The sequence below is a fragment of the Enterobacter cloacae complex sp. 309I3 genome (assembly GCF_050031595.1).
Taxonomy (GTDB): Bacteria; Pseudomonadota; Gammaproteobacteria; order Enterobacterales; family Enterobacteriaceae; genus Enterobacter; species Enterobacter cloacae.
On the sequence record NZ_JBLGWI010000001.1, the window covers coordinates 2,001,778 to 2,059,008 of the forward strand.

A 57,231-nucleotide genomic window follows, 5' to 3' on the forward strand; every position below is an offset into this window, starting at 1 on the left:
TGCCGATCACGGTAAGGCGCTGGCGATGGGCGGCATCTTCGGTGGCGAACACTCTGGTGTGAACGATGAAACGCAAAACGTTCTGCTGGAATGTGCCTTCTTCAGCCCGCTCTCTATTACCGGTCGTGCGCGTCGTCATGGTCTGCACACCGATGCCTCTCACCGCTACGAGCGTGGCGTTGACCCGGCGCTGCAGTACAAAGCGATGGAACGTGCGACCCGTCTGCTGATCGACATCTGCGGCGGCGAAGCGGGCCCGGTTATTGATGTAACCAACGAAGGCACGCTGCCGAAGCGCGCGACCATTACCCTGCGTCGCAGCAAGCTGGATCGCCTGATTGGCCACCACGTTGCCGATGCACAGGTCACCGATATTCTGAAACGTCTTGGTTGCGACGTGACGGAAGGGCAGGACGAGTGGAAAGCCGTTACGCCGTCATGGCGTTTCGACATGGAGATTGAAGAAGATCTGGTGGAAGAAGTGGCCCGCGTCTACGGCTACAACAACATCCCTGACGAGCCGGTACAGGCCGGTCTGGTGATGGGCTCCCACCGTGAAGCCGATCTCTCCCTGAAGCGTGTGAAAACCATGCTGAACGACAAAGGTTATCAGGAAGTGATCACCTACAGCTTTGTCGATCCTAAGCTGCAGCAGCTGATCCATCCAGGCCAGGAGGCGCTGATCCTGCCAAGCCCGATCTCCAGCGAGATGTCGGCAATGCGCCTGTCTCTGTGGACCGGCCTGCTGGGCACGATTGTCTACAACCAGAATCGTCAGCAAAACCGTGTGCGAATTTTCGAAAGCGGTTTGCGCTTTGTGCCGGATAATCAGGCAAATTTAGGCATCCGTCAGGATCTCATGCTGGCTGGCGCCATCAGCGGTAATCGCTATGAAGAGCACTGGGACCTGGCAAAAGGCACGGTTGATTTCTACGATATGAAGGGCGATCTGGAAGCGATTCTCGATCTGACCGGTAAATTATCTGAAATTGAATTCCGTGCAGAAGCCATTCCGGCGCTCCACCCGGGCCAAAGTGCGGCTATCTATTTAGCGGGCAAACGCATTGGTTTTATTGGCGTTGTTCATCCTGAGCTGGAACGTAAACTGGACCTGAACGGCCGTACCATCGTGTTTGAGCTGGAATGGAGTCCGGTTGCAGACCGCGTGATTCCACAGGCGCAGGACGTCTCTCGCTTCCCGGCAAACCGCCGTGATATCGCGGTTGTGGTCGCTGAAAACGTGCCTGCAGCAGATATTTTGGCCGAGTGTAAGAAAGTTGGCGTAAATCAGGTAGTTGGCGTAAACTTATTTGACGTGTACCGCGGCAAGGGCGTAGCAGAAGGTTTCAAGAGCCTCGCTATCAGCCTTATCCTTCAGGATACCAGCCGTACACTCGAAGAAGAGGAGATTGCCGCTACCGTCGCCAAATGTGTAGAGGCATTAAAAGAGCGATTCCAGGCATCATTGAGGGATTGAACCTATGGCGCTTACAAAAGCTGAAATGTCAGAATATCTGTTTGATAAGCTTGGGCTTAGCAAACGGGATGCCAAAGAGCTGGTAGAGCTGTTTTTCGAAGAGATCCGTCGTGCTCTGGAAAATGGTGAGCAGGTAAAACTCTCCGGCTTTGGCAATTTTGATTTGCGAGACAAAAACCAACGTCCGGGCCGTAACCCGAAGACGGGGGAAGATATTCCCATTACAGCCCGCCGCGTGGTGACCTTCAGACCCGGACAGAAGTTAAAAAGCCGTGTCGAAAACGCAACGCCCAAAACAGAGTAATATGAACTAACTAAAAAGGCCGCTCTCGCGGCCTTTTTTCTTTGCTCTCGCTGGCAAACCCGCCGTAAAATCAATTACATCTCACGCTAATAAAACCGTACACATGCTTGATTTTGCCCATCGCCAACAGCGTTCCGATCGACGCCGCCTGCTTTTGCTGGTACTGCTGCTTTTTGTTGCCGCCGGTTTCAGCCTGTGTGCTGGCGACCAGTGGCTAAGCCCGGCACGCTGGTTTGGTCCTGAAGGGCAGCTTTTCGTCTGGCAAATTCGTCTGCCGCGCACGCTGGCGGTGATCCTGGTCGGTGCCGCGCTGGCGCTCTCAGGCACCATTATGCAGGCGTTGTTTGAAAACCCTCTGGCAGAGCCGGGGCTGCTCGGTGTCTCAAATGGCGCCGGTGTAGGGCTGATTGCCGCGGTGATGCTCGGCGGTGGGGCGCTTTCCCCCTGGGGCGTTAGCCTCAGCGCCATTCTCGGGGCATTGCTGATCACCCTCATTCTTCTGCGCTTCGCACGACGTCATTTATCAACCAGTCGGCTGCTGCTTGCCGGGGTTGCGTTGGGGATCATCTGCAGCGCGTTGATGACCTGGGCGGTTTACCTCTCCACCTCGTTCGATCTGCGTCAGCTGATGTACTGGATGATGGGCGGGTTTGGCGGCGTAGACTGGCGGCAGGGCTGGCTGATGGTGCTGCTGGTCCCGGTCATACTGTGGGCGGGCGTGCAGTCGCAGCCGCTGAATATTCTCGCTCTTGGTGAAACCTCAGCCCGCCAGCTCGGGATGCCGATTGGCGTCTGGCGCAACGCGCTGGTGATTGCAATTGGCTGGCTGGTGGGAGTGAGCGTGGCGCTGGCGGGGGCGATTGGCTTTATCGGGCTGGTTATCCCGCACATGCTGCGTCTGTGTGGCATCACCGACCATCGAATCTTACTTCCCGCCTCGGCAGTGGCCGGTGCGGCAACGCTGCTGGTGGCGGATATCATCGCCAGGCTCGCCCTGAACGCCGCTGAGTTGCCCATCGGTGTGGTCACCGCCACGCTGGGCGCGCCGGTGTTTATCTGGCTACTATTAAAAGCTGGACGTTAAATCGATAACCTGAGGAAATGCTATGCAGTCTGATATTCTGAATACCGAAGTGACCACCATCGACGGGGACAAAACCACCCTGGAACGCTACAAAGGCAACGTGTTGCTCATTGTGAACGTAGCCTCCAAATGTGGTCTGACGCCGCAGTATGAGCAGCTGGAGAACATTCAGAAAGCCTGGGAGAAAGACGGCTTTACCGTACTGGGCTTCCCGTGCAATCAGTTCCTGGGTCAGGAGCCGGGCAGCGAAGAGGAGATCAAAACGTTTTGCAGCACCACCTATGGCGTGACGTTCCCGATGTTCAGCAAAATTGATGTGAATGGCGAAAATCGTCACCCGCTGTATGCCAAACTGGTGGCCGCCGCGCCGACCGCCGTGGCACCGGAAGGCAGTGGCTTTTACGAGCGTATGGCCAGCAAAGGGCGAGCACCGCTCTATCCGGACGACATCCTGTGGAATTTCGAAAAATTCCTGATTGGTCGTGACGGCCAGGTCGTTCAGCGTTTTTCTCCGGATATGACGCCTGAAGATCCTATCGTCATGGAGTCAATCAAGCTGGCGCTGGCGAAATAATGACGCAGCTGATGCAGCTCACGGACGTTGCCGAGACGGGGCGTCTGGAGCCGGTGACGGCGGCCATCCGTGCAGGTGAAATCCTGCATCTGGTGGGGCCGAACGGGGCAGGGAAGAGTACGCTGCTGGCGCGCATGGCGGGGCTGACCGTCGGGCCAGGCTCGATCACCTTGCTCGATAGCCCCCTTGGTGACTGGTCGGCGGTCGCGCTGGCGCACCGGCGGAGCTACCTTGTTCAGCAGCAGGTCCCGCCGTTTGCGATGCCGGTCTGGCACTATCTGATGCTGCATCTGCACGATAAACAGCAGACCGCGCTGCTCACCGAAGTGGCGGCGGCGTTGGGGTTAGAGGACAAACTTTCCCGGCATGCCAGCCAGCTTTCCGGTGGCGAGTGGCAGCGCGTCCGTCTGGCGGCGGTGATCCTTCAGATCCATCCGGCGGGCAACCCTCACGGGCGACTGTTGTTGCTGGACGAGCCGATGAGCGGTCTGGACGTGGCGCAACAGGCGGCGCTGGACACGCTCCTCAGCGCGCTGTGTCAACAAGGCATTGCCGTGGTGATGAGCAGCCATGACCTTAACCATACGCTGCGCCATGCGCACAGCGTCTGGCTTCTGGCGCGCGGGAAGATGATTGCCAGCGGCACGCGCGATAGCGTCCTTACGCCGCCAAATCTCGCTCGTGCTTACCATATGCCGTTCCGCAGGCTGGATATCGAAGGGCATAAGATGCTGATTTCTACCGCACACGAGTAACCGTTTCTTGCCTGTTAGCGCCATTGCACGCTAAATTACGAAAAGAATAAAAAAAGCAGAGGATTCGTCTGGACATGCGATTCTGGTTTCTCATGGTGGCAGCGTTATTTCTTGCGGGATGCAGTAGCCATCGCGCACCGCCGCCTAACCCACGACTTTCAGATTCAATCACCGTGATTGCCAGCCTGAACGATCAGCTGAGCAACTGGCGCGGGACACCGTATCGCTACGGTGGCATGAGTCGCGGTGGGGTGGATTGCTCCGGCTTCGTGCTGATGACGTTCCGGGATAAGTTTGATTTGCAGCTTCCACGCGAAACGCGTAAACAGGCTGAAATCGGTACCGAAATTGATAAAGATGAGTTGTTACCCGGCGACCTGGTTTTTTTCAAAACCGGCTCGGGTGAAAGTGGTCTGCATGTTGGCATTTATGATACGGATAACCAGTTTATTCATGCCTCGACCAGTCGTGGGGTGATGCGTTCTTCGCTCGATAATGTTTACTGGCGTAAAAATTTCTGGCAGGCACGACGTATTTAGTCCGCCACCGACCACGCATTTCTGACGGCATGGCACAATTAAACCATGCCGTTTTTTTGCAATTAAGATGATTAAAGTTAAATTTACAACAAATTACTTATGTCCTTATGTGTCTGTTTTATCTAAAACTGGCTATTACGCAGCAACCAGGATAAGATTATTTTAGATTCAGGGATAAATCTGAAAATTAATACGGATCTAATGAAATTAAACTTATTAAAATCAAGACAGTGGAATTGTGTCAGCAATTGCTCCAGGATGTCCTCTCTCATCTTTAATGCGGGGCGAGTGCAATGATTATTACGTTAGATAATGCCTACCAGTCTGAGCTGTTGCTCCAGCCTGCCCGCAATAATGCCGGTGAGCTTAAAGGATTAGAGGTGACGGTTAACTTTACTGGCGTCGGCAGCGATGTACGGATCCCCACTGAACTCGTTATCCCGCGTCTGACACCGGCAGAAGAGTTAGCGCTGTTTCAAGAAAAACTGCAATTGCTTGATACCTGCAAACTGTTTTTTATTCAGCATCAGTTAATTGCATGGATCAATATTACACCTGTAATAGTTGAGTTTTTATTAAGTAATGGGAACGCTGTTTCAATACTTGAGCGTTATCCGTTTCTTGAGTTTACTGTTAATGAGAATTATCCAGGTTTAAATAACGGAAAAGACGATCCTGAACTGGCGAGAATGGCGATTCATTTTCCGCTGGTACTGGCAAACTTTGGTGCCGGTGAAGCCTCGCTTAAAGCCGTTTATGATGGTTTGTTTAAACGTGTCATTCTGGACAAAGGGTTTATCCAGCAGCACGCGGCGGCGCTTTCTTTTGAGCCCTTTATGCGCGCTATTCTGTGGCAAATAACGTCACATTGTCAGTCTGTGCTCGTCGCCGGTATTGACGATCATGCCCTGTTGCAGCGCGTTTTATCCTTCAACTTTGGTGCCATGCAGGGGGCGCTGTGGCCTGCCGTAACTGCAGAGCGCGTCACCACGCTGGTTCAGTGATAACCCTTTCTTTCGCCCGTGTTTAAGTCCGGGTAAACCCTCTACACTAAAAGCAGGAGGACTTATGACCCTGTCTTTTACTGCGCACTGGCATGACGAGTTGCCGGGTTTTTATACCGCACTCAAACCAACACCATTACATCATTCCCGTCTTGTCTGGCATAACGATTCGCTGGCGAACGACCTGGCTATCCCACCGGAAATGTTCCAGCCTTCAGACGGCGCGGGCGTCTGGGGAGGGGAAACGCTGCTCGATGGCATGCAGCCCCTCGCTCAGGTCTATAGCGGACACCAGTTTGGCGTCTGGGCGGGACAGCTGGGGGACGGCCGTGGGATCCTGCTCGGCGAACAACAGCTCCCCGGCGGAGAGACGGTCGACTGGCACCTGAAAGGGGCGGGTCTCACACCCTATTCACGCATGGGCGATGGGCGCGCGGTACTGCGCTCAACCATTCGTGAAAGTCTGGCGTCGGAAGCGATGCATGCGCTGGGTATTCCCACCACGCGCGCGCTGACGATAGTGACCAGTGACACCCCGGTGGTCCGCGAAACGGTAGAGAAAGGCGCCATGCTGATGCGCATTGCGCAAAGCCATCTGCGTTTCGGCCATTTTGAACATTTTTATTATCGCCGCGAGCCGGAAAAAGTACGCCAGCTTGCCGATTACGCCATCCGACGGCACTGGCCGCAGTTACAGGACGAGGCCGACAAATACCACCTCTGGTTCCGGGATGTGGTTGCCCGCACGGCAATCATGATTGCCCGCTGGCAGTCCGTAGGCTTTGCCCATGGTGTGATGAACACCGACAACATGTCGATTCTGGGGCTGACCTTTGATTACGGTCCGTTTGGTTTTCTCGATGACTACCAGCCGGGGTATATCTGCAACCACTCGGACTATCAGGGACGCTACAGCTTTGACAATCAGCCGGCGGTGGGGCTGTGGAATCTGCAGCGTCTGGCGCAATCCCTGTCGCCGTTTATCGACGTTGATGCCCTGAATGATGCGCTCGACGGCTATCAGGAGACATTGCTGCGCGAATACGGCACGCTGATGCGCAACAAGCTGGGGCTGATGACGCAGGAGAAGGGCGATAACGCTATTCTGAATGGCTTGTTTGCGCTCATGGCGCGTGAGGGCAGCGACTATACCCGTACCTTCCGTATGCTCGGCCAGACAGAGCAGCATAGCGCTGCCTCACCGCTGCGCGATGAGTTTATCGACCGACAGGCGTTTGACGACTGGTTTGCCACTTACCGCGCGCGCCTGCAACAAGAGCAGGTGGATGACGCGACCCGGCAGGCGCAGATGAACGCGGCGAACCCGGCGATGGTCTTGCGCAACTGGCTGGCGCAGCGGGCGATTGAGCAGGCGGAGCAAGGTGAATATGCGGAATTACACCGGCTGCACGTAGCGTTGCGCACGCCGTTTGCCGACCGGGACGACGATTATGTCAGCCGCCCGCCTGACTGGGGCAAGCGGCTGGAGGTCAGCTGCTCAAGCTAATGTTTTGGCCGGGAAGCACAGGCTTGCCCGGCCGATACGTCACTGGGCGACCCACCCGCCGTCCATATTCCACGCCGCGCCCCGCACGTGCACGGCGCTGTCGCTACATAAAAACAGCGCCAGTTCACCCAGCTGTTCTGGCGTAACAAACTCTCCTGATGGCTGTTTCTCCGCAAGCAACTGCTCGCGCGCCCGATCCGCAGGCACACCTTCTGCGATACGTTTGTCGATCTGCTGCTGAACCAGCGGCGTAAGCACCCATCCCGGGCAGATGGCGTTAGCAGTAATACCGGTGCGGGCAGTCTCCAGCGCCAGGGATTTTGTAAAACCGACCACCCCGTGCTTGGCGGCGACATAGGCTGACTTCTCTTTTGACGCCACCAGCCCATGCACGGAGGCGATATTAATGATGCGTCCCCAGTTTTTCTCGCGCATTGCAGGCAGCGCCAGTCGGCTGGTGTGAAACACCGACGACAGGTTAATGGCAATAATGTCGTTCCATTTCTCCACCGGGAACGCCTCAACCGGGGCGACATGCTGTATCCCGGCATTATTGATAAGAATATCCACTCCGCCGAACTGCGTGTCGGCGTAGCGCATCATCGCGTCGATTTGCAGAGCGTCACGCAGATCTGCATCGTGATAACCCGGTTTTTTCCCCAGCCGGGCGATCTCTTCTCTTGCTGCGTCACTGTCGCCAAAACCGTTGAGGATCAGCTGCGCTCCGGCCTTTGCCAGTACGCGGGCGATGCCCAGACCAATACCGCTGGTCGAGCCGGTCACCAGCGCCGTTTTACCGTTCAGATTCATTTTATTCTCCTTACACAATGCCGGTGAGATAGAACACGGCAATGACAAAAAGCACCGCCAGACTTTTGATGATCGTGATGGCGAAAATACCGCCATAGGCCTGACGATGGCTAAGACCGGTGATGGCCAGCAGCGTAATCACCGCGCCGTTATGGGGGAGTGTATCCATGCCACCGCTGGCCATAGAAGCCACCCGGTGCAGGACCTCCAGCGGAATATTCGCGGCATGGGCGGCGGCGACAAAGCTATCTGCCATGGCCGCCAGCGCAATGCTCATCCCACCTGAAGCCGAACCGGTGATCCCGGCGAGAACGGTTACGCTGATCGCTTCATTCAGTAACGGGTTCGGAATAGCCGCCAGCGCGTGGGATAAGACCAGAAAGCCGGGCAGGGCGGCGATAACTGCACCGAAACCATATTCCGAGGCGGTATTCATCGCCGCCAGGATCGCGCCGCTCACTGCCGTCCGGCTGCCTTCCGCCAGACGTCCCCGGATGTTGCGAAAACCAAAGATCAGCACCAGCACGATACCGGAAATCAGCGCAGCTTCCACGGCCCAGATGGCGGTGATCTTGCTGACCTCGGTCACAATCGGCTTTGCCAGTCCGGGCAGGGTCAGCTCGTGGCTGGTGCCATACCAGCCGGGGATCCAGCGGGTAAACAGCAGGTTGAGGATCCCCACCACCAGCAGGGGGGAAATCGCAATCAGCGGATGGGGAAGGTTAATGTTGTCCGGCGTTTCCGGTTCGTTTTTCAGATCCGTGCCGTAACCTTCATTGTTATTGAGCGCTTTCCGCCGCTGGCGCTCCAGCCAGAGCAGGCCAAAGCAGATAATAAACAGCGAGCCAATCAGCCCCAGCCAGGGGGCAGCCCAGGCATTAGTGCCGAAGAAGCTGGTGGGGATAATATTCTGGATCTGCGGCGTGCCGGGCAGGGCGTCCATGGTGAACGAGAACGCCCCCAGCGCCACGGTCGCCGGGATCAGCCGTTTGGGGATCCCGCTCTGGCGAAACAGTTCGGCGGCGAAAGGATAAACGGCAAACGCCACCACAAAGAGCGACACGCCGCCGTAGGTTAACAGTGCGCAGACCAGCACAATCACCGGAATGGCGTGGCGGCGGCCAAGGATTTGAATGGCTGCGGCAACAATGGAGCGTGAGAAGCCGGAGAGTTCAATCAGCTTGCCAAACACGGCGCCCAGCAGGAACACCGGGAAGTAGAGCTTGACGAAGCCCACCATCTTTTCCATAAACAGGCCGGTAAACGTCGGGCCGACAGCGCCCGGGTCGGTTAACAGCACGGCACCCAGCGCCGCAATGGGCGCAAAAAGAATAACGCTATATCCGCGATAGGCCGCCAGCATCAGCAGCGCCAGCGCCGCCAGGGCAATTAACACACTCATTGCGACTCCTTACTGTTGTTATATTCGGGTACTCATGAGAGGTTTAACGCTCGACGGTCAGCGCAATGCCTTGCCCGCCGCCTATGCACAGAGTGACCAGCCCTTTTTTGGCGTCACGGCGCTGCATTTCATGCAGCAGCGTCACAAGGATCCGACAGCCGGATGCACCAATCGGATGGCCCAGCGCGATAGCGCCACCGTTAACATTCACCTTGCGCGCATCCCAGCCAAGCAGGTTACCAACCGCCAGCGCCTGCGCGGCAAAAGCTTCGTTGGCTTCGATGAGATCCACCTCATCCAGCGTCCAGCCTGCCCGCGCCAGCGCGGTCTGGCAGGCGCTGACGGGGCCGATGCCCATTACGGACGGGTCGACCCCGGTAACGGCGTAGCTCACGATCCGGCCTAGCACCGGTAGTCCGCTCGCCCGCGCTTTTTCTTCGCTCATCATCAACACCGCGGCGGCGCCATCGTTCAGGGTGGAGGCATTCCCCGCCGTGACCGTGCCGTCCTCCTGGCGAAACGCGGGGCGCAGTTGCGCAAGCTGTTCTGCGGTGGTTCCTGGCCGGGGTTGTTCGTCATGACGAATCACCAATGGCGGCTTCTTGCCCTGTTTCACCGTTACCGGGGTAATCTCGGCCTCAAAGCGAGCAGATTCGATGGCAGACGCCGCCTTTTGCTGTGACCCGGCGGCGAAGGCATCCTGCTGTTCGCGTGAAATGCCGTACTGCCGGGCGACGTTTTCCGCAGTGATCCCCATGTGGTAATCGTTAAACGCATCCCACAGGCCGTCGACGATCATGCTGTCCTGCAGGCCCGTGTGGCCAAAACGCAGCCCGGAACGGGCGCCATCCAGCAGGTAAGGGGCATTGCTCATGCTCTCCTGACCGCCCGCGATCACCACCTCTGCGTCTCCACAGCGGATAGCCTGTGCCGCAAGCTGTACCGCCTTCAGCCCCGCGCCGCAGACCAGATTGACCGTGGTGGCAGGGGTACTGACGGGCAGCCCGGCGGCGATAGCCGTCTGACGTGCCGGGTTTTGTCCGCAGCCTGCCGTCAGCACCTGCCCAAAAATCAGTTCGTCTGTGTCACCTGCCGAAAGCGAGCTCTCCTCAAGCAGGCGGCGCACCGCGACAGCACCAAGTTCAACGGCGGAAAGGGGAGAGAGCGAACCGCGAAAACTGCCAATCGGCGTTCGCGTTGCCCCGACTATCATGACGTTTTTCATGTTGAGTCCTCAGCTAAAGCGCATTTCGCGAACGTCGTCCGCCACGATGATTTTTCCGGCAGTTTTGCTGACGATCTCGTCAATGCCGACGCCGGGGGCGTATTCACGCAGAATGAACGCACCGTCTTTAATTTCCAGCAGGGCCAGGTCGGTTAACACCCGGCGGATGCAGCCCACGCCGGTGAGCGGTAGCGTGCAGCGCGACAGCAGTTTGGACTCACCGCTCTTCGACGCGTGGGTCATCACGACAATGATGTTCTGCGCCCCGGCGACAAGATCCATGGCGCCGCCCATGCCTTTCACCATCTTTCCGGGGATCATCCACGAGGCGATGTTGCCTTCCACGTCCACCTCAAACGCCCCGAGCACCGTGAGGTCGACGTGACCCCCCCGGATCATGGCGAAGGACTGGGCCGAGTCGAAAATGGCGGCACCGGTTCGTGCGGTAACGGTCTGCTTACCAGCGTTAATCATGTCGGCATCAAGGCTCTGCGCATCGGGAAATTCCCCCATCCCCAGCAGTCCGTTTTCTGACTGGAGCATCACGTCCATGCCGGCCGGGATGTAGTTCGCCACCAGCGTCGGGATACCGATCCCCAGGTTGACGTAGTAACCGTCGCGCAGCTCGCGGGCGACGCGCATGGCCATCTGTTCGCGGGTTAACATGGTCAGACTCCCTCTGCGCGCAGCGTGCGCTGTTCAATGCGTTTCTCAAACTGGCCGACAATCAGCCTGTCGACGTAAATTCCCGGGGTGTGAATGGCGGACGGCGGCAGCTCACCCGGCGGGACAATCTCTTCCACCTCCACCACGGTTATCCGTCCTGCGGTGGCCATCAGCGGGTTGAAATTTTGCGCGGTGTGGCGGTAGATGACGTTGCCGTACCAGTCCGCTTTCCAGCCTTTGATCAGCGCAAAATCGCCTGTAATGGCCTCTTCAAGGATGTAGTGCTTACCGGCAAACTGACGTACCTCTTTCCCGGCGGCCACGGGCGTGCCATAGCCGGTGGCCGTGTAAAATGCCGGAATACCGGCCCCGCCCGCGCGCACCTTTTCGGCCAGCGTGCCCTGGGGCGTCAGCTCAACCTCCAGCTCGCCGCTCAGCACCTGCTGTTCGAACAGCGCGTTCTCGCCGACGTAAGACGCCACCACCTTCCGCACCTGGCGCGTCTCCAGCAGCAGCCCGAGCCCGAAACCATCCACGCCGCAGTTGTTCGATACCACCGTCAGGCCCTGCACCTGACGGCGTTTGACTTCCGCAATCAGATTTTCAGGAATACCGCACAGGCCAAAGCCGCCCGCCAGCAATGTCATCCCGTCCGCCAGCCCCTCCAGCGCCTGCGCATAGCTGCCGACGCGTTTATCCAGTCCTGCCATAGCCATCCCTCCTGTTGTCCGTGGCGGTATCATTGGGGGCGACGACTCTTTTGTTAATTTTGAATTTGTGACTCACTCATTTGGTTTTTTTATTAATTTCCTGTTAACTAAATTTTTTCAATTAGTTAACAGGATGAAAAATGAGAATGAGTGTCAAACAGTTACGCGCGTTTTTAGCGGTAGCTCACACTCTCAATTTTGCGCACGCCAGCGAACGGTTAAATCTTTCTCAGCCTGCCCTCAGCCTGACGATTAAAGGGCTGGAGGATGCGCTGGGGGGCCCGCTGCTGCAGCGAAGCACGCGTAAGGTCACCCTGACGCAGGAGGGCGAAACCTTTTTACCGATGGCGCGGCAGCTGCTGGCTGACTGGGATAACGTGGAAGAGGCAATGCACCAGTGCTTTACGTTGCAGCGCGGCAAAATCTCGGTCGCGGCCATGCCGTCGTTTGCGGCTAACGTCCTGCCGGAGGTGCTGAAAGCGTTTCGCGATCGCCATGCCGGGATCAACGTCACCGTGCATGATGTCATCAACGAACAGGTGATTGAGATGGTGCGGGAAGGGCGGGTCGAGATGGGGATCGCCTTTGAACCAGCGCCGACGCATAACCTGCTGTTTACGCCGCTGGGCCTCGACCGGTTTGTCGCCATTGTGCCGAAAGCGTCCCCCCTTGCGGTGAAAAAACGCCTTTCCTGGAATGAACTGCTGACGCTGGATTTCATTACCCTGCAGCGCCCCTCGGCGGTGCGCCTGATGATGGAAGAGGAGCTGGCCCGTAGCGGCCGCAAGCTGGAGGTGGCGCTGGAGAGCCATCAGCTGGTGACGGTAGGAAGGATGGTCGCCAGCGGGCTGGGCGGCAGTGCCGTACCGGCGCTGTGCGAGGCGCAGATGACATCGCTGGGTGCGGTCTGTATTCCGCTGGACAGCCCGCCGATAGAAAAATGTATCGGGGTGATCCATCCAGGGCACACGCAGCTCTCAAAAGCGGCGCATGCCCTGCTGGAAACCCTGAAAGATTTTTATCAGCCCGATCAGGGGGCGAGAAACACCTGAGGTGCAGCATGAGCCGGGTGTCGGCCAACCTGCACCTGCGCGCCGTACCAGCGCGTCAGCGTATCGGCCTGCAGAACCGCCTCCGGGGCCCCCTGAGCGACCATTTTGCCGTTATGTAACAACAGGATCCGATCCGCCCACAGCGCCGCCAGATTGAGATCGTGCAGCACAACACAGACATGCAAATGCCCCCGACGGGTCAGGGAAGAGAGCAGGCGCAGCAGATGCTGCTGGTGGTAAAGATCCAGCGCGGACGTGGGTTCATCCAGAAACAGCCAGCCGCGCGGCGCACCGTCGCACCAGAGCTGTGCCAGCGCGCGGGCGAGTTGAACGCGTTGCTGCTCCCCGCCGGAGAGTGCCGCAAACTGCCTGCCCGCCAGTGGTAAACAGCCGGAGATGGCCATCACCTCCTCAATCACCAACGCCTCAGGGCGTCGCGTCCACGGCGCTCGCCCCATCCCGATCACCGCTTCTACCGGCCAGTCGAATCCGAGCTGGGTATTCTGGCGCATGACCGCCCGGTAGCGGGAGAGTCTGTCCGGCGGCCAGGCCGCAAGCGGCGTTCCCGCCAGACTGCACCGTCCGCTCGCGGGTTTGAGATAGCCGGTAAGCAGGCGTAACAGGGTCGATTTCCCGGCACCGTTGGGGCCAATCAACGCCACCAGTTCGCCCTGAGAGAGGGTCAGCGACACGTCGTCGATCAGCGTCCGTTGCCCGGCGTGAAAGACAATATTTTCCGCACAGTAGCGTTCAGCCATGCGCACCTCCGCGACGAAAGATAAGCCACAGGAACCACGGCGCACCGAGAAGACTGGTCAATAAACCGACCGGCATTTCCGCCGGGGCGACCAGGGTACGCGCCAGCGTATCGGCAGCCAGCAACAGTAACGCACCGGCCAGCACCGAGCCGGGGATCACCGCCCGGTGATCGGCCCCCAGCCACATGCGCACCAGGTGTGGCACCACAAGACCAACAAAGCCGATGACACCGCTGACGGCCACCGCGGCGGCCACCAGCAGGGCGCTGCACAGCAGCAGGAGCCGCTGTACAACGGCCACCTCCACCCCGAGGTAGTGCGCCTCTTCTTCGCCAAGCTGTAGCAAATTAAGCGCGCCAGCCAGGCGCCAGATAACCAGCACGGTGGGAACCATCAGCGAGCAGACGGCCAGCAGCGTTGACCACTGCGCCTGGCCGAGGCTGCCCATGCCCCAGAGTGAGAGCTGGCGAAGCTGGGCATCATTACTGAGCCATGACAGCACGCCGACGGCCGCCCCGCACAGGGCATTGATGGCAATCCCCACCAGCAGCAGCCGCGACAGGGAACTGTCACGTTGCCGGTTAAGCAGGAAAATGACGAAAGTCGCGGCCAGCGCACCGAGAAATGCCGCCAGCATCGGGGCGTACAGCATCACCAGCGCAGGCAGCGAGAGCGGAAGAACCACCCACAGCGCGACGGCGAGTGCTGCGCCGCTGCTGATCCCCAGCAGGCCCGGATCGGCCAGCGGGTTACGAAACAGTCCCTGCATCACGCAGCCAGCCAGCGCCAGCGAACCGCCGATCGCCAGCGCCAGCAGCACGCGGGGCAGGCGGATTGTCAGCCAGATCTGACGCAGCGCGTCGTCGCTGCCGCTCCACAGCAGGCTGACCGGCAGGCGCAACGCGCCCACACCGCTGGCCGCCAGCGTCATGACGGCCAGCAGCGCGGCCAGCAACCACAATGCCAGTACGGCGCGTCGGGACATCAGGGCAATTGCTCCGCTTTACGGCGTAACTGCTGGATCGCCTGTGGCGTTCGCACGCTAAAGCCCAGCAGCGCCATATCGTCGATGGCCAGCATCTGCCGGTGACGTCCCGCTGGAGTTTGCGCCAGACCGGGCAGTTGCCACACCGCATCCGCCCCACCCAGAGCGTTCACGCCATCCTGCGAGATCACCACCAGGTCGGGCTGACTGGCGATAACGCCTTCCTGAGACAGCGGCTGATAGCGAGTGAAGCCCTGCATCGCGTTCTGCAGCCCTGCCGCACGAATGGCAGCATCCGCCGCGGTTTGTTGCCCGGCGGCCATCGCGGTCATCCCGCCGTGGTTGAGAATAAACAGCACCCGTTTATTGAGCGGTGACGCGGGAAGCGCCGCCAGCGCCTGACGCAGCGAGTTGCGCAGGGTTTTCCCTTCTGCCTCGCGGTGTGTCGCCTCAGCGATAACCCGAACCTTTTCATCGATAACGTTGAGGTCATTGCCTGCCGGAACGGTGATCACCCTGACATGACTCTGCTCTACCTGTTTTAACGCCAGAGACGGCTGTGCCTGTGCACTGGCCAGCACCAGCGTGGGGCGCATGGACAAAATGCCTTCGGCATTCAGCTGGCGCAGATAGCCCACGTCCGGCAGCGTGTTTGCCGCCTGTGGCCACTGGCTGGTGCTGTCGCGTGCCACCAGCGAAGATGCCGCGCCGAGCGCATAGACAATCTCGGTAACGTCGCCGCCGAGCGCGACGATTTTCTCCTGCGGCGCAGCAAATGCCAGCAACGGCAGGGCGCTGATCAGGGCAAGCCATTTTTTCATGCGGCCAGCCCTTTTGCCGTTAAGGCGTCGATCTGGCTGCGCCACTGACTCTGCTCGGGTTCGCCTTCGCTCCGCTGGCCGTACAGCTGGGCAATCTGCGTGCCGTCGGCGGCAAACAGCTCCAGGCTGGTGACATGTCCGTCAGCCGTCGGTTTGCGCGTGACCCAGGATTCGGCGATGGCCCCTTCCAGCAGATGCAGGGTGAAAGCCGGGTTGAAGATGTTCAGCCAGCCCTTCATCGGCATCAGTTTTTCCACCACGCCGGTGAAGATCTGCACGCAGCCGCGGTTACCGACGAAAATCATAATTTCGTTCCCGTCCTGGCGTGCCGTTTCCAGCAGCTGGGCCAGCGCGGTGTTGTCGACCCTGCAGGCCAGATCGTCGCCCACCAGGCGAAACGCCTGTTGACGGCTGAGGTTGTGGCGCTTGAGCAGGCTGAAGAACTGATGCACGTCGGTCATGGCACGCCACTCTGTGTCCACGAGCGAGGCGTCCGGGTTTTCAGCGTGAGCCGGGACATCGGCCGTTTTCAACGCCAGCGGCGGATTCCCGGCAAAGATAAAGCGGGTGAGCAGATCGCCCCAGGCGGTGAGGTCGGTGTTATCCGTGGCGTAAACCTTCAGCAGGGCGTCGCCCTGGTGGTCGAAGAACTGAATGCTCTGCCGCTCGCCGTGGGCGGTGGCCTCGCTGATATGAAATACGCTCGCCCACTGGTTAAGGAACAGGCGCAGATCCAGCGCGCGCGGGTTGAGGATCAGCCCGGCGTGGCCGCTCAGGTGTTGATGGGTAAAGGCGCCGACCTGCTCGTGAACGGCGTAGTCGTTGCGGCAGATGCATTTGGTTTCGCCCACCGCTTCCAGCGCGGCCAGGATCTCGCGGACGTCACCGCGCAGGCGCCAGGCGTCATGGCCCACACGGGCGAAGGTCAGCTCGGCTTCGCTGATGTTCATTAAACCTGCAATGTCGCGCGCGTACTTACCCGGATTTTCTTCTTTTAGCTCAAGCCAGCGTGTGTAGTGATTCATTGTCTTTTCCTCTCAAAGCATTGCCCCGGGCAGCCGGGGCGGGGATTACCATTGATAACTGACGAAAATCTTCCCGTTTCGACCATCCTGCGGAATGCCCTGTGGCGACCAGTATTGTTTGTCGAAGGCGTTGCCCAGCACCAGCGTCGTGGTGACGCCTTTAAGCTGCGCCTGGCCGGTGTAGCTCACGTAGAAATCGTTAACCGCGTAGCCGGGTTGCTCGCTGTAGCTGCTGCTGATGTGCGTTGAGCGATCGACAAAGGTGCCGATCCAGCCGACGGAGAAGCCGCTTTGTGCCAGCGGAATATCCAGCTTGCTGGTGACGGTATCCGGGTTGATGCTGGAAATATACTCGCCCGTGTCGGTATCTTTTCCGCGCGTGCGGTTATAGGCGAGGTCGAGGTTGAACAGGTCGGCGGAGTATTTCGCCATCACGTCCCAGCCCCAGATTTTGGCGTTCGGGACGTTATATGACATGGTGGTCGCCGCCGCAAAATCGACGGTGGTGGAGATGTAGTCTTTGGCGTTGGTATCGAAATAGCTGGCTTTAAACTCCAGCGCATCGTTGGCCAGCATCAGATCATCAAAGCGCAGACCAAAACCATACTCCTGCGTTTCGTTGGTTTCCGGGCGCAGATTGGGGTTGGGCACCCAGTAGTTGGTATAGAAGCGGCCAATGGAGAAGTGTTTGGCGTCGTTATACATTTCGCCCATGGTTGGCGCGCGGAACGCCTGCGCGTAAGAGCCGAACAGCATCAGCCAGTCGGTCGGGCTGACGGTTAACCCGGCACGGGAGGACCACTTATCGGCATCCACATCCTTGTAGCCGTCGCTGCTGCCGCGGTAGTTGTCGTAGCGCGTGCCGCCAAGAAGGGTCACGGGGAGGTCGCGCAGGGTGATTTCATCCTGCAGCCAGCCGGAGCTGAAATCGATTTGTGCCTGCGGGAAGCCCGTTGTTGCCCCGCCCGGGCGTTGCTCCTGACGATAATACTCACCGCCGTAGGTCAGCAGGTGCGACGCAAAGGAATCGCTGAACAGGCGGGTGCGGTTCTCCACTTTGCCGCCTTTGGTGGTCTGTTTGCGAAACTCACCGCTGCCGTCGATGTTCTGGGCGTTGATACGCGCTTCGGACCAGTAAATTTTCGCGTCGGCGTTCAGCCAGTCGTTACCCTGTGGGGCAAGGTGATAGCCGAGCTGCGCGTCACGCTGGATGGTGGAGCGGTCGGTCAGCGGGTTACTGCTGCTGTCTGCTGCACTGGTTTGCGGGTTTTTCGGCTCCTGTGCAGCGTTATTGTAATAGCGCAGGGAGCCGGTCAGGCTCTGAGCCGCGTCGATTTTCCAGCTACCCTTCGCCAGCATGTTCTGAATGGATTCGTCGTTCGGGGCGGTGGTGCCGTCACTCTGGCGCAGATCGCCACGATCCCGGCTCGACCAGGAGAGCAGCCCGTCCAGGGTATCGGTGCGGCCATAGGCGCTGGCCCCCATGCCGATGCTGTGATCGCCCGTCGCACCGGTAGCGAACACCCGATAGCCGCTGTTTTTACCCGACTCAAGCAGATCTTTGGCATCGACGGTGTCATAGGCAATCACACCGCCCAGCGCGCCGCTGCCGTACAGCAGGGCCGACGGACCGCGCACCACTTCGATACGTTTAATCAGCGCCGGATCGAGGAACGTGCTGTTCAGGTGGCCGGTGTCGGTTCCCTGGCGCACGCCGTCAACCAGTACCAGCACGCCGCGACGGTCATAACCGCGCAGGTTAACGTCCTGGCCGTTGGTACGTCCGGTGCCATCGAGCGTCAGGCCGGGGACGTTACGCAGCAGGTCGGCTGCCGAGCTGGCAGTTTGTTTATCCGGTGTGCTGGCGTCAATCACGCTTACCATCATGGGGGCTTCGAAGGCGCTACGGGCGTTACCCGTGGCGGTCACGGTCATTTCATCTGTGGTAGCAAACGCGACGCCCGGCAGGGTGCTGACAATCGCCAGCGCCAGAAGTGACGGACGTAAAGGCGCGGAAGGCAGGTGTGGCATAGCAACTCTCCATTAAGAATTGAAAGCGCTGGCTGCCTGGGGTTCACCTGGGTGGCTGGCGGAGTTTTTGTGTTGTTTATTTTGTGAGGATCAATTTTCCGGCATGGGTCTGGCGCAGCAGGTAGCGTTGACCGTCATGCTCGATAATGACCCGTCCCTCATCGCCCAGCAGGGTTTTGCTGTCAATGCGACGCTCGGCGGGGGCAGATGCTGTGTCTGTTTTTGGCGGCGTTGCCGCAGTGTTATCCGTACGTGACATAATGTTTATAAATAACAATCAATGTAACAATGATAATCATTATCAATAAACTGCAAATTCGCGGCAAGCGTTTTTGTGAAAAAAGGGTGAGAGGATCAAATTTGGGGGTGAAGTGCGGTCAGATGCCCTCACCCCGACCCTCTCCCACAGGGCTGAGGGTTCCCCAGAAAAATGAAAAGCACGATGAAGTGTGATCTACTGGTTGCGCTAACAAATCAGAAGAGACCTCATCGTGCCTTTACAGACAGTCTGCCAGAAATTTTTCTCCGCGTCTTTACCGGACGTTCACAGCTTCCGGATTAATGTCCTTGTTTCCATGGCCGTTGCCCTCACGCACGGTGCGGATCTGACCCTGACCAGCCTTGGTCGCACTCTTCCCGGCAGGGCGCACGTCAAAAATAAAATTAAACGTGTTGACCGTGCCCTGGGTAATACCGCCCTTCACCGGGATATTCCCCGTATTCAGCACCTGCTCACACATACCATCACCTCCCTGATGCCCTTCTGTGTGATTGCTGTCGACTGGACAGGCTGGCATGACAGGAACTGGTATCTTCTGCGGGCAAGCCTGGTCTGTAATGGTCGCTCACTGCCGCTTATGAGTGAGGTTGTCCCCGCAGAGCTGGCGCAGAACAGTGATGTACAGTGCCGCTTCCTTGACCGCCTGCATGATGCCATCCCGAAAGATAAAGCCGTCACCATCATTACGGATGCAGGCTTCCGGACAGACTGGTTCCGGCATGTCAGCCAGCTGGGCTGGAGCTTCACCGGCAGGGTCAGGGGCTGCATCAGCTTCCGGCTGGACGGAGATAAAAAGTGGATGAAAATCAGTGAGCTTGAGGCTACCGGACAACCGGTCTGCGTGGGTTACGGTGTCCTGTCCCGTAAACCACGAACGCCCTGTTACGGCCGGTTCTATCTGCATAAGCGCCCTGACGCAGGGCGTCAGGGAAAAGGGGGGATGCCGAAAACACAGCGGGAACACCGCAGTAGCGCGCGGGAGCCCTGGCTGCTGTTCAGTAATGCAGAGGGACTGGAGCCGCACCAGATAATGGCCCTGTACAGCCGCAGAATGCAGATAGAACAAAACTTCCGGGACGACAAAAGTCCACGCTTCGGGTTCGGTCTGAGGCTGAGCCGGAGTCAGGGAAAAGGGCGACTGGAAGTGCTGAATATGGTCGCGGCAATGGCAAGCCTGGTGATGTGGCTGGCAGGTTACAGGGCAGAAAGGCAGTGTTTACACTGGCACTATCAGGCAAGCAGCATCAGGCACAGACGGGTTCTGTCATACCTGAGTCTGGCAGAAGAAGTCATCCGGCATGAGCCCGGGAAAGTGAGACGGCTGAATATAGTTAACGAGATGAAAAAGCTGGGAAAAGAGTACAGTAATATGGTCATGGTGGCATGACCATATTACTGGGGATCCCTCAGCCCACAGGGAGAGGGAGAAGGGCACGGATCGTAGGCCGGGTAAGCGCAGCGCCACCCGACAATAACATCAGAAGCGCGAATCTACCGCCGACGCCAGCTTCTCCAGCAGCAGTTCGCTGTCTTCCCAGCTCAGGCACGGGTCGGTGATCGACTGGCCGTAAACCAGCGGCTGACCCGACACGATTTTCTGCGTGCCTTCGCGGATAAAGCTTTCGGCCATAATGCCCGCAATGGCGCTTGAACCGCTGCGGATCTGCTGGCAGATCTCATCGCAGACATCCAGCTGGCGACGGTGCTGTTTCTGACAGTTACCGTGGCTGAAGTCCACCACCAGATGTTCCGGCAGATCGAACTCGGCCAGCGTTTCACAGGCCGCGGCGATATCCCCGGCGTGATAGTTCGGTTTCTTGCCGCCGCGCATAATGATATGCCCGTACGGGTTACCGCTGGTCTGGTAGATGGTCATCTGGCCGCTCTTATCCGGCGAGAGGAACATGTGGCTGGCACGCGCAGCGCGGATCGCATCGACCGCAATCCGGGTGTTGCCATCGGTTCCGTTTTTAAACCCGACCGGGCAGGAGAGGGCAGAGGCCATTTCACGGTGGATCTGGCTCTCGGTGGTCCGCGCGCCAATCGCGCCCCAGCTGATCAGATCGGCGATAAACTGGCCGGTCACCATATCGAGAAACTCGGTGGCCGTGGGAACGCCCAGCTCATTCACCTGCAAAAGCAGCTTACGTGCCAGCTCAATCCCATGGTTAACGCGATAGCTGCCGTTGAGATCGGGGTCTGAAATTAATCCTTTCCAGCCCACCACAGTACGGGGTTTTTCAAAGTAGGTCCGCATCACGATCTCAAGGCGATGCTGGTGTTGTTCCCGCAGCCCCTGTAGCCGTTTTGCATAATCCATTGCCGCGTTCAGGTCATGGATCGAGCAGGGGCCAATTACCACCAGAAGACGTTTGTCTTCACCATTAAGAATTTTTTCAATGCGTCGGCGCGAGGCCGTAACATGCTCCGCAACGCCTGCGGAAAGTGGATGCCGCTGTGCCAGTTCAGCCGGTGTAACCAGGCTGTCAATGCGCGCTGTGCGGAGTTCGTCGGTTTTATTCATGGAATGTCTCAGAAATTTTTGGCTTCATCGGCAGACTACCGGGAAGTGATGGGCATCACCTTAAACCAATCCCTGCTGATTTCAAGTTCGGGGCGGCTCCGCCCCGAGGATGTGGTGGATGATACCTGAATCTGAGCTAATGTACTAGCATATTAGTACATGCGACGATTAAGACCCATGATGTCGAGAATTTTGGTGGCGATCTCTTCGACCGAATAGTTGGTGCTGTTCAGCCAAGGGATCTGGTTTTTGCGGTACAGCGCTTCCACTTCGGAGACCTCCATTCGACACTGGCGCATGGAGGCGTAGCGGCTGTTCTCGCGGCGCTCTTCGCGGATGGCGGCAAGGCGCTCCGGATTAATGGTCAGCCCGAACAGCTTGTGCTGCAGCGGCTTCAGGGCGGCAGGCAGCACCAGATTGTCCATATCATCGGCAATGAACGGGTAGTTGGCGGCACGAATACCAAACTGCATCGCCAGGTAGAGGCTGGTAGGGGTTTTGCCGCAGCGCGAGACGCCCAGCAAAATGACCTGCGCCTGGTCGAGGTTTCGCAGCGAGATGCCGTCGTCATGCGCCAGGGTGTAGTCAATGGCGGCGATACGCGCATCGTATTTGGTCAGGTTGCCAGGGTTCAGCCCGTGGGTTCGGTGGGCGATGGGGGTCGGGTCGAGCTTCAGTTCGCTCTGCAGCGGAGCCACCAGCGCCTGCACGATATCCTGACAAAAGCCTTCGCTTTGCAGAATGATGTTGCGAATTTCCGGGATCACGATGGAGTAGAACACCAGCGGGCGCACGCCCGTCTGCTGGTAAATGGCATCAATCTGGTCCTTGACCGCCCGCGCGCGGCTCTCATTTTCCACAAACGGCAGCGTGATGCTGTTAATCGAAACGGGGAACTGTGACATCACCGCATGCCCCAGCACCTCGGCGGTAATCGCCGTACCATCAGAAATATAAAAAACGTGGCGATCGACAGCATTATCCATTTTATCCACCCTGAATATCGGACCTAATTGTCTGAAAGCATAAATTAAAAAAGTTAATTGCACAGCAAAGAAGTTATCTGAATTTAAAATGAAATGGTGTTTTTGATTTTCCTGAAAAGTGGATTTCATTTTTCAAATAGCGACGTCATTTTTGTGGTTTTTGGCTGAATATATAGGAATCATCGGCTTATCCGGTGGAGGGAAAGTATCCGAAAAGTTGAAAATTTAAATTGCTTACACGATTCACCGTTTTTTTAGCGTAAATAAATATGCCAGTATAAATACGTAGTCAGGTGTTTCTTACTCCGATCAAATATCACAAAAGGATTGTTTCGATGTCCAACAATGGCTCGTCACCGCTGGTGCTTTGGTATAACCAACTCGGCATGAATGATGTAGACAGAGTTGGGGGCAAAAATGCCTCCCTGGGTGAAATGATTACAAATCTGTCCGGTATGGGTGTCTCCGTACCAAACGGGTTTGCCACGACCGCCGATGCGTTTAACCTGTTTTTAGACCAGAGCGGTGTAAACCAGCGCATTTACGACCTGCTGGATAAAACGGATATTGATGACGTTACCGCGCTTGCTAAAGCCGGGGCGCAGATCCGCCAGTGGATTATCGACACACCTTTCCAGCCGGAACTGGAAAAAGCCATTCACGATGCGTACAACCAGCTCTCCGCTGATGATGCGCAGGCCTCTTTCGCCGTGCGCTCCTCTGCAACCGCAGAAGACATGCCGGATGCCTCGTTCGCCGGACAACAGGAAACTTTCCTGAACGTTCAGGGATATGATGCGGTACTGGTGGCGGTGAAACACGTGTTCGCCTCCCTGTTTAACGATCGCGCTATCTCCTATCGCGTGCATCAGGGCTATGACCATCGCGGCGTCGCGCTCTCTGCGGGCGTACAGCGTATGGTGCGTTCCGACGTGGGCTCTTCCGGCGTGATGTTCTCCATTGATACCGAGTCCGGCTTCGACCAGGTGGTATTCATCACCTCCGCGTGGGGCCTGGGTGAGATGGTGGTGCAGGGGGCCGTGAACCCTGACGAATTCTACGTCCACAAACCGACGCTTGCCGCCAACCGTCCGGCGGTGGTTCGTCGCACCATGGGCTCGAAAAAAATCCGCATGATCTATGCCCCGACCCAGGAGCATGGCAAGCAGGTGAAGATTGAAGATGTACCGCAGGAGCTGCGCGACCGCTTCTCCCTGACCGACGCCGAAGTGCAGGAGCTGGCGAAGCAGGCCGTGCAGATTGAAAAACACTACGGCCGTCCGATGGACATCGAATGGGCCAAAGATGGTCACACCGGCAAGCTGTTTATCGTCCAGGCGCGCCCGGAAACGGTTCGCTCCCGCGGCCAGGTGATGGAGCGTTATACCCTCCACGCGCAGGGCAAAATCGTGGCGGAAGGCCGCGCGATTGGTCACCGCATTGGTGCCGGTCCGGTGAAAGTGATCCACGATATCAGCGAGATGAACCGCATTGAACCGGGCGACGTGCTGGTAACCGACATGACCGACCCGGACTGGGAACCGATCATGAAGAAAGCCGCGGCTATCGTCACCAACCGTGGCGGGCGTACCTGTCACGCGGCGATCATCGCCCGCGAGCTGGGGATCCCGGCGGTTGTCGGGTGCGGTGACGCAACCGAACGCATGAAGGACGGACAGAACGTGACCGTCTCCTGTGCCGAAGGGGATACCGGCTACGTGTATGCTGACATCCTTGACTTCAGCGTGAAAAGCTCCAGCGTCGATACCATGCCGGACCTGCCGCTGAAGATCATGATGAACGTCGGTAACCCGGACCGCGCGTTTGACTTCGCCTGCCTGCCGAACGAAGGCGTGGGCCTGGCGCGTCTGGAATTCATCATCAACCGTATGATTGGCGTTCACCCGCGCGCGCTGCTGGAATTTGACGACCAGGACGCAAAGCTGCAGAACGAAATTCGCGAGATGATGAAAGGCTACGACTCGCCGAAAGAGTTCTACGTTGGCCGTCTGACCGAAGGGATCGCGACGCTCGGGGCGGCGTTTTATCCGAAGCGCGTGATCGTGCGTCTGTCGGACTTTAAGTCTAACGAATACGCCAACCTGGTGGGCGGCGAGCGTTACGAGCCGGAAGAAGAGAACCCGATGCTGGGCTTCCGTGGGGCCGGACGTTATGTCTCCGACAGCTTCCGCGACTGCTTCGCGCTGGAGTGTGAAGCGGTAAAACGCGTGCGCAACGACATGGGACTGACTAACGTTGAGATCATGATCCCGTTCGTACGTACCGTGGACCAGGCGAAAGCGGTGGTGGACGAGCTGGCGCGTCAGGGGCTGAAGCGCGGCGAAAATGGGCTGAAGATCATCATGATGTGTGAGATCCCGTCCAACGCCCTGCTGGCAGAGCAGTTCCTGGAGCACTTCGACGGCTTCTCTATCGGTTCGAACGACATGACGCAGCTGACGCTGGGTCTGGACCGTGACTCCGGCGTGGTCTCTGAGCTGTTCGACGAACGCAACGAGGCGGTGAAAGCCCTGCTGTCGATGTCCATCCGTGCGGCGAAGAAACAGGGTAAATACGTCGGGATTTGTGGCCAGGGCCCTTCTGACCATGAAGACTTCGCGGCCTGGCTGATGGAAGAGGGGATCGACAGTCTTTCCCTCAACCCGGACACCGTGGTGCAAACCTGGCTGAGCCTGGCTGAACTGAACAAGTAACGTCTTCCGTATCTGAAAAGGCGAGGGAAATAATCCTCGCCTTTTTTATTTCCGCTTATATTTGCTCCCCATCACAAATAAAGTAAAAAACCAAATATCATAATTTGTCTGTTAATTTAGACAATTGTTAGCACACAAAGGGTTGCTAATACTTGAGCCTTACCGCGCAAATCAACACGATTTTGCGCAACTGGTTGAAATACGTTTTAACCTGATAAAAAGGCAAATAACAAATGACAATCTCCTCTGTACTGCGTACCAAAGATAAAATAGGTTATGGCTTAGGTGATATGGCCAGTGCGCTGGTCTGGCAAACAGCGACGTTATTTCTTGCTTATTTCTATACAGACGTTTTCGGTTTACCCGCGGCCATTATGGGCACCATGTTTTTAGTGGTACGCGTGGTCGATGCCTTTATTGATCCCTGTATCGGCGCGCTGGTGGATCGCACCCAAACGCGTCACGGTCGTTTCCGTCCATGGCTGCTGTGGTTTGCCATTCCGTTTGGCGTAAGCTGCCTCATTACGTTCTACGTTCCCGACGTCGGGCCCACGGCGAAAATCGTCTATGCCTGTGTGACCTACGGGATTTTAAGCCTCATCTATTCCGCCATTAACGTCCCTTACTGCGCCATGCCGGGCGCGCTGACGCTGGATCCGCGCGAGCGCCATTCGCTGCAGTCGTGGCGCTTTGGCCTGTCGTTTATCGGCGGGTTGATTGTGACGGTTATCGCTTTGCCGTTGGTTTCGCATCTTGGACAGGGCAACGTACAGAAAGGCTATTTCTATGCCATGAGCCTGATGGGATTACTGGGGATTATTTTATTCTTCTGCTGCTTCCTGATGACCCGCGAGCGCTATTCTCCGCGGAATGATACTTCTGGCTCCATGCTCACCGATTTAAAACTGCTGGCCGGGAACAGCCAGTGGCGAATTGTGTTCCTGTTTAATATTTTGCTGTTAACGGCGGTCGTGACGCGCGGCTCTGCCACGATGTATTACGTGAATTATGTGCTGTTGCGTCCGGAACTGGTGTTTGCCTTTATCGTCTCCGGGATGCTGGCCTCCTTAAGTGGCGCATTATTATCCGAACGGCTGCTGGGGAAATTTGACCGCGTTCGCGCTTATCAGTGGACCATTATTTCCTTCGTGATTTTTGGGGCGCTGATCTTCTTCCTGCCGCCTTCACAGGTCTGGCTGATTTTCGGCCTCAATATTGTCTTTAGCTTCATCCAGAACCTGACCACGCCGCTGCAGTGGACCATGTTCTCCGATGTGGTCGATTATGAAGAGCACCGCAGCGGTCGCCGGCTCGATGGTCTGGTCTTCTCCACCGCGCTGTTCGCCATCAAATTTGGTCTGGCGTTGGGTGGGGCAGTGGTGGGTTGGGTGCTCGGGATGGTGGATTACGCGCCAGGCCAGGCAACCCAGACGCCGCACGTACTCACGACCATTAACGCACTGTTTACCCTCATTCCGTGCGTGCTGTTCCTCTGCATGGTCGCGCTGCTTGCCATCTACAAACTCAACAGTCGGCTGGTGGATTCCATCGCCCGCGAACTGGCCAGCAAGCGCGACGTGCGGCCAGAAGCAGGGCAACTCAGCCCGGCTGCCCCTTCCGCCCTACAGGAGTAAAACATGACTGCAATCTATAAGGACGCGGGACGTCCCGTGCACGAGCGCGTCGCCGACTTGCTGGCACGCATGACCCCGGAAGAGAAGTTCGCCCAGATGCACGCGTACTGGTTGATCCTCGATGAAAACGGCAACCACCGTGAACGCAGCGACTTGAGTGACGAATTCGCGGGGGTGAGTGAACAGGCCTCGCTCAGCGAACGGCTTAAGCTGGGCGTCGGGCAGATTACCCGTCCGCTGGGTACCCATATCGTTGATGCGCAAACCGGCGTGCGCGCCGCCAACCGTCTGCAGCGGATGATGATGGAAGAGACGCGGCTCGGCATTCCGGCGCTGTTCCATGAGGAGTGTCTGGTGGGGTTGTTGTGCAAAGCGGCCACGCTGTTCCCGTCATCGCTCAACTACGGTTCAACCTGGGATCCGGCGCTGGTACAGCGGGCAGCCGAGCAGATAGGCAAAGAGGCGCGGTCCGTGGGCTGCCAGCAGGGGCTGGCCCCGGTGCTGGATGTCTCCCGCGATGTGCGCTGGGGGCGCACGGAAGAGACCTTTGGCGAAGATCCCTGGCTGGTGGGTGTGATGGCCACGGCCTACGTTAAAGGGCTGCAGGGCGATAAACGCGATCTGCTGGCCACGCTTAAGCACTATGTGGGCCACTCGTTCAGCGAGGGAGCGCGCAACCATGCCCCGGTTCATCTGGGCTTTAGCGAACTGAATGATACCTTCCTGCTGCCGTTTGAAATGGCGGTGAAGCTGGCCAATGCCGGGTCGGTGATGCCTGCCTACCACGATATCGACAATCAGCCGGGGCACAGTGACCACTTCCTGCTGACCACCGTCCTGCGCGAACAGTGGGGCTTTGACGGGATCGTTGTGGCGGACTATGGCGGCGTCAGCCTGCTGCATCAGCATCACGGGGTCTCGCATGATGCGACCGAATCCGCCGCGCTGGCCTTTAACGCCGGGCTTGATGTTGAGCTGCCGAAAGATGACTGCGCCCGCCATCTGGCCGAGGCCGTTGAGCGTGGTCTGATCTCCATGGCGAAAGTGGACGAGATTGTAGGACGCGTGCTGACCGAAAAATTCCGTCTCGGCCTGTTTGAAAACCCGTATGCCGATGAAAGTGGCATTGATTTGCAAAATGAGACCACCCGGCAGGTTGCACGTGAGGTGGCGACCCGTTCGCTGACGCTGCTGGAGAATAACGGCATTTTGCCTCTCGGCGGCAAACCCCGCGTGGCGGTGGTGGGACCCACGGCGGACGATCCGCTGGCGTTGCTCAGCGGCTACAGCTTCCCGGTGCATTTGATTATCAGTGATATGGTTGACGAAACGTCGCAGGTGACGACCCCGCGCGCGGCGCTGGAGCACTATCTGGGCGCGTCGAACGTGCGTTATGCCAAAGGGTGTCACATCATCGAAAAACGAATGGCGGGCGCGCCGGTCTTCCCGGGTGACAGCCGGGGCAAACCGATGCAGCAGTCGCCGGTGTCGCAAAGTACCGCGCTGATCCCCGAAGCCGTGAACGCCGCGCAGGAGAGCGACGTGGTGGTGGCCTGCGTCGGCGACCTCGCCGGTTTATTCCAGAGCGGTACGGTAGGGGAAGGATCCGATACCGATTCCCTGCACCTGCCTGGCGTTCAGCAACAACTGCTGGAAGCCCTGGTCGCCACGGGCAAACCGGTGATTGTCGTGATGACCGGTGGGCGGCCGTACAATCTTCAGGGGCTGGAAGATAAGGTCGCGGCGCTGATGATGGCCTGGGCGCCTGGGCAGGAAGGGGGATGGGCAATTGCCGATGTGTTAACCGGCCGCGCGGAGCCGCAGGGACGTCTGGTGGTGAGCGTGCCGAAAAGTGCGGGCGCCATGCCGTACTACTACAACCACAAGCTGAAAAGCGGCGGCACGCCATTCGCGTTCCACTTTGGCTCCCGCTATCCCTTTGGTTTCGGCCTTGGCTGGACGCAATTTAACTGGGGCGCAGCACGCCTCGCGCAAAACAGCGTACCGGTGGACGGCGAAGTTGTGTTGAATATTGACGTCACCAACCGCGGTGAACGCAGCGGCAGCGAGGTGGTGCAGGTGTACGTCCGGGATAAGGTTGCCACGCAGGTGCGGCCGCTTCAGGAGCTGAAAGCGTTCCAGCGTGTGGCGCTCGCGCCGGGCGAAACGGCCACGCTCACCTTTACGCTGCCCGTGGAGATGTTCAACTTTACCCGTCGGGACGGCAAACGCATTGTTGAGCCGGGCGAGTTTGAGCTGCAGGTGGGAGCATCGTCGGCGGATATTCGCGACGTGGTGACGGTCAATGTGACGGGAGAGACGCGGGTGCTGCCTGCTGAATGGCGCATGCTAAGCACCTGTCAGGTTCAGCACGCGTAGCCAGGATAAAAAAAAGCCCATCGTGGGAGATGGGCAAAGACTACACACAGCAATTCGTTGTTTCACTCAGGGGATTTCCATGCTTATAAATCAAGGTGTTGATTTATAACCGTGAGCTAATAGTAGGCATGCCAACCTTGAGCGTCGATCAGATTCGTCTCAATAGTTAAAGAGAAGTAAAGATTTCTTGAGGTGAATAGCGGACTTAGAGCAAAAAAGGCGGGTCGGACCAGTGCGCAACGAATAAATAGTTTAGCAACATTTAAGTATTGCCGGGGAGAATGTAGGCCGGGTAAGCGTCAACGCCACCCGGCAATCCCTTTTACTGCGTATTCTTCTCTTCCAGCTCTTCGAGTTCGCTCAAAATCACATCCGGGTCGGTACCCGGCGGCGGCACTTCGTGTACCCAGGCGGAGAAGAGACGCCAGGTGACGGCAAGCAGCACCGGTCCAATAAACAGACCGATCATCCCAAAGGCGATTAACCCGCCAATGACGCCGGAGAGGATCAGGATCAGCGGCAGGTCCGCGCCCATGCGGATGAGGATGGGACGAATCACGTTATCCATGGTGCCAACCACGCAGCTCCAGACCAGCAGAACGGTTCCCCACGTGGTATCCCCGGTCCAGTAAAGCCAGATGATGCTTGGGACCAGCACCAGCAACGGCCCCAGCTGCGCAAGACAGGTCATCAGCATCACCACCGTAAAGACGGTAGCGTACGGCACGCCAGAAATGGCCAGGCCAATACCGCCCAGCACCGCCTGCACCAGCGCCGTGACGACCACCCCAAGCGCAACCGCCCGCACGGCCTGCGCCGCCAGCAGAACTGCGGCATCGCCGCGTTTACCGGCCAGTCGGGTAGCGAAATGGCGTACGCCCAACGCTACCTGTTCACCGCGCCAGTAGAGCAGGGCGCTGAAGACCAGCATCAGCGCACAGTGCATCATAAAGCGACCAATATGTGCCGCCTGACCCACAAACCAGGTGGTGGTGGTGCCAATATACGGACGCACTTTCGCCATCAACGCGCTGCCGCCCATCTCCAGCAGGCTATGCCAGCCGCTGTAAAGTTTGGCGCCTACCACCGGAATGCTGTTCAGCCAGGCGAGATCCGGCAGCGTTAAATCACCGCTGGTGACGGCGCGAATAACCGGGCCACTGGAATCGACAAGGCTGTTCACCAGCAGCGCAATCGGAATAATAAACAGCAGGAACAGCAGCAGCGTCATGACCAGTACCGCCAGACCGCGGCGGCCAAACAGCAGTTTCTGCAAACGTAACAGCACCGGCCAGGTCGCCACGACCACCGTTGCGGCCCAGGCGAAGCCAAGTATGAAAGGTTGAACAATCCACAGACACGCAATAATCATGAGGGCCAGAAACAGCACCGACAGCAAAATTTGCGCAACATCCCTGGGCTGGCGAAGATTGACCATAAATGAAACTTTCCTTAATAAACACCAGCGAGGCTGGCGGGAACGGATAACCGCGTCACTCTAATCATTAATGATATCAGCGATTTTTGACAGGCGGATTTTGCCCGTAATTCAGCGAAGCACATAAGAAAAAAATGTGATAAAACTTTCCAGACACAACGCAAACGATTTCACACTACTCTAATTAGGGTCGACAGTCATGATCCCACAGATTTCTCAAGCACCTGGCGTCGTTCAGCTGGTGCTTAATTTTTTGCAGGCACTGGAGCAACAGGGTTTTACAGGTGATACCGCCACGAACTATGCCGACAGGCTGACGATGGCGACCGATAACAGTATTTACCAGCTTCTTCCCGATGCAGTCGTCTTTCCACGTTCAACGGCCGATGTGGCGCTGATTGCCCGGCTGGCGACGCAAGAGCGTTTTAGCGCTCTGGTGTTCACCCCGCGCGGCGGCGGCACCGGAACAAATGGCCAGGCCCTGAACCAGGGCATCATCATTGATATGTCGCGCTATATGAACCGCATCATCGAGATCAATCCTGAAGAGGGATGGGTTCGCGTTGAAGCGGGGGTGATTAAGGATCAGCTCAACCAGTATCTGAAGCCCTACGGCTACTTTTTTGCGCCCGAGCTTTCTACCAGCAACCGGGCAACCATCGGCGGTATGATCAACACCGATGCCTCCGGGCAGGGTTCGCTGGTCTACGGAAAAACCTCCGATCACGTTCTGGGCGTACGAGCAGTGCTGCTGGGCGGCGATATCCTGGATACCCAGCCTGTGCCGGTTGAGCTGGCGGAAACGCTGGGTAAAGAGAACACCGCAAGCGGGCGCATCTATCGCACCGTGCTGGAACGCTGTCGCGATAACCGCCAGCTGATCCTCGACAAATTCCCCAAACTGAACCGTTTCCTCACCGGTTACGACCTGCGTCACGTCTTTAACGACGAACTGACCCAGTTTGATTTGACCCGCGTGCTGACTGGCTCCGAAGGAACGCTGGCGTTTATTACCGAGGCGCGGCTGGATATCACCCGGCTGCCCAAAGTGCGCCGCCTGGTGAACGTCAAATATGACTCCTTTGATTCCGCGCTGCGTAATGCCCCGTTTATGGTGGAGGCACAGGCGCTGTCGGTGGAAACCGTTGACTCGAAGGTGCTTAATCTGGCGCGGGAAGATATCGTCTGGCACTCGGTGCGGGAGCTGATTACCGATGTGCCGGACAAAGAGATGCTTGGGCTTAACATCGTTGAATTTGCCGGAGACGATGCAGAACTTATCGATAGCCAGGTGACCACGCTCTGTCAGCGGCTTGATGAACTGATCGCCCACGGCGAAGGTGGGGTCATTGGCTGGCAGCTCTGTAACGACCTGGCCGGCATTGAGCGTATCTACGCGATGCGTAAAAAAGCGGTGGGGCTGCTCGGCAATGCCAAAGGCGCCGCGAAGCCGATTCCGTTTGCCGAAGATACCTGCGTCCCTCCTGAGCATCTGGCGGATTATATCGTTGAATTCCGTGCGCTGCTGGACAGCCACGGCCTGAGCTATGGCATGTTCGGCCACGTTGATGCCGGGGTGCTGCATGTGCGTCCGGCCCTGGACATGTGCGATCCGCAGCAGGAGATCCTGATGAAACAGATCTCCGATGAGGTGGTGGCCTTAACCGCGAAATATGGCGGCCTGCTGTGGGGGGAACACGGAAAAGGGTTCCGCGCCGAGTACAGCCCGGCGTTCTTCGGTGAACAGCTCTTCGGCGAGCTGCGCAAGGTCAAAGCGGCGTTCGATCCCAATAACCGTCTCAATCCGGGGAAAATTTGTCCGCCGGAGGGGGTGGACGCGCCCATGCTGCAGGTGGATGCCGTCAAGCGCGGCACGTACGACAGACAAATCCCCATTGCCGTGCGCGCGTCCTGGCGTGGGGCGCTGGAGTGTAACGGCAACGGCCTGTGCTTTAACTTCGACGTGAAAAGCCCGATGTGCCCGTCGATGAAAATCACCAGCAACCGCATTCATTCGCCAAAAGGGCGGGCGACGCTGGTACGCGAATGGCTGCGTTTGCTGGCCGATCGCGGTATCGACCCGCTCAAGCTGGAGCAGGAGTTGCCGGAAAAACGGGCCAGCCTGCGTTCCCTGATTGAGCGCACCCGCAACAGCTGGCATGCGAATAAGGGCGAGTATGATTTCTCCCATGAGGTGAAAGAGGCCATGTCCGGCTGCCTGGCCTGTAAAGCCTGTTCGACCCAGTGCCCGATTAAGATAGACGTACCGGAGTTCCGCTCGCGCTTCCTGCAGCTCTACCACACGCGCTATCTGCGCCCGATGCGCGACCATCTGGTGGCAACGGTGGAGAGCTATGCCCCGCTGATGGCCCGGGCGCCAAAGACGTTCAACTTCTTTATCAATCAGCCGCTGGTGCGCAAGCTTTCCGAAAAACATATCGGAATGGTGGATCTGCCGCTGCTCTCGGTGCCGTCGCTGCAGCGTCAGCTGGTGGGGCACCGCTCGGCAAACATGACCCTGGAGCAGCTTGAGGCGTTAAGTCCTGAGCAAAAAGCGAAGGTGGTGCTGGTGGTGCAGGATCCGTTTACCAGCTATTACGACGCGCAGGTGGTGGCCGATTTTGTCCGTCTGGCGGAAAAACTGGGGTATCAGCCGGTGGTTCTGCCGTTCTCACCTAACGGTAAGGCGCAACACATTAAAGGCTTCCTCAACCGCTTCGCGAAAACGGCGCAAAAAACGTCTGATTTCCTTAACCGGGTCGCCGGGCTGGGCATGCCGATGGTGGGTGTCGATCCGGCGCTGGTGCTCTGCTATCGCGATGAATATAAGCAGACGCTGGGCGATAAACGCGGGGCGTTCCACGTTATGCTGGTGCACGAGTGGCTGCCGGCGGCTCTCGAGCAGACCAGCGCCATGGAGGTCAGCGGTGAGCCGTGGTACCTGTTTGGCCACTGTACCGAAGTCACCGCGCTGCCGGGCGCACCTGCGCAATGGGCCTCTATTTTTGCCCGCTTTGGCGCGAAGCTTGAGAGCGTCAGCGTCGGTTGCTGCGGCATGGCAGGCACTTACGGGCATGAAGTGAAGAATCACGCCAACTCGCTCGGTATCTACGAGCTGTCATGGCATCAGGCGATGCAGCGCTTGCCGCGAAACCGCTGCCTGGCAACGGGCTACTCCTGTCGTAGCCAGGTGAAACGTGTTGAAGGTAACGGGGTACGCCATCCGTTACAGGCTTTACTGGAGATTATCGGATGATCTGGAAACGTGCCGTCACGCTACAGGCATTAAACGCCATGGGCGAGGGGAATATGGTCGGGTTGCTGGATATCCAGTTTATCCGCATCGGCGAAGACGATCTGGAGGCCACCATGCCTGTCGATCATCGTACGCACCAGCCGTTTGGTTTACTGCACGGCGGTGCGTCCGTGGTGCTGGCCGAAACCCTGGGCTCGGTGGCGGGGTATCTCTGCACCGAAGGGGAGCAGAAGGTCGTCGGGCTTGAGGTGAACGCCAACCACATTCGCTCGGTGCGCAGCGGGCGCGTGCGCGGTATTTGCCGCGCGCTGCACGCCGGTAGCCGTCATCATGTGTGGCAGATTGATATTCTCGATGAGCAGGATCGGCTGTGCTGCTCATCCAGGCTGACGACGGCGGTGGTGTAAATTTCCTGATGTTTTTGCATTTGGTCAAAATCTCGCCAGGGTGTTGTGATATACTGGTCAGGATTTGTACACAAGTGAGGACATCATGGATACTGAAATAACCCCAACGCAACTGGCAATTGAATATTTACGTCGCGATAACAGCAACCTGTCTCCGGCGCAGTACCTGAAAAAGCTGAAACAGCTTGAACTGGAGTTTACAGATTTGCTGGCGCTCTCTTCGAATGAACTGAAAGAAGAGATCTATTTTGCCTGGCGCTTGGGCGTTCACGTCCATTGAGAGAGTGAAAAGGCCGCGAGCGCGGCCTTTTTTGTGTCTGCAATTCAGTACCGGGCGGGAAGTTTATTGATTTTAATCAGCCTGCCATCTTCCATTTCAATAAAGCCCCCTGTTTTGAGATCGGCCAGGATACGCATCACGCCGCTGCGGGAAAGCTGGGTTTTATCGCGAATGTAGCGTTCTGCGGTTATCTCCCGGCGATAAGATTCATCTTCATTCATTAATAACATCAGCTGCTGGCGGATCATCTCATAGGCCGTCGGGGCACCCTTTGGCATGACGGTGTTATAGAGCCGGTTGTACATAAACATCAGGTGGTTTGATATCAACCCCCACAGCGCCTTCTCCTGGATAATGACGTGGAGCTGCTCTGCGGTCAGCGTTCCAATCTTGCAGGGGGTCACCGTTTTCAGGTAGTCGTCAAAAAAGATGTCATTAATATTAGCCACTCCAAATAACGCCGGGCTTTTCGCGGTCGACAGCATCAGATTGTCGCTGCGTCGGTAAATGGCAACGGTCCCTTCCAGAATCAAATAACTCATTCCCCGGCCATCAACCACCAGATCCAGCTGCTCCCCGCGATCGAGATGACGGACAGTAGAGTAAGGTTGTAAGTGCGTAATCAGCGCTTGCGCATAGGGAGAACCACGATGGGGTTTTTCTGTGGAGGACATAACCTGAACCTGAAAGAATCATCTTTCTGATTATAGCGTTACTCCTTATTACCGACATCACCTGAATCAGTATTTCCGCGGCAGATGGTGGACATCAAGCAGCACGCCGCGCTCCATCGTAATGTACTTCCCGGTGCGCAGTTCGGCCAGGATCCGCATTATCCCGCTACGCGAAAGCCAGGTGCGACTTTGTATATAGGCGGCCGCCGTGGTGTTAAGCCGTATTGCTTCGGGCTCCTGCATCAATTCAACCAGCTGAAAACGGATGATGTCATAGGCCGACATCTGCGTGATCCGCGAGCAGTGCTCATAGACCCGGGAGGCGGTATAGATCAGCAGATGCGAAAACGGCTCCCACAAATTGTGTTGCGCAATCACGCCGTTAAAACGCTCCAGCGAAACGCCGGCGAGTTCGGAGGTCTCCAGCGCCCTGACATACAGGTGCTCTGAGGAGAACTGGCTACTCACGCCAAGAATAAACGGCGCGGATTCAGAATTTAAGACGATGCCATCTCCCCGACGGTGCAACGCCACGCTGCCCTGGAGCAATAAAAAACACTGACGCACGTCGTTTGCATAATAGTGGAGCACTTCCCCCCGGGACAGTATGCGCCTCTCTGCCAACGGAAAAAGATGATCAATTAATTTCTCGATGTGCTTATAGGGTTTAGCCGTAAGCACGGTGGCTTTTTCATTATCGAGACTGGGAGCCATTCGGGTGTTCATTAGATACCTCACTCACGGACGCGATCATTATTTGATCGATATAGAGAATTATCTTAAAAAACAGCGAGTCGTGGAATATTTGAGACGGGTCCAAAAATAGACCGCAGTAAATTACGAACCTAATTATATGAATTCTAAGGGCGTAAATTAGGGGTCTAAAAGTAGACTGAAAATAGAAAAGCTTAAGAAATTTCAAAACTGAAATGTATTTATTTTGTTAAAGAGAAGTCTACAGCTAGACCTCAAAATAGATTGTGTGCCGAAAAAGAGTTGTATAAATTTCGGTCATCGGCTGATGAAGCCCGAATTATGTAATCTGGATTTCAGTAATAAATAAAGTGATACAGGATATGATGATGAAAAATAAAATGATGATAACCCTGCTGGCAGTGGGTTCCGCCCTGACAGCAACCCACGCTTTCGCCGCAGCAGGTACCGTTAATTTTAACGGAAATATTCTGGATTCCGCCTGTGACGTTGATGTGGCTTCGCAGAACCAGGTGGTGGTATTAGGTGATTATTATAAGACCGAGTTTCCGACCACCGGGGCCAGAACCGCAGCCACGCAATTTAATATCGTGTTGAAAAATTGCCCGGTGACGGTGACCAACGCGAAGGTTCGCTTTGATGGTACGCCAGATGCCACCAATTCCAGCCTGCTGGCGATTGATTCGTCCGCGGCGGGAGCGGCGACCGGAGTGGCAATCAACCTGATGAGTGCGGATAAGGCGGATCTGCCGCTTCACGGCAGCAACAGCTATAGCTATGTGCTGAGCAGCACCGCGGATAATACCCTGAGTTTCTACGCTCAGTATATTTCCACCGCAGCGACTGTCACCGCCGGTCCGGCGAATTCTGTCGCTAACTTCTCCGTGGTTTACAACTAATCGTTTGCAGCAATGTGCAGGGGGCCATCCCGGCCCCTTTGTGGTATGAGGTTTACAATGCGTTTTATCAACACAACCGGACTGGCCGTAGCGCTGTCAGCACTGACGCTGAGCACAGCGCAGGCCGGAGTGATTATTGGCGGCACCCGTATCATTTTCGATGGGACAAAAAAAGAGGCGTCAATAAGCATTAATAATCCTGACGCGACGCCTTATTTAATTCAGTCATGGATAGATCTGCCGGAAGGTAATTCAGGTAAAGCGCCTTTTATTATTACACCACCGTTATACCGACTGGATGGCGGGCAAAAAAACGTCGAGCGAATTGTGATGGCGGGTGCACTGCCTCAGCAGCAGGAAAGTTTATTTTGGCTGAATATTAAAGCGATCCCTTCAGCATCAAAACAGACGAACGCCCTGCAAATAGCAGTGAAAACGCGCATCAAACTGATCTACCGGCCAGAAAGTTTGCGGGCGTCTACGCCAGAAGAACAGGCTAATAAATTAACCTGGCAACGAGCCGGGAATGAAATTCAGGTCAACAACCCCACGCAATATGTCGTCAATTTTAATGAAATTACGCTGGGGGGGAAAAAGCTGGACGATGTGACCTACGTGTTACCCGGCGCCTCAGCCCGGTTTGTATTACCCAATGAGGCAAGGGGAAATTTACTCACGTTTAAAATTATCAACGACTATGGCAGTCCCGGCGTATTACATCAAGCCAGTTTGTGATCCTTTCACAAACGGCAACGCCTGCATTAACCCGGTAATTCGCAATGACGGTAAATAACACAATGATACCCGCACGCCTGGCGATGTTTATCGCCTTAGCGTTTGGCGGATCCTCAACCTCGCTCTACGCCAGTGTTGCCTTTAACACCGAATTAATTGAGCTGGATAATCCAGGCATGGATAAAGCCGATTTGTCGGCCTTTGAATCAGGCTCGCAGGCACCGGGGATCTACCATGTCGATATTATTGTCGACGACGCGTTTCTGGAGACGGGGGATATTCAGTTTACCGCGAGCAAAGCCGACAACGGCGATGCGTCATTGCAGCCTTGTCTGAGTCTTGCGCAATTAAAACGCTGGGGGGTGAAAACGGCATTATTTCCTGCGCTCAGTGCAGGACACGGTGAATGCGTCAATCTTCAGGCGATTCCCCAGGCCAATGCCGATTTCCAGTTTGGTGCCCAGCGTCTGGTGTTGAGTATTCCGCAGGCCGCCATCGATCTGCCGGCAAGAGGCTATGTGCCGCCGGAGATGTGGGATGAGGGGATAACGGCAGCCATGCTCAATTACAGCCTCAGCGGCGCGAACAGCCGGGCGAAAGCGGGTGAGGGGGCCAGCAGCAACAGCGAGTATGCGAACCTGCGTCCGGGGATAAATATTGGCCCGTGGCGTCTACGCAACTACACCACCTGGTCACGGGATGGCGCGGGGAAAGATCGATGGGACACGGTCTACAGCTATCTGCAACGTGCCGTTATTCCCCTGAAAGCGCAGCTTACCCTTGGGGACAGTTCCGCCCCGGCGGATGTCTTTGACAGCGTGCCTTTTCGCGGGGTTCAGCTGGCATCGGATGATGACATGTTACCGGATTCCCTGAAAGGCTATGCCCCAGTGGTCCGCGGGATCGCGCGCACCAATGCTCAGGTGGTGATTCGCCAGAATGGCTATCAGATCTACCAAAGCTACGTTGCGCCGGGCGCGTTTGAAATTACCGATATGTATCCCACCGGCGGCGCGGGCGATTTAGACGTGACCATCAAAGAGGCCGATGGCAGCGAGCAGCATTTCACGCTGCCGTATGCCTCGGTACCGGTATTGCAGCGCGAAGGGCGACTGAAATATGCCCTCACCGGTGGACAGTATCGCGCCTACAACAGCAGCGTGGAGAAACCCCCGTTCGGGCAGATCGCCGCGATTTATGGGCTTCAGAAGGGCATCACGATCTATGGCGGGGGGCAGGGTGCCAGCAAATATCAGTCGCTTGCGGTCGGAGCCGGTAAAAACATGGGGGACTTCGGCGCGCTTTCTGTCGATGTCACCCAGGCCTGGTCAACGCCGGCCAATACTGCAAAAACCCAGGGGCAGTCCTGGCGAGCGCGTTACAGCAAGAACGTCATTAATACCGGCACCAACTTTTCGATTGCGGGGTACCGTTATTCAACGCGCGGCTATTACGGACTCCAGGACGTGCTGGACTCCTGGGGGAACAGCGGCGCACTTCAGGACAGTCGGCGTAACCGCCTGGAGCTCACCATGAGCCAGACGCTGGGCGGTGACCGGGGCGCGCTGACGCTCAGCGCCGCGCGGGAAGATTACTGGAACGCTGACAGACCCATGGCGTCGTGGAGTGTCGGCTACAACAATGACTGGCACAACATCAGCTATGGCGTGAGCTGGACATACAGCAAAAATGGCAGCCCGGCGTCCGGCAGTGGAAGTACAAAGACCTACGCTAACGACCAGCTTCTGGCGCTGACCGTTAGCGTACCGCTGGATAAATTTCTGCCACAGACGTGGGCTAACTATGGCCTGAACGCCAGCAAGAACAGTGGCACGACGCACAGTATCGGTATGAACGGGGTGGCCCTCGACAATAGCGCCCTGAGCTGGAATATCCAGCAGGGTTATGGTTCGGACGGCGTGGGCTATACCGGTACGCTCAACGGCGACTATAAAGGCACGTACGGGGAAGTTACGACGGGCTATGGGTACGACAAACATAGCGAGCGCCTTAGCTATGGTTTGCAGGGGGGGATCCTCGCCAATGCTGATGGCGTGACGCTGTCTCAGCCGCTGGGGGAAACCAACGCGTTAATCAAAGCCCCGGGCGCGCACGGCGTGAATATTCGTAATCAGTCCGGCGTGCGAACGGATTTCCGGGGCTATACGGTGGTGAATAACCTCTCCGTATACCGCAAAAACGATCTCACTCTCGATCCGGAAAATATGCCTGACGATGTGGAGCTGGAGATCAACACCCGCACGGTCACGCCTACGCGCGGCGCGGTGGTAAAAGCCGATTATTTGTCCAAAGTCGGACGTCGGGTGCTGATGACGTTGACGACGCCTGAGCAGTTCGTGCCGTTTGGCGCGGTTGTTACCCTGGCGGATGATGACAAGAGCAGCTTTATCGTGGGCGATCGCGGCCAGGTCTATTTAACCGGCCTGCGTGACCAGGGCACGGTCCTGGCAACATGGGGACATCAACCTCACCAGCAGTGTCGGGCAGATTTTAGCCTGCCAAATGGAGCGCAATACGGCGGCATCACGGACATCAGCGTCTCGTGTCGCCGGGAGCATTAAGATGAAACGGATCAACATGTTATTACTGCTGTGCTGTCTTTGCGCATGGCATATCGCCCGGGCCGGGACCTGCACCACCATTACGCCTCAGCTCTCTACGCTGTCGGTGGGCACAATCAATGTTCAGCGCGATGCGCCTGTCGGCACGGTGATTTTTTCCGGCGCGGCGAGTAATACCGGCACCTACCTTAGCGGGTGTACCAATCCGCTTATGCTGGGTTTTAGCATGCGATACAACAATGCCGCGCTGAGCAGCTACGGCAATCATGTGTACAACACCAACGTTAGCGGGATTGGTATTCGGCTTTCATCAAATGCCTATTTTGAGAACCCGAGCAATACGTTCTCGTATAGTGCGCAGACCTCGTATGTGGTCTGGTACGGGGGCTGGGTCGAGCTGGTGGTGACCGGCCCGGTATCGTCCGGCGCCTTAACGCCAGGCCCCATAGGGGCGGTGACGCTGCAGGGCAGCGACGGTATCTACCGCGACGGGTTAACCGTGCAGCTGACCGGCGGCACAATCAACGCGCTGGCCTGCACCATCACCACGCCGCAGCTGACGTTCCCGATTGGTGATATTTCGGCCGCAGCATTTGGCTCAGTGGTGGGCACCACGCCAGTAGTTGCGCAGAATACGCAAAATCTCGGGTTGAACTGCAGCGCTGGCACCAATATTTCGGTTTCACTGAGCGGAATACAGAACCCGGACAGTGCGAATACCAGCGTAATGGCATTAACAGGGCAGGGAAATAGCGGCACCGCAAAAGGCGTTGGCGTGCAGCTTCTCTATAATGGCTCGCCGCTGACGTTAAACAGCCGTCTTTTATTAAAACAGTCTGCAGGCGGGCAGGAGACGCTCCCGTTAACGGCACGCTATTTCCAGACATTAACATCCGTTGAGTCCGGCTCGGCAAATGCCTCCGCCACCCTTAATTTGACCTACCAGTAACAGGTGAAATGATGAAATTACCCTTCAGGAGAGGGATGCTCCTCCTTGCATTCAGCTGGAACGTCATTGCAGCTGATAGCGTTAATCTGGGCGTGACGGGAAATATCATCGCCTCGCCCTGCGTATTTAATGGCGGGAGCGCAAACCTGGATATTAATCTTGGAAATATACAGGCGACTAATATGGCGACGCCGGGATCGACATCCGATCCGGTGCCGTTTAATTTGCAATTTGCCCAGTGCCCGGCGGGGACCCGCAGCGTCACGGTCTCGTTCACCGGCACCCCCGATCCGGCGGCCGGTGCGGACTACTACATGAACAGCGGCTCGGCGACAAACGTGGCGATAGCCATGCGTGAGGCCGCAACGGGAACGCTGAAGGGGACCGGGTCCAGCATAACGCAAAATATTGCGCCGGACAGAACGGCGACCATGGCCATGCAGGCTTCGGTAAAATCTGTAACCGGTGGCGCGACGCCGGGCAGTGTCAGCGCAGTTGTTGTGATGACCATGCAATACAATTAACAATCCCGCGCGTTAATAACGCTTATTGACTGACCCACATCGGTATTTGCTATGTTGAATATTCTGATTCAAGAGACAGACCAATTTTTTCACCATGGGCTGCAGTGTTTCTTTGTGGAATTCTTTTTGCGTAATTTTAAGCAGCAGATTCATTTCGAGGCGGAGCTTAGCCGTGATAACGTCAGTGCCGCCGATATTATCGTTCTCTCGTTTTGTATGGGGGAGGCGCTGGTCTGTTTTCCCGAATTACAGGCGCGCCAGAAAGGGATTGTGATCGGATTGGTAGACGATGAATATCATTTTTCTGCCTTACCCTCCTGCTTTAACGATATTATTTTTATTTCGCGTCGTGCTTCGCTTGATCGGATAAGCCAGGTGCTGTTCATCGCTTGGTACCGCGCAGAGCTGGCGGGGAACAGCTGGAAGCAAAAAAGCTGCGCAGAGTGTCAGCATAAAATATTATCACCCCAGCAAAAACGCATTATGGCCAATTTTTACCGGGGATTATCGGTAGTGCAGATCGCGCATGCGCTGAAGATCAGCGATAAAACCGTTTTTACGCAAAAGTATGTAATGATGCAAAAGTTTAATCTGCGAACCGATTTTGAACTGATTGCCCTTATTCGCCGAATGGTGCAAAGGAACAGTTACCCAAACCGGCTCGGTGACTATCTCGCATTCTCTTTGATACTGTAAATTACCTGAATTTGTGCGCCGTTATGCGCCTTTAGCATAGCGCGCGCGTCATGGTACTTTTTATGCTTTATATAATGACGCCTTCGCTATGCAAATTCACAAAACCATCAAGCCGATTTTTGTCTGTAAATTTAAGTGTGTTGGGCCAGAATGCTTAATGTCATGTTGTCGTGGCTGGACAATCGCTATCGACAAGAAAACCCATCAGAAATACGTTCTCTCCCCGCACACAGAGATTGCCGCCATTGCCAAAAAGAGCCTTATCCTGCAGAGAAAGGGTAAGAACAGCTACTCCAGAGTGAAGTTAAACGAAAAAGGGGACTGTCCTTTTATCGATGAAAACAAGCTCTGCATGGTCCACCGCGATCTGGGGGAAGAGGCGCTTTCGCATACCTGCAGCACTTACCCCCGGAGTTCAACTCGCTACCAGGATGAGACACGGCACACGATGACGCTCTCTTGCCCGGAGGTGGTGCGGCGGGTGCTGTTTGACCCGGATGCGATGCTGCTTCAGGAGCAGGATGAGCTCGTGGCGGGCTATAAAACCAATTTGATTGGGCAGCGCCAGTCTGTCTCGCAGACTCAACAGGTGATCCATCTTTTCGCCTGGAATTTAATCCAGTCGCCATCCCGTAAAATAGAAGAAAATTTGATGGCGCTGGCGCAGTTTATTCTTTGTCTCCAGCACGTTAACTTTGATCTGCATAATAAATTTGCTGAAGTGGAAAATTTCTACGAAGCGCTTCTCAATGAGCTGCAAAGCGGAAAATCGCTGATGGATTCCGGTCATCTGGCGAAGTCAAACGCAATGAAATATCTGGCGTTGTCCGTCATGGGAACGCATGTTGCAAAAGATTCAGCCCGGGACGGTTTTATTCTTGAAGGGCATCAGCAAATTGCCGCATACCTGGATGTTGCCGGTATAAGCGACGCGGCGGAACTGGAGACAAAATTCGACGCGATTAATCAGCAGTGGCACAAATTATGTGAGGATTCCTGTTTGTCAGAACCTTACGTGTTACGCAATTACCTGCTGTACAAACTCTACAGCAGCTATTTCCCCGGCAAAAACATGGCGACGATGATGCGTCAGTTTTATCGTATCGTGCTGGACTTTTTCTATATCAAATTCATCCTCAGCGTGAGATCGATGCAGGGCGAAATCGACCAACAGGTGGTAATGAAAACCATCGCCAGCCTCTCCGAAAAGACCATGCACAATAACACCATTGATGCCCGCATGGACGCTGCGATTGATAAAATCAATGGCGGCGATGATTTATCCTGCCTGCTGTTGATTGGATAAACGCCCGTAACGTAGGCCGGGTAAGCGCAGCGCCACCCGGCATTTTCTCAGACATTCACCGCACTGATCAGCCGAGACTTCATGGACTGGTACGCCGATGCCGCAAAGTCCTCAGCCCAGCGTTGATCCTCAATGGCGTCCAGCTGAACCGCACAATACTTCGTTTCCGGCGTTTTGGAGATCGGATCAAGATTATCCTGCGTCAGTTCGTTGCAGGCACCAATCCACCACTGATAGGTCATATATACAGCCCCGGGGTTGATGCGTTCGCTGAGGCTGGCGCGGGTAATCACTTTACCACGGCGCGAACGCACCCAGACCAGTTGCCCGTCAGTGATACCGCGTTGTTCCGCATCCGCCGGGTTCAATTGTACCCGACCCGGTTCGTCGGCCAGGCTTTGCAGCGCAGCGCAGTTCCCGGTCATGGAACGACAGGAGTAATGCCCCACTTCGCGCACTGTGCAGAGCACCAGAGGATAGTCTTCGTCTGGTGTTTCAGCGGGCGCTCGCCAGGGCGCGGCAAACAGTTGCCCTTTGCCGGTTGGCGTGTCGAAGTGATTATCTTTGTACAAATACGGTGTGCCGGGGTGATCGAGCGTTGGGCATGGCCACTGGACATGGCCCATTTCGCCCATTTTTTCGTATGTTACGCCGTAGAACAGCGGACACAGCGCGCGCATCTCATCCCAGATCTGCTGGTTTGAGGTGTAGTGCATCGGATAGCCCATTTCTGTCGCCAGCAGGCTGATGATCTCCCAGTCGCGTTTTACGTTGCCGCTGGCCTCAATGGCCTTGCCGAAACGCTGGAAGCCACGATCGGCACAGGTAAAGACGCCCCCGTGTTCGCCCCAGGAGGTGGCGGGTAACAGAACATCCGCCACTTCCGCCGTTTTGGTCATGAAGATGTCCTGAACCACCACAAAGTCGAGCGCCTCAAAGCCGCTGCGCACCAGACCGAGATCGGCCTCCGTCTGCAGCGGATCTTCCCCCATGATGTAATAGGCTTTGACTTTACCTTCCAGGGCGAGATGCGGCACCTCGGTAATACGCGTGCCGACGCGATCGTCCATTACCGTAACGTCAATTCCCCAGGCATCGGCGAACTTCTGCCTGATAGCCGGGTCCGTCACGTCCTGATAGCCGGGGAACATATTGGGCAAAACGCCCATGTCACACGCTCCCTGCACGTTATTTTGTCCGCGAACGGGACCGACGCCGACGGCAGGGCGACCAAGGTTACCGGTTAACAGCGCCAGACTCGAAAGCCCTTTTACCACATCTACGGCCTGACCAAACTGTGTGACGCCCATTCCCCACATCACGGTCGCGGAGGGGGCCGCTGCGAAAGTGCGCATCGCCTGGCGGACATCGTGGGCGGGTATGCCGGTCAGATGTTCGACCTTCTCTGGCGCGTACTCTTTCACCGTCTGCCGGTAGGCCTCAAGCCCCTCCGTAAAGCGTGCGACGTAGTTTTTGTCGTACAACTCCTCTTCCAGCAGCACATAGCCAAAGGCGTTAACCAGTGCCATATTGCTGCCGTTTTTCAGTTGCAGATGTTGGTCGGCAATGCGGGCTGTTTCAATCCGACGCGGATCGCAGACGATAATTTTCGCACCGTTCTCACGGGCTTTCAGCACGCGGCGGGCGACAATAGGATGGGAATCGGCGCAGTTGTATCCGAAAACCAGCAGGCATTTTGAGTGTTCAATGTCGTTAATGGAATTACTCATCGCGCCGTTGCCCAGCGTTTCCTGCAAACCCGCCACGGAAGGCCCGTGGCAGACGCGTGCGCAGCAGTCCACGTTGTTGGTATGGAGTACCGCACGGGCGAATTTCTGCATCACATAGTTGGTTTCATTGCCCGTCCCCCGGGAAGAGCCGGTGGTCATGATGGACCGCGGGCCGAACTGCGCTTTAATGTTTTTAAGCTTGTTGGCGGTATAACGAATGGCCTCGTCCCAGGTGACCGGGGTAAAGGGTTCGCCTTTGTGGTAGCGGATCATCGGTTGCGTCAGGCGAGGGGTGAGCAAGCGGGTATCGTTAAGGAAGTCCCAGCCGTAAAAGCCTTTCAGGCACAAGGTGCCCTGATTGGTTACGCCGTCTGCGGCTTCGGCACGGATAATACGGTTATTTTCAACAACGAGGTTTAATTTACAGCCTGCACCACAGTAAGGGCAGACGCTGGCGATTTTTTTCATCAATAACAGACCTGTTAAGAAATGAAGCAAGATGACCGGAGAGCCCGATCCCGTAAAGAGGAGTAAGCAGGAAGTGTGCCATCTTTACGATGCGTGTTTCACAGGGTGTTATGAGGGGGGAGGGGTGTCATCGTCAGGCTGGTCGACAGTTATGACGATGACACGTTAGCTAATTTTAAAGGTCGTCCATTGTGTAACCCACAACAATTTCCAGCGTTTTACGAATGACGTCGGCCTGAACCACGTCATCCGTCGCTTCCAGCGTCTGGATCAGCCAGAGAATGATCGCTTTGTTGGTAAGGTGACCTTCCGTGGCCAGGACACAACGTACTGCAGTAGAAAAAATCGCGGATTCTTCAGCAAAACGATCGCCAGCGTGGCGGAAATACTCCGACAAAGCGCTGTCCAGAAAAGCCGAATGGTATTCGGGTTGTGGCTGAATATTCTGTCTCATTTGTTCTCACCGTAGCTGTTAAATTGCAGTCAATGTATTTTCCTGGGATTGGACGGTTTTCCATCACCAAATAACGGCACTACATTGTCTCTGTTATCCTTGAGAGATCCCTCTCTGATTGGTCGTCCTTGCGCGGTTCTGCGACGTATAAAGGCGCTGTTTTTTGAGCCGATGTCGGCTATCACCCTCGCCAGTGTCTCCCGCCGCCGGGGATCCTTTTCATGTATTTGCATTTTACGCAGACGCTGTACCAGAGAATCGGTCGTCAGTGGCCCCCGTTCTTTCAGAAGGGAAAGCACGGCTTCACCGATAAGCTGGTCTGTGAGTCTTTCAGCGTCACTGCGATTCATAACGTTACCGTTCGAAGAGCAAACCAAGCAGCATGTGGTAATGCTGTTCCTCTTCCGGCCCTTCGGCCTTTTCGAGGCGACTTAAGAGTTTGGTGCAGAGCGACTTGCGGTTGAGGTTTCGCCCGTCGCTAAGAATTTCAACCACAACTTCACCCAGCGTTTCCTGTTGCGTTGGAAGCGCGGCTTTTTCGAAGTACTGCGCAATAGCGGCGGCAGAATCTGCGACGTAACCGTTCTGTTGCATGTTTCGCTCCTGTAAAATTTAGTAATCACTAACGTTACATTTAAGGTATACACAAATCCCAAATCTGTACATTAAAAATGTACAGATTTTTAAATATTTTATGATATATTTTATAAACCTTTTACATTTCAGAGGGTTATTGATGGAGTTTGTAACGGTATCGTAACAGAATATATTGTACAACTTGAAGCGTCGTGGTTAAGTTGTACAACATCGAAAACTCGGGTCATAAACGTCCTAAATCATTGAGGCGTAAATTATTTGCCTGACAATTAATATGCTATAACAGAACTCTATCCACGCGTTTTCGTGGCCAAACCCCTAACCCCTCCAGGAAAAGCATGCTGACAACCATCATATACCGCAGCCATATCTGCGATGACGTTCCGGTGAAAGCGCTGGAAACCATGGTCGCTGCTGCAGATAGTAAAAACCGACAATCCGACGTCACGGGGATCCTGTTGTTTAACGGCACGCACTTTTTTCAGTTGCTCGAAGGGCCAGTCGAAAACGTGACCGCCATTTATGAGCAGATCTGCCGCGATCCGCGTCACCACAATGTGGTGGAACTGATGCGCGATCACGGACCTTCCCGGCGTTTTGGCAATGTTGGGATGGAGCTCTTTGATTTGCGTCACTTCGACCGGGAAGATGTTCTTCAGCAGGTGCTTAATAAGGGCACGACCCGCTATCAGCTGACCTATAACGATCGTCCGCTGCAATTCTTCCGCACGTTCGTTGAGGCAACCGAGAAGGCCAACTATTTTGAATTGCCGCCCGCCGATGCCTGGGATTTTATCCCCGAGGAGACGCCGTTATCCGCACAACCGCCGGTGGTAGCAAAAGGGGCGGACTGCAGCTTTGCATTTCAGCCGATTGTGGATCCCTTTATGCAGGAGGTGGTCTCCTGGGAGGCACTGCTGCGCACGCCATCCGGCGACTCGCCACGGGCCTATTTTGCGGCGCTTCCGCGCGAAGAGGTCTACGCAGCAGATTTGCACAGCAAACAGGTTGCGCTCTCCATGGCCAGTGCGCTGGGGCTACAGAATCAGACGCTGTCGATTAACCTGTTGCCCATGACGCTGGTCAATGTCCCGCATGCCGTCGATTTCCTGCTCACCGCTATCGACGCGAACGGCTTTGTGCCGGAGCAAATTGTGGTGGAATTCACCGAAAGTGAAGCCATCTCGCGCTTCGATGAGTTTACCCATTCGGTCCGGCAGTTAAAAAGTGCCGGTATCAGCGTGACGATCGATCACTTCGGGGCCGGTTTTGCCGGGCTGCAGTTGCTGGCCCAGTTCCAGCCGGACAGAATTAAGATTAATCGCGATCTGGTGCTGGATGTGCATAAAAGCGGTCCGCGTCAGGCCATCATTCAGGCGATTATCAAGTGCTGTTCCTCGCTGGAAATTCAGTTCTGCGCCGTTGGCGTAGAGAAGGCTGAGGAGTGGATGTGGCTGGAATCTGCGGGAATTTCCCAGTTCCAGGGGCATCTGTTTGCCAGCCCCCGACATGGCGGCATTCCGGCAATTTCGTGGCCCGAGAAAAAGTCTGGATTGTGATAAAGCTGTACAACCTTTGGCAGAGTTAACTGTACGGAAGGCGGAATTTAGACAACAATAGAGTTAACGGCGTGGATGGTGTCCTCACCATTCACCTGTTTCAAACTGAGGTCTTAGTTATACAAATAGCTTGTACAATCTGATAAGGTTGCTGTGGTTGGGTATGGAAGTATTGAGCGTGAGGGAGTTAATGGCCTATTACAGTATCGGCGAAGTCGCCGAACGATGCGGTATCAACCCCGTTACGCTGCGTGCCTGGCAGCGCCGTTATGGTTTGTTGAAGCCGCAGCGCAGTGAAGGGGGTCATCGTCAGTTCGACGACGAGGATATCCTGCGTATTGAAGAGATCAAACGTCTGATGAAATCAGGCGTTTCGGTGGGGAAAGTAAAAGCCTTGCTGGAGAACAAGGAAGTGATGACCCAAGGTAACTGGGCCGCTTTCCAGGAAGAGATGATGACCGTTTTGCGCTATGCCAGCCCGGCAAAACTGCGCGCAAAAATTGGCGAGTTTCGCCGCGATCACGCGATGGATGCGCTGATCGACAACATTATTACCCCCGTAAGGCAGCGCATGAATCAGGATCAAAATACGGTGCGCCACATGGCGAGCCTGTTTGATGGTGTGCTGATCGAATTCGCCGTGGCAAGCCTGGCAGAATCGCGTAAAAAAGCCGGTAAAGATGCGTTGCTCATCGGTTGGGAGTGCGACGACCGCACTCATCTGTGGCTTGAAGCCGCGCGCTTAGCCAATAAGGGCTGGCATATCGACGTGCTGGCAGAGCCGATTGATTCACCGCGTCCCGAACTCTTCCCCGGGCAGAAACTCTTTGTCTGGACGGGAAAATCGCCCACGCCCCGTCAGCAGGAACAGCTCGATCACTGGCGTGAACAGGGTTTTTCCGTCGCCTTTCATCATTAATCATCAGAGGCCTTGAGGGCCTTTTTCTTTTTTGTCCCTTTCCCCACAAAAATACTCAGCTTGTGTGGCGCTCATTCCATGCATCTGAAAATTGAATATTGCCGTCAATAATTCTCCAGGTGATTTTTTCATATTGAATGCTGACGCTTTCAATGTGATTCATTTTATCGTTGCCAGCCAGTTTTATATTCGGAACGCTGCAATGGACGCCAGTTAGTTTCACATTCTCCATAAGAACGGTGTAATAGCAAACCTCCTGGCCTGCATCATTGATATGGTAAAACCTGATTTCTGCGCTTTTCAGCGTCTGCCCGGTTGCTGCAGCCTTGTAAAGATATGGCGTAGAACTATCAACCTCTTTTTCAATCATCATGGATGAGTGCTGGCGGGTGCCGGTGATTTTGCCGTTTGCGCTGTCAACGGGTAAATTTATACCGTGGCTCAGGCCGATAATTTCAATACTTCCTTCACGATCTTGTACGTCAACAGATCCTTTGATATCTGCACCGCCATCGTCTTTAAGCCACATATATGGAGGTATAGGCATTTTATTTTCTCCTTATTTTTTTGATTAACTTCATTGTTAAAATATAAAAAGGGCTAATAATAATTAGCATTGTAATCCAGTCAATAAATGAATAGGCGTCATACATTGATTCTGCATTCTCATTTCCGTTGATAAACATTGCTGTTTTTCTGGCTAAATCATAATCAACATATAATTCAGGTCCTGGTAGCATATAACCAACAATAAGCAATAAAATGAGAAAATAAATAATTTTACTTGCCCTACATACAAGGTTTTTTAACGTAGCCACCCGCTACCACCTCCACCCATCCCCGCGCCATTAGTGACCGCATGCATGGAACCTGAATAAGTGATGTACTCATTAGGGCGTTACGAATCATCGCAAAATCAGACATATTGGCGATAGTTATGCATCCTTTTGAAACCGTACCGGGATGCAGTCGAAAATTTCCACGTTTTACGCTTTCTATCCATGTGTAATCATCAATGCCCCAGTCTTCACGCCACAAAGCAAACCAGTCAGATTTACCAAAAGCATTTCGGCCAACAAATCTATTAGCTATATCGTGAATCTCTTCTTTTTTTTGCGAAAACCAATTGCCTTCCCTGCGATCTACAATCCAGTATTTTCCTGGGGGGATAGAACCAGTGTTTGCGACATGCCCGCAACTGGCATTGTTTCTGCTGGCCCCCAACCCCGAATGCGCCATGAACACGCCCACTCCAAACAGATTGAAAGGTGCGTAATCTGCGCCGTTTAGAATCATCTTTCCCTGTAACGCCATGTAACACCCAAAGTCCTTGAAATGTGTGTGGTTAATTCTACAGCGATTAATTATGCGATCCAGAGTTAGGGTATGTTTTCAGAAAAAGACCCTAATTATTAGATTGTTTACTGTCGAAAAGTGCTATCTCGCTGTGTTAGTGGATGGGCTGGCCATCTTTCTATGCACCAAATCGCATCTTCATGATGGTGTGTACGCCATTAAAGAAGCTATCTCAAAAATAGGCATTTCCGATGCATATTTTGCTTTTCCTTTTAATCAGACGATCGCCGCAGCGAAATGCATTATTAATCAATGCATTGAACAATTAAATCCATCCCGCCAGCATCCTCTCACAGAGTCTATGCTTAATAAAACCAGGCAAAAAGGGCGATTAAGCCTAATGCCCCTGCTGTCAGAGGGTTGAAGTGATAATCGTTATCACTAACATGGTGTTATGCCCTGATGGCTTATCAGATGAGGTGGACCTATGGAACTGCATTCAGAAACCTTTAACCCTGCCGATTTCGCCTGGCGCGGTTTAACGCTCACGCCAGCGGCGGCGGCACATATTCATGAGCTGGTGGCGAAAAAGCCAGAGATCCTCGGCGTGCGTTTAGGGGTCAAGCAGACCGGCTGCGCGGGGTTTGGTTATGTGCTCGACACCGTCACCGAACCCGAAAAAGATGATCTGGTGTTTGAAACGGATGGCGCAAAACTGTATGTCGCGCTTCAGGCGATGCCGTTTATCGACGGCACCGAAGTGGACTACGTGCGTGAAGGTTTAAACCAGTTATTCAAATTTCATAACCCGAAAGCCCAGAACGAATGTGGCTGCGGCGAAAGCTTTGGGGTATAGGCGGTACTATGTCTCGTAATACTGAAGCAACGAGTGAAGTAAATACCTGGAGCGGCGGACACCTCAACTATAAAGAGGGGTTCTTCACCCAGCTGCAAACTGATGAACTGGCGAAGGGCATCAACGAAGATGTCGTGCGCGCAATTTCAGCCAAACGTAACGAGCCGGAGTGGATGCTCGAATTCCGTCTGAGCGCTTACCGGGCCTGGCTGGAGATGGAAGAGCCGCACTGGCTGAAAGCCCACTACGATAAGTTAAATTATCAGGATTACAGCTACTACTCTGCACCTTCCTGCGGCAGCTGTGACGACACCTGCGCCTCGCAGCCCGGCGCGGTACAGCAAACCGGGGCGGATAATAGCTTCCTGAGTAAAGAGGTGGAAGAGGCGTTTAACCAGCTTGGCGTGCCGGTTCGCGAAGGGAAAGAGGTGGCGGTGGACGCCATTTTTGACTCTGTCTCGGTGGCAACCACCTACCGTGAGAAGCTGGCGGAACAGGGGATCATTTTCTGCTCTTTCGGCGAAGCGATCCACGATCACCCGGAACTGGTGAAAAAGTACATTGGCACCGTGGTGCCGTCTAACGACAACTTCTTCGCGGCGCTCAACGCAGCGGTCGCCTCAGACGGCACCTTCATCTACGTGCCGAAAGGGGTACGTTGTCCAATGGAGCTGTCGACCTATTTCCGCATCAACGCGGAAAAGACCGGCCAGTTCGAGCGCACCATTCTGGTGGCGGACGAAGGAAGCTACGTCAGCTACATCGAAGGGTGTTCCGCGCCGGTGCGCGACAGCTACCAGCTCCACGCCGCGGTGGTTGAAGTCATCATCCATAAAGACGCCGAAGTGAAATACTCCACGGTGCAGAACTGGTTCCCGGGCGACGGTAATACCGGCGGTATCCTCAACTTCGTCACCAAGCGTGCGCTGTGCGAAGGCGAAAACAGCAAGATGTCCTGGACCCAGTCTGAAACCGGCTCGGCCATTACCTGGAAGTATCCGAGCTGTATTTTGCGCGGGGATAACTCCATCGGCGAGTTTTATTCCGTTGCGCTGACCAGCGGCCATCAGCAGGCGGATACCGGCACCAAGATGATCCACATTGGTAAAAACACCAAATCGACCATCATCTCAAAAGGTATTTCCGCCGGACACAGCCAGAACAGCTATCGCGGGCTGGTGAAAATCATGCCAACGGCCACCAACGCGCGAAACTTTACCCAGTGTGACTCCATGCTGATTGGCGCAGACTGCGGCGCGCATACCTTCCCGTACGTGGAGTGTCGCAACAACAGCGCCCAGCTTGAGCATGAGGCGACAACGTCGCGTATCGGGGAAGATCAGCTTTTCTACTGCCTGCAGCGCGGGATCAGTGAAGAAGATGCCATCTCGATGATTGTCAACGGCTTCTGTAAGGACGTGTTCTCTGAACTGCCGCTGGAATTTGCCGTTGAAGCCCAGAAACTCCTCGCCATTAGTCTTGAACACAGCGTCGGTTAAGGAAAGCACATGTTAAGTATTAAAGATTTACAGGTTAGCGTGGAAGACAAAGCCATCCTGCGTGGCCTCAATTTTGACGTCAAGCCGGGTGAAGTCCACGCCATTATGGGGCCGAATGGCTCCGGGAAAAGTACGCTTTCAGCGACGCTGGCGGGACGCGAAGATTACGAAGTGACCAACGGCTCGGTGGAGTTTAACGGCAAAGATTTGCTGGAGATGTCACCGGAAGAGCGCGCGGGGGAGGGCATCTTTATGGCTTTCCAGTATCCGGTCGAAATTCCGGGCGTCAGTAATCAGTTCTTCCTGCAAACGGCGCTCAACGCGGTACGCAAATACCGTGGCCTGGAGGCGCTGGATCGTTTTGATTTTCAGGACCTGATGGAAGAGAAGATCAAGCTGCTGAAAATGCCGGAAGATCTGCTGACGCGCTCGGTAAACGTCGGTTTCTCCGGCGGCGAGAAGAAGCGCAACGACATTCTGCAGATGGCGGTGCTTGAACCTGAACTGTGCATTCTGGATGAGACCGATTCCGGTCTGGATATCGATGCCCTCAAGATTGTCGCCGACGGGGTGAATTCTCTGCGCGACGGCAAACGGTCATTCATTATCGTTACCCACTATCAGCGTATTCTTGACTACATCAAACCGGATTACGTCCACGTGCTTTACCAGGGGCGCATTGTGAAATCCGGTGATTTCACGCTGGTCAAACAACTGGAGGAGCAGGGTTATGGCTGGCTTACCGAACAGCAGTAATGCGCTTCAGCAGTGGCACCGCCTGTTTGAAGCGCAGGGCGGAAGGCGTTCTGAGCAGGCACAACAGCACCTGCAACAGATGCTGCGCCTCGGTTTACCCACGCGTAAACATGAGAACTGGAAGTACACGCCGCTTGAGGGCCTGCTGAACGCTGAATTTGTCTCACAACGGGCGGATATCACCCCGATGCAGCGCGATGCACTGGCGCTGAATGTGGATGCTCTGCGCCTGGTGTTTGTCGACGGCCAGTTCCGTCCTGATCTGAGCGACAGCACCGACGAGAGCGGTTATACGATCGCCATTAATGATGAGCGCCAGAGCCTGACGGCACCCGTGCAGCCGGAGGTCTTTCTGCACCTTACCGAGAGCCTGGCACAGAGTGTGACGCAGATTCACGTGAAGCGAAACCAGCGCCCGGCGAAACCGCTGCTGCTGATGCATATCACCCAGGGCCTGGACGGCGATGAAATCAATACTGCGCACTATCGCCACCATCTGGAGCTGGCGGAGGGGGCGGAGGCCACGATTATTGAACATTACGTCAGCCTCAACGATACCCGCCACTTTACCGGGGCGCGCCTGACGATGAATGTCGCCGCCAACGCTCAGCTGCACCATATCAAGCTGGCATTCGAGAACCCGCAGAGTCACCACTTTGCGCATAACGATATCCTGCTTGGACAAGATGCAGCGGCATACAGCCACAGCTTCCTGCTGGGGGGCGCGGTACTGCGTCACAATACCAGTACGCAGCTTAACGGCGAGAACACCACCCTGCGCATCAACAGCCTGGCGATGCCGGTCAAATCGGAAGTGTGTGATACGCGGACCTGGCTTGAGCACAACAAAGGCTACTGCAACAGCCGCCAGCTGCACAAAACCATTGTCAGCGACAAAGGCCGCGCGGTGTTTAACGGTCTGATCAATGTGGCGCAACACGCCATTAAGACCGACGGGCAGATGACCAACAACAACCTGCTGCTGGGGCGCCTGGCAGAAGTGGACACCAAGCCGCAGCTGGAGATCTATGCCGACGACGTCAAATGCAGCCACGGCGCCACGGTCGGGCGCATTGACGATGAACAGATGTTCTATCTGCGTTCGCGCGGTATTGACCAGCAGGCGGCGCAGAAAATGATTATCTACGCCTTTGCCGCAGAGCTGACGGAGGCGCTGGATGATGGCCTGTTAAAACAGCAGGTGCTGGCCCGTATTGGTCAGCGTCTGCCTGGAGGCGAAGCATGAGTTTTCCCGTAGAGAAAGTACGGGCCGATTTCCCGGTTCTGACCCGTGAAGTGAATGGACTGCCGCTGGCCTATCTCGACAGTGCAGCCAGCGCGCAAAAACCGAATCAGGTGGTGGATGCAGAAGCCGAATTCTACCGCCACGGTTACGCCGCCGTGCATCGCGGTATTCATACGCTGAGCGCAGAGGCGACCCAGCGTATGGAGAACGTCCGCACCCAGGTGGCCGATTTTCTGAATGCGCGATCGCCGGAAGAACTGGTGTTTGTGCGCGGCACGACGGAAGGGATCAACCTTGTCGCCAACAGCTGGGGCAGTGCGCAGGTCCACGCGGGCGATAACATCATCATCACCGAGATGGAACACCACGCCAATATCGTGCCGTGGCAGATGCTCTGTGAGCGTGTGGGTGCTGCGCTACGGGTGATCCCGTTGAATCAGGATGGCACGCTTCAGCTTGAGCACCTTGATGCCCTGCTGGACGACCGCACGCGGCTGGTGGCGATAACCCAGGTCTCTAACGTGCTGGGCACTGAAAACCCGGTGGCAGAGATCGTCGAAAAAGCCCACCGGGCGGGCGCGAAGGTCCTGATTGATGGCGCTCAGGCGGTGATGCATCACGCGGTGGATGTGCAGGCGCTGGACTGCGATTTTTACGTCTTCTCCGGGCATAAGCTTTATGGCCCAACCGGGATCGGCGTGTTGTATGTGAAAGACGATATTTTGCAGGCCATGCCGCCGTGGGAAGGGGGCGGCTCGATGATCGCCACCGTCAGCCTGTCGGAAGGGACCACCTACGCGCACGCGCCGTGGCGTTTTGAGGCTGGTACGCCCAACACCGGCGGGATTATCGGGCTTGGGGCTGCTCTCTCTTATGTCTCCTCCATTGGCCTTGAGGCCATCCAGGATTATGAGCAGATGCTGATGCACTACGCGCTGCAGGAGCTTGCCAGCGTGCCCGAGTTGACCCTGTATGGCCCGGCCAACCGGCAGGGCGTGATTGCGTTCAATCTGGGAAAACACCATGCCTATGATGTGGGCAGTTTCCTCGATAACTATGGCGTGGCCGTGCGTACGGGGCACCACTGTGCCATGCCGCTGATGGCATTTTATCAGGTCCCGGCAATGTGCCGCGCGTCGCTGGTGATGTACAACACAACGGAAGAGGTCGACAGGCTGGTGGCGGGGCTAAAACGCATTCACCAGTTGCTGGGCTAACGGAGAAGCGAACAATGGCAGAGTTGCCGGACAAAGATAAATTACTGCGTAACTTCGGACGTTGCGCAAACTGGGAAGAAAAGTATCTCTATATTATTGAGCTGGGGCAGCGTTTGCCGCCGCTCAGTGAAGAGGCGCATAACCCGGATAATATTATTCAGGGCTGCCAGAGCCAGGTGTGGATTGTGATGGAGCAAAAGGGCGACGGTACGATTGAATTGCACGGCGACAGCGATGCCGCGATTGTGAAAGGGCTTATCGCCGTGGTCTTTATTCTCTACCACCAGATGTCCGCGCAGGATATTGTCGCCTTTGATGTGCGCCCGTGGTTTGAAAAAATGGCCCTGACCCAACACCTCACCCCGTCCCGCTCCCAGGGGCTGGAAGCGATGATTCGCGCCATCCGCGCCAAAGCTGCAATCATTAGCTAGACTTACAGGACAGCATTCATTCTGTTTCGCGAGGTGGTTCCCGCCTCGCTGGTTTTTCAGCTTTCTGGCGTTCTGTCAGTGAATAAGGAATCTCAGCATGAAGCGCGCGTCTCTAATAACACTCTTACTCCTTGGTTCGCTCGGCGCTCTTAATTCGGCCAGTGCGATGGATTATCCGTTACCGCCCGCAGGCAGCCGTCTGATTGGGCAAAATCAAACCTACACAATACAGGAAGGGGATACCAAACTTCAGACCATCGCACGTCGGTTTAATACTGCGGCACAGCTCATCCTTGAAACCAATAATACCATTGCGCCGGTAAACCCTGCGCCGGGAACGGTGATTACCATTCCATCCCAGATGCTGCTTCCGGACACGCCACGCGAAGGTATTGTGGTGAACCTGGCCGAGTTACGGCTTTACTACTATCCGCCGGGGGGAAATATTGTTCAGGTCTTCCCGCTGGGGATTGGACAGCTGGGACTTGAGACGCCGG

General features: G+C 55.9%; 55 protein-coding genes and 1 other RNA gene (2 of these 56 cut by a window edge). 32 read left to right on the forward strand and 24 right to left on the reverse strand.

Annotated elements, in window-relative coordinates; translation table 11 throughout:
- The 8 genes from pheT to selO all read left to right on the forward strand — a co-directional run.
- Positions 1–1,477: the 3' portion of a phenylalanine--tRNA ligase subunit beta gene (pheT, locus tag ACQG22_RS09520; RefSeq protein ID WP_095907707.1), read on the forward strand. 911 nt of this gene lie to the left of the window's left edge; the window shows 1,477 of its 2,388 coding nt (coding positions 912–2,388); its start codon lies off the left edge, out of view; it ends in the stop codon at positions 1,475–1,477.
- 4 nt (positions 1,478–1,481) lie between these two features.
- Entirely contained in the window at positions 1,482–1,781 is a 300-nt protein-coding gene (ihfA, locus tag ACQG22_RS09525) for an integration host factor subunit alpha (protein WP_013097001.1), read from the forward strand.
- 103 nt (positions 1,782–1,884) lie between these two features.
- On the forward strand, positions 1,885–2,865 hold the full coding sequence (gene btuC, locus ACQG22_RS09530) for a vitamin B12 ABC transporter permease BtuC (RefSeq protein ID WP_095907708.1): 981 nt from the start codon (positions 1,885–1,887) through the stop codon (positions 2,863–2,865).
- Between the two features lie 22 nt (positions 2,866–2,887).
- A complete protein-coding gene (locus tag ACQG22_RS09535) occupies positions 2,888–3,439 on the forward strand; it encodes a glutathione peroxidase (RefSeq protein ID WP_020688363.1) in 552 nt (183 codons plus the stop codon).
- Entirely contained in the window at positions 3,439–4,194 is a 756-nt protein-coding gene (gene btuD, locus ACQG22_RS09540; RefSeq protein WP_045902862.1) for a vitamin B12 ABC transporter ATP-binding protein BtuD, read from the forward strand. Before ACQG22_RS09535 ends, btuD begins: the two co-directional genes overlap by 1 nt.
- Before the next feature lie 74 nt (positions 4,195–4,268).
- Complete coding sequence (locus tag ACQG22_RS09545) at positions 4,269–4,733, forward strand: C40 family peptidase (RefSeq protein ID WP_023620702.1); 465 nt, start codon at positions 4,269–4,271, stop codon at positions 4,731–4,733.
- A gap of 293 nt (positions 4,734–5,026) precedes the next feature.
- A complete protein-coding gene (locus tag ACQG22_RS09550; RefSeq protein ID WP_020688361.1) occupies positions 5,027–5,737 on the forward strand; it encodes an EAL domain-containing protein in 711 nt (236 codons plus the stop codon).
- Between the two features lie 64 nt (positions 5,738–5,801).
- On the forward strand, positions 5,802–7,244 hold the full coding sequence (selO, locus tag ACQG22_RS09555; protein ID WP_045295830.1) for a protein adenylyltransferase SelO: 1,443 nt from the start codon (positions 5,802–5,804) through the stop codon (positions 7,242–7,244).
- A 39-nt stretch (positions 7,245–7,283) separates the two neighbouring features.
- Here selO and ACQG22_RS09560 read toward each other — a convergent pair whose 3' ends face one another.
- Genes ACQG22_RS09560 through ACQG22_RS09580 form a run of 5 tightly spaced genes read right to left on the reverse strand, consistent with a single transcriptional unit; the run spans position 7,284 to position 12,057 of the window.
- Positions 7,284–8,054 (reverse strand): 3-hydroxybutyrate dehydrogenase, encoded by a 771-nt coding sequence (locus ACQG22_RS09560; RefSeq protein WP_013096993.1) that lies wholly within the window; start codon positions 8,052–8,054, stop codon positions 7,284–7,286.
- Between the two features lie 10 nt (positions 8,055–8,064).
- Positions 8,065–9,456: a GntP family permease gene (locus ACQG22_RS09565; protein WP_013096992.1), complete on the reverse strand. Its 1,392-nt coding sequence runs from the start codon at positions 9,454–9,456 to the stop codon at positions 8,065–8,067.
- A gap of 43 nt (positions 9,457–9,499) precedes the next feature.
- Positions 9,500–10,681: an acetyl-CoA C-acetyltransferase gene (locus ACQG22_RS09570; protein ID WP_038980282.1), complete on the reverse strand. Its 1,182-nt coding sequence runs from the start codon at positions 10,679–10,681 to the stop codon at positions 9,500–9,502.
- Positions 10,682–10,690: 9 nt separating this feature from the next.
- Positions 10,691–11,347 (reverse strand): CoA transferase subunit B, encoded by a 657-nt coding sequence (locus ACQG22_RS09575; protein WP_020688356.1) that lies wholly within the window; start codon positions 11,345–11,347, stop codon positions 10,691–10,693.
- Positions 11,348–11,349: 2 nt separating this feature from the next.
- On the reverse strand, positions 11,350–12,057 hold the full coding sequence (locus ACQG22_RS09580) for a CoA transferase subunit A (protein ID WP_013096989.1): 708 nt from the start codon (positions 12,055–12,057) through the stop codon (positions 11,350–11,352).
- A 140-nt stretch (positions 12,058–12,197) separates the two neighbouring features.
- Between ACQG22_RS09580 and ACQG22_RS09585 the strand changes: the two genes are divergently transcribed.
- Positions 12,198–13,109: a LysR family transcriptional regulator gene (locus ACQG22_RS09585; RefSeq protein WP_013096988.1), complete on the forward strand. Its 912-nt coding sequence runs from the start codon at positions 12,198–12,200 to the stop codon at positions 13,107–13,109.
- Here the strand turns inward: ACQG22_RS09585 and ACQG22_RS09590 are convergent.
- The 6 genes from ACQG22_RS09590 to hemP form a co-directional block, all read right to left on the reverse strand.
- The gene (locus ACQG22_RS09590) at positions 13,088–13,867 is read right to left on the reverse strand and encodes a heme ABC transporter ATP-binding protein (RefSeq protein ID WP_148791112.1); all 780 of its coding nucleotides are present in this window, start codon (positions 13,865–13,867) and stop codon (positions 13,088–13,090) included. The two genes, ACQG22_RS09585 and ACQG22_RS09590, sit on opposite strands and share 22 nt — an antisense overlap.
- A complete protein-coding gene (locus ACQG22_RS09595; protein WP_369706442.1) occupies positions 13,860–14,852 on the reverse strand; it encodes a FecCD family ABC transporter permease in 993 nt (330 codons plus the stop codon). The genes ACQG22_RS09590 and ACQG22_RS09595 overlap by 8 nt, the downstream gene beginning before the upstream one ends.
- Positions 14,852–15,673, reverse strand: a complete 822-nt coding sequence (locus tag ACQG22_RS09600) for a heme/hemin ABC transporter substrate-binding protein (RefSeq protein ID WP_369706443.1) — start codon at positions 15,671–15,673, stop codon at positions 14,852–14,854. Before ACQG22_RS09600 ends, ACQG22_RS09595 begins: the two co-directional genes overlap by 1 nt.
- A complete protein-coding gene (gene chuS / locus ACQG22_RS09605) occupies positions 15,670–16,698 on the reverse strand; it encodes a hematinate-forming heme oxygenase ChuS (protein ID WP_040019718.1) in 1,029 nt (342 codons plus the stop codon). The genes ACQG22_RS09600 and chuS overlap by 4 nt, the downstream gene beginning before the upstream one ends.
- Before the next feature lie 45 nt (positions 16,699–16,743).
- Positions 16,744–18,729: a TonB-dependent hemoglobin/transferrin/lactoferrin family receptor gene (locus ACQG22_RS09610; RefSeq protein ID WP_369706444.1), complete on the reverse strand. Its 1,986-nt coding sequence runs from the start codon at positions 18,727–18,729 to the stop codon at positions 16,744–16,746.
- 76 nt (positions 18,730–18,805) lie between these two features.
- Positions 18,806–18,988, reverse strand: a complete 183-nt coding sequence (gene hemP / locus ACQG22_RS09615) for a hemin uptake protein HemP (RefSeq protein WP_020688348.1) — start codon at positions 18,986–18,988, stop codon at positions 18,806–18,808.
- A gap of 232 nt (positions 18,989–19,220) precedes the next feature.
- Here hemP and ACQG22_RS09620 point away from each other — a divergent pair, with 232 nt between their 5' ends.
- Positions 19,221–20,396, forward strand: coding sequence for an IS4 family transposase (locus ACQG22_RS09620; RefSeq protein WP_038418736.1), 1,176 nt, complete (start codon positions 19,221–19,223; stop codon positions 20,394–20,396).
- Between the two features lie 90 nt (positions 20,397–20,486).
- Here the strand turns inward: ACQG22_RS09620 and aroH are convergent, their stop codons facing one another.
- Together aroH and ppsR are read right to left on the reverse strand one after the other, a co-directional pair.
- On the reverse strand, positions 20,487–21,533 hold the full coding sequence (gene aroH, locus ACQG22_RS09625) for a 3-deoxy-7-phosphoheptulonate synthase AroH (protein ID WP_369706612.1): 1,047 nt from the start codon (positions 21,531–21,533) through the stop codon (positions 20,487–20,489).
- A gap of 152 nt (positions 21,534–21,685) precedes the next feature.
- Complete coding sequence (gene ppsR, locus ACQG22_RS09630) at positions 21,686–22,519, reverse strand: posphoenolpyruvate synthetase regulatory kinase/phosphorylase PpsR (protein WP_023620693.1); 834 nt, start codon at positions 22,517–22,519, stop codon at positions 21,686–21,688.
- A gap of 335 nt (positions 22,520–22,854) precedes the next feature.
- Between ppsR and ppsA the strand changes: the two genes are divergently transcribed.
- From ppsA to ACQG22_RS09645, 3 genes are all read left to right on the forward strand, one after another.
- Entirely contained in the window at positions 22,855–25,233 is a 2,379-nt protein-coding gene (gene ppsA / locus ACQG22_RS09635; protein WP_020688345.1) for a phosphoenolpyruvate synthase, read from the forward strand.
- Between the two features lie 233 nt (positions 25,234–25,466).
- Positions 25,467–26,867, forward strand: a complete 1,401-nt coding sequence (locus ACQG22_RS09640; protein ID WP_058679108.1) for an MFS transporter — start codon at positions 25,467–25,469, stop codon at positions 26,865–26,867.
- A gap of 3 nt (positions 26,868–26,870) precedes the next feature.
- Positions 26,871–29,246 (forward strand): glycoside hydrolase family 3 N-terminal domain-containing protein, encoded by a 2,376-nt coding sequence (locus ACQG22_RS09645; protein ID WP_095427182.1) that lies wholly within the window; start codon positions 26,871–26,873, stop codon positions 29,244–29,246.
- Between the two features lie 5 nt (positions 29,247–29,251).
- Here ACQG22_RS09645 and rprA read toward each other — a convergent pair.
- An RNA gene (rprA, locus tag ACQG22_RS09650) (antisense sRNA RprA) lies at positions 29,252–29,359 on the reverse strand.
- Between the two features lie 209 nt (positions 29,360–29,568).
- Positions 29,569–30,684, reverse strand: coding sequence for an AI-2E family transporter YdiK (ydiK, locus tag ACQG22_RS09655; RefSeq protein ID WP_013096976.1), 1,116 nt, complete (start codon positions 30,682–30,684; stop codon positions 29,569–29,571).
- Between the two features lie 199 nt (positions 30,685–30,883).
- On the opposite strand from ydiK, the gene ydiJ reads away from it, so the two are divergent.
- From ydiJ to ACQG22_RS09670, 3 genes are all read left to right on the forward strand, one after another.
- Positions 30,884–33,940 (forward strand): D-2-hydroxyglutarate dehydrogenase YdiJ, encoded by a 3,057-nt coding sequence (ydiJ, locus tag ACQG22_RS09660; RefSeq protein ID WP_020688342.1) that lies wholly within the window; start codon positions 30,884–30,886, stop codon positions 33,938–33,940.
- A complete protein-coding gene (gene menI, locus ACQG22_RS09665; protein WP_369706613.1) occupies positions 33,937–34,347 on the forward strand; it encodes a 1,4-dihydroxy-2-naphthoyl-CoA hydrolase in 411 nt (136 codons plus the stop codon). Before ydiJ ends, menI begins: the two co-directional genes overlap by 4 nt.
- An 85-nt stretch (positions 34,348–34,432) precedes the next feature.
- The gene (locus tag ACQG22_RS09670) at positions 34,433–34,627 is read left to right on the forward strand and encodes a YdiH family protein (protein ID WP_013096972.1); all 195 of its coding nucleotides are present in this window, start codon (positions 34,433–34,435) and stop codon (positions 34,625–34,627) included.
- A 44-nt stretch (positions 34,628–34,671) separates the two neighbouring features.
- Here ACQG22_RS09670 and ACQG22_RS09675 read toward each other — a convergent pair whose 3' ends face one another.
- Together ACQG22_RS09675 and ACQG22_RS09680 are read right to left on the reverse strand one after the other, a co-directional pair.
- Positions 34,672–35,301, reverse strand: a complete 630-nt coding sequence (locus ACQG22_RS09675) for a helix-turn-helix domain-containing protein (protein WP_013096971.1) — start codon at positions 35,299–35,301, stop codon at positions 34,672–34,674.
- A gap of 66 nt (positions 35,302–35,367) precedes the next feature.
- Positions 35,368–36,027, reverse strand: a complete 660-nt coding sequence (locus tag ACQG22_RS09680; protein WP_369706614.1) for a helix-turn-helix domain-containing protein — start codon at positions 36,025–36,027, stop codon at positions 35,368–35,370.
- 356 nt (positions 36,028–36,383) lie between these two features.
- On the opposite strand from ACQG22_RS09680, the gene ACQG22_RS09685 reads away from it, so the two are divergent.
- The 7 genes from ACQG22_RS09685 (at position 36,384) to fliB (ending at position 43,706) form a co-directional block, all read left to right on the forward strand.
- Positions 36,384–36,914, forward strand: coding sequence for a fimbrial protein (locus tag ACQG22_RS09685; protein WP_029882031.1), 531 nt, complete (start codon positions 36,384–36,386; stop codon positions 36,912–36,914).
- A gap of 57 nt (positions 36,915–36,971) precedes the next feature.
- Positions 36,972–37,649 (forward strand): fimbrial biogenesis chaperone, encoded by a 678-nt coding sequence (locus tag ACQG22_RS09690; RefSeq protein ID WP_095427181.1) that lies wholly within the window; start codon positions 36,972–36,974, stop codon positions 37,647–37,649.
- A 44-nt stretch (positions 37,650–37,693) separates the two neighbouring features.
- Positions 37,694–40,231, forward strand: a complete 2,538-nt coding sequence (locus ACQG22_RS09695; protein ID WP_369706615.1) for a fimbria/pilus outer membrane usher protein — start codon at positions 37,694–37,696, stop codon at positions 40,229–40,231.
- A gap of 1 nt (position 40,232) precedes the next feature.
- Positions 40,233–41,180: a fimbrial protein gene (locus ACQG22_RS09700; protein WP_369706616.1), complete on the forward strand. Its 948-nt coding sequence runs from the start codon at positions 40,233–40,235 to the stop codon at positions 41,178–41,180.
- A gap of 35 nt (positions 41,181–41,215) precedes the next feature.
- Entirely contained in the window at positions 41,216–41,704 is a 489-nt protein-coding gene (locus ACQG22_RS09705; protein ID WP_095439348.1) for a fimbrial protein, read from the forward strand.
- Between the two features lie 51 nt (positions 41,705–41,755).
- Positions 41,756–42,400 (forward strand): helix-turn-helix transcriptional regulator, encoded by a 645-nt coding sequence (locus ACQG22_RS09710; protein WP_062857232.1) that lies wholly within the window; start codon positions 41,756–41,758, stop codon positions 42,398–42,400.
- Between the two features lie 88 nt (positions 42,401–42,488).
- On the forward strand, positions 42,489–43,706 hold the full coding sequence (gene fliB, locus ACQG22_RS09715) for a flagellin lysine-N-methylase (RefSeq protein WP_369706617.1): 1,218 nt from the start codon (positions 42,489–42,491) through the stop codon (positions 43,704–43,706).
- A 47-nt stretch (positions 43,707–43,753) separates the two neighbouring features.
- Here the strand turns inward: fliB and fdhF are convergent, their stop codons facing one another.
- The 4 genes from fdhF to ycgZ form a co-directional block, all read right to left on the reverse strand.
- Complete coding sequence (gene fdhF, locus ACQG22_RS09720; RefSeq protein WP_369706618.1) at positions 43,754–45,904, reverse strand: formate dehydrogenase subunit alpha; 2,151 nt, start codon at positions 45,902–45,904, stop codon at positions 43,754–43,756.
- A gap of 175 nt (positions 45,905–46,079) precedes the next feature.
- A complete protein-coding gene (locus ACQG22_RS09725) occupies positions 46,080–46,358 on the reverse strand; it encodes a biofilm development regulator YmgB/AriR family protein (protein WP_013096961.1) in 279 nt (92 codons plus the stop codon).
- Between the two features lie 29 nt (positions 46,359–46,387).
- A complete protein-coding gene (locus ACQG22_RS09730; RefSeq protein WP_029883869.1) occupies positions 46,388–46,708 on the reverse strand; it encodes a hypothetical protein in 321 nt (106 codons plus the stop codon).
- A gap of 4 nt (positions 46,709–46,712) precedes the next feature.
- On the reverse strand, positions 46,713–46,952 hold the full coding sequence (gene ycgZ, locus ACQG22_RS09735) for a regulatory protein YcgZ (RefSeq protein ID WP_013096960.1): 240 nt from the start codon (positions 46,950–46,952) through the stop codon (positions 46,713–46,715).
- 341 nt (positions 46,953–47,293) lie between these two features.
- On the opposite strand from ycgZ, the gene ACQG22_RS09740 reads away from it, so the two are divergent.
- Both ACQG22_RS09740 and ACQG22_RS09745 read left to right on the forward strand, forming a co-directional pair.
- Complete coding sequence (locus ACQG22_RS09740) at positions 47,294–48,514, forward strand: diguanylate phosphodiesterase (protein WP_013096959.1); 1,221 nt, start codon at positions 47,294–47,296, stop codon at positions 48,512–48,514.
- 190 nt (positions 48,515–48,704) lie between these two features.
- Positions 48,705–49,433, forward strand: coding sequence for a MerR family transcriptional regulator (locus tag ACQG22_RS09745; protein WP_013096958.1), 729 nt, complete (start codon positions 48,705–48,707; stop codon positions 49,431–49,433).
- 55 nt (positions 49,434–49,488) lie between these two features.
- Here the strand turns inward: ACQG22_RS09745 and ACQG22_RS09750 are convergent, their stop codons facing one another.
- The 3 genes from ACQG22_RS09750 to ACQG22_RS09760 are packed head-to-tail and all read right to left on the reverse strand — an operon-like array spanning position 49,489 to position 50,747.
- Positions 49,489–49,980, reverse strand: a complete 492-nt coding sequence (locus ACQG22_RS09750; RefSeq protein WP_058651504.1) for an Hcp family type VI secretion system effector — start codon at positions 49,978–49,980, stop codon at positions 49,489–49,491.
- Position 49,981: 1 nt separating this feature from the next.
- Entirely contained in the window at positions 49,982–50,251 is a 270-nt protein-coding gene (locus ACQG22_RS09755; RefSeq protein ID WP_065180196.1) for a hypothetical protein, read from the reverse strand.
- Positions 50,223–50,747 (reverse strand): DUF2778 domain-containing protein, encoded by a 525-nt coding sequence (locus ACQG22_RS09760; RefSeq protein ID WP_058651506.1) that lies wholly within the window; start codon positions 50,745–50,747, stop codon positions 50,223–50,225. The genes ACQG22_RS09755 and ACQG22_RS09760 overlap by 29 nt, the downstream gene beginning before the upstream one ends.
- Before the next feature lie 469 nt (positions 50,748–51,216).
- On the opposite strand from ACQG22_RS09760, the gene sufA reads away from it, so the two are divergent.
- The 7 genes from sufA to ldtE all read left to right on the forward strand — a co-directional run.
- The gene (sufA, locus tag ACQG22_RS09765; protein WP_008500631.1) at positions 51,217–51,585 is read left to right on the forward strand and encodes a Fe-S cluster assembly scaffold SufA; all 369 of its coding nucleotides are present in this window, start codon (positions 51,217–51,219) and stop codon (positions 51,583–51,585) included.
- Positions 51,586–51,593: 8 nt separating this feature from the next.
- Positions 51,594–53,084, forward strand: a complete 1,491-nt coding sequence (gene sufB, locus ACQG22_RS09770; RefSeq protein WP_013096956.1) for a Fe-S cluster assembly protein SufB — start codon at positions 51,594–51,596, stop codon at positions 53,082–53,084.
- A gap of 9 nt (positions 53,085–53,093) precedes the next feature.
- Positions 53,094–53,840, forward strand: a complete 747-nt coding sequence (gene sufC, locus ACQG22_RS09775; RefSeq protein ID WP_013096955.1) for a Fe-S cluster assembly ATPase SufC — start codon at positions 53,094–53,096, stop codon at positions 53,838–53,840.
- Positions 53,815–55,086: a Fe-S cluster assembly protein SufD gene (gene sufD / locus ACQG22_RS09780; RefSeq protein WP_061772717.1), complete on the forward strand. Its 1,272-nt coding sequence runs from the start codon at positions 53,815–53,817 to the stop codon at positions 55,084–55,086. The genes sufC and sufD overlap by 26 nt, the downstream gene beginning before the upstream one ends.
- A complete protein-coding gene (gene sufS / locus ACQG22_RS09785) occupies positions 55,083–56,303 on the forward strand; it encodes a cysteine desulfurase SufS (RefSeq protein WP_248766854.1) in 1,221 nt (406 codons plus the stop codon). Before sufD ends, sufS begins: the two co-directional genes overlap by 4 nt.
- A 14-nt stretch (positions 56,304–56,317) precedes the next feature.
- Positions 56,318–56,734 (forward strand): cysteine desulfuration protein SufE, encoded by a 417-nt coding sequence (sufE, locus tag ACQG22_RS09790; RefSeq protein WP_048971211.1) that lies wholly within the window; start codon positions 56,318–56,320, stop codon positions 56,732–56,734.
- A 97-nt stretch (positions 56,735–56,831) separates the two neighbouring features.
- Positions 56,832–57,231, forward strand: the 5' end (the start) of a protein-coding gene (gene ldtE, locus ACQG22_RS09795; RefSeq protein ID WP_023620680.1) for a L,D-transpeptidase LdtE. Its footprint extends 614 nt past the window's final position; the window shows 400 of its 1,014 coding nt (coding positions 1–400); its start codon is at positions 56,832–56,834; its stop codon lies off the right edge, out of view.

Coding starts and splice junctions, on each gene's coding strand:
- ACQG22_RS09575 (WP_020688356.1), bottom strand. CDS start 11,347: ATGTTAACCCGCGAACAGATGGCCATGCGCGTCGCCCGCGAGCTGCGC.
- ydiJ (WP_020688342.1), top strand. CDS start 30,884: ATGATCCCACAGATTTCTCAAGCACCTGGCGTCGTTCAGCTGGTGCTT.
- ycgZ (WP_013096960.1), bottom strand. CDS start 46,952: ATGCAACAGAACGGTTACGTCGCAGATTCTGCCGCCGCTATTGCGCAG.
- ACQG22_RS09675 (WP_013096971.1), bottom strand. CDS start 35,301: ATGTCCTCCACAGAAAAACCCCATCGTGGTTCTCCCTATGCGCAAGCG.
- hemP (WP_020688348.1), bottom strand. CDS start 18,988: ATGTCACGTACGGATAACACTGCGGCAACGCCGCCAAAAACAGACACA.
- ACQG22_RS09745 (WP_013096958.1), top strand. CDS start 48,705: ATGGCCTATTACAGTATCGGCGAAGTCGCCGAACGATGCGGTATCAAC.
- sufD (WP_061772717.1), top strand. CDS start 53,815: ATGGCTGGCTTACCGAACAGCAGTAATGCGCTTCAGCAGTGGCACCGC.
- ACQG22_RS09550 (WP_020688361.1), top strand. CDS start 5,027: ATGATTATTACGTTAGATAATGCCTACCAGTCTGAGCTGTTGCTCCAG.
- ihfA (WP_013097001.1), top strand. CDS start 1,482: ATGGCGCTTACAAAAGCTGAAATGTCAGAATATCTGTTTGATAAGCTT.
- sufC (WP_013096955.1), top strand. CDS start 53,094: ATGTTAAGTATTAAAGATTTACAGGTTAGCGTGGAAGACAAAGCCATC.
- fdhF (WP_369706618.1), bottom strand. CDS start 45,904: ATGAAAAAAATCGCCAGCGTCTGCCCTTACTGTGGTGCAGGCTGTAAA.
- ACQG22_RS09705 (WP_095439348.1), top strand. CDS start 41,216: ATGCTCCTCCTTGCATTCAGCTGGAACGTCATTGCAGCTGATAGCGTT.
- ACQG22_RS09710 (WP_062857232.1), top strand. CDS start 41,756: ATGTTGAATATTCTGATTCAAGAGACAGACCAATTTTTTCACCATGGG.
- ACQG22_RS09740 (WP_013096959.1), top strand. CDS start 47,294: ATGCTGACAACCATCATATACCGCAGCCATATCTGCGATGACGTTCCG.
- ACQG22_RS09760 (WP_058651506.1), bottom strand. CDS start 50,747: ATGGCGTTACAGGGAAAGATGATTCTAAACGGCGCAGATTACGCACCT.
- ACQG22_RS09580 (WP_013096989.1), bottom strand. CDS start 12,057: ATGGCAGGACTGGATAAACGCGTCGGCAGCTATGCGCAGGCGCTGGAG.
- ACQG22_RS09640 (WP_058679108.1), top strand. CDS start 25,467: ATGACAATCTCCTCTGTACTGCGTACCAAAGATAAAATAGGTTATGGC.
- ACQG22_RS09645 (WP_095427182.1), top strand. CDS start 26,871: ATGACTGCAATCTATAAGGACGCGGGACGTCCCGTGCACGAGCGCGTC.
- ACQG22_RS09585 (WP_013096988.1), top strand. CDS start 12,198: ATGAGAATGAGTGTCAAACAGTTACGCGCGTTTTTAGCGGTAGCTCAC.
- ACQG22_RS09535 (WP_020688363.1), top strand. CDS start 2,888: ATGCAGTCTGATATTCTGAATACCGAAGTGACCACCATCGACGGGGAC.
- ACQG22_RS09670 (WP_013096972.1), top strand. CDS start 34,433: ATGGATACTGAAATAACCCCAACGCAACTGGCAATTGAATATTTACGT.
- ACQG22_RS09700 (WP_369706616.1), top strand. CDS start 40,233: ATGAAACGGATCAACATGTTATTACTGCTGTGCTGTCTTTGCGCATGG.
- ACQG22_RS09610 (WP_369706444.1), bottom strand. CDS start 18,729: ATGCCACACCTGCCTTCCGCGCCTTTACGTCCGTCACTTCTGGCGCTG.
- sufS (WP_248766854.1), top strand. CDS start 55,083: ATGAGTTTTCCCGTAGAGAAAGTACGGGCCGATTTCCCGGTTCTGACC.
- ACQG22_RS09725 (WP_013096961.1), bottom strand. CDS start 46,358: ATGAGACAGAATATTCAGCCACAACCCGAATACCATTCGGCTTTTCTG.
- sufE (WP_048971211.1), top strand. CDS start 56,318: ATGGCAGAGTTGCCGGACAAAGATAAATTACTGCGTAACTTCGGACGT.
- ppsA (WP_020688345.1), top strand. CDS start 22,855: ATGTCCAACAATGGCTCGTCACCGCTGGTGCTTTGGTATAACCAACTC.
- aroH (WP_369706612.1), bottom strand. CDS start 21,533: ATGAATAAAACCGACGAACTCCGCACAGCGCGCATTGACAGCCTGGTT.
- sufA (WP_008500631.1), top strand. CDS start 51,217: ATGGAACTGCATTCAGAAACCTTTAACCCTGCCGATTTCGCCTGGCGC.
- ACQG22_RS09730 (WP_029883869.1), bottom strand. CDS start 46,708: ATGAATCGCAGTGACGCTGAAAGACTCACAGACCAGCTTATCGGTGAA.
- chuS (WP_040019718.1), bottom strand. CDS start 16,698: ATGAATCACTACACACGCTGGCTTGAGCTAAAAGAAGAAAATCCGGGT.
- ACQG22_RS09545 (WP_023620702.1), top strand. CDS start 4,269: ATGCGATTCTGGTTTCTCATGGTGGCAGCGTTATTTCTTGCGGGATGC.
- btuC (WP_095907708.1), top strand. CDS start 1,885: ATGCTTGATTTTGCCCATCGCCAACAGCGTTCCGATCGACGCCGCCTG.
- fliB (WP_369706617.1), top strand. CDS start 42,489: ATGCAAATTCACAAAACCATCAAGCCGATTTTTGTCTGTAAATTTAAG.
- ACQG22_RS09600 (WP_369706443.1), bottom strand. CDS start 15,673: ATGAAAAAATGGCTTGCCCTGATCAGCGCCCTGCCGTTGCTGGCATTT.
- ACQG22_RS09685 (WP_029882031.1), top strand. CDS start 36,384: ATGAAAAATAAAATGATGATAACCCTGCTGGCAGTGGGTTCCGCCCTG.
- ACQG22_RS09690 (WP_095427181.1), top strand. CDS start 36,972: ATGCGTTTTATCAACACAACCGGACTGGCCGTAGCGCTGTCAGCACTG.
- ACQG22_RS09695 (WP_369706615.1), top strand. CDS start 37,694: ATGACGGTAAATAACACAATGATACCCGCACGCCTGGCGATGTTTATC.
- btuD (WP_045902862.1), top strand. CDS start 3,439: ATGACGCAGCTGATGCAGCTCACGGACGTTGCCGAGACGGGGCGTCTG.
- ACQG22_RS09590 (WP_148791112.1), bottom strand. CDS start 13,867: ATGGCTGAACGCTACTGTGCGGAAAATATTGTCTTTCACGCCGGGCAA.
- ACQG22_RS09595 (WP_369706442.1), bottom strand. CDS start 14,852: ATGTCCCGACGCGCCGTACTGGCATTGTGGTTGCTGGCCGCGCTGCTG.
- ydiK (WP_013096976.1), bottom strand. CDS start 30,684: ATGGTCAATCTTCGCCAGCCCAGGGATGTTGCGCAAATTTTGCTGTCG.
- ACQG22_RS09570 (WP_038980282.1), bottom strand. CDS start 10,681: ATGAAAAACGTCATGATAGTCGGGGCAACGCGAACGCCGATTGGCAGT.
- ACQG22_RS09565 (WP_013096992.1), bottom strand. CDS start 9,456: ATGAGTGTGTTAATTGCCCTGGCGGCGCTGGCGCTGCTGATGCTGGCG.
- selO (WP_045295830.1), top strand. CDS start 5,802: ATGACCCTGTCTTTTACTGCGCACTGGCATGACGAGTTGCCGGGTTTT.
- ACQG22_RS09750 (WP_058651504.1), bottom strand. CDS start 49,980: ATGCCTATACCTCCATATATGTGGCTTAAAGACGATGGCGGTGCAGAT.
- sufB (WP_013096956.1), top strand. CDS start 51,594: ATGTCTCGTAATACTGAAGCAACGAGTGAAGTAAATACCTGGAGCGGC.
- menI (WP_369706613.1), top strand. CDS start 33,937: ATGATCTGGAAACGTGCCGTCACGCTACAGGCATTAAACGCCATGGGC.
- ACQG22_RS09680 (WP_369706614.1), bottom strand. CDS start 36,027: ATGAACACCCGAATGGCTCCCAGTCTCGATAATGAAAAAGCCACCGTG.
- ACQG22_RS09560 (WP_013096993.1), bottom strand. CDS start 8,054: ATGAATCTGAACGGTAAAACGGCGCTGGTGACCGGCTCGACCAGCGGT.
- ppsR (WP_023620693.1), bottom strand. CDS start 22,519: ATGGATAATGCTGTCGATCGCCACGTTTTTTATATTTCTGATGGTACG.